The 54,946-nt window shown below is 67.1% G+C and carries 57 protein-coding genes and 1 tRNA gene (1 of these 58 cut by a window edge); 16 read left to right on the plus strand and 42 right to left on the minus strand.

The genetic code is table 11. From position 1 onward, the window contains the following. The 3 genes from Tchar_RS05690 to groL all read left to right on the plus strand — a co-directional run. A partial coding sequence (locus Tchar_RS05690; protein ID WP_144328102.1) for an IS3 family transposase occupies positions 1-650 on the plus strand: 650 nt, incomplete at its 5' end. A 371-nt stretch (positions 651-1,021) separates the two neighbouring features. After that, complete coding sequence (groES, locus tag Tchar_RS05695) at positions 1,022-1,312, plus strand: co-chaperone GroES (RefSeq protein ID WP_144328103.1); 291 nt, start codon at positions 1,022-1,024, stop codon at positions 1,310-1,312. A 76-nt stretch (positions 1,313-1,388) separates the two neighbouring features. Continuing rightward, positions 1,389-3,023, plus strand: a complete 1,635-nt coding sequence (gene groL / locus Tchar_RS05700; RefSeq protein WP_144328104.1) for a chaperonin GroEL — start codon at positions 1,389-1,391, stop codon at positions 3,021-3,023. A 194-nt stretch (positions 3,024-3,217) separates the two neighbouring features. On the opposite strand, the gene Tchar_RS05705 is transcribed toward groL, so the two are convergent. Further along, positions 3,218-4,363: an acyl-CoA dehydrogenase family protein gene (locus Tchar_RS05705; protein WP_144328105.1), complete on the minus strand. Its 1,146-nt coding sequence runs from the start codon at positions 4,361-4,363 to the stop codon at positions 3,218-3,220. A 100-nt stretch (positions 4,364-4,463) separates the two neighbouring features. Then, positions 4,464-5,660 carry an acyl-CoA dehydrogenase family protein gene (locus Tchar_RS05710; RefSeq protein ID WP_144328106.1) on the minus strand — a complete coding sequence of 399 codons (1,197 nt, stop codon included), beginning with the start codon at positions 5,658-5,660 and terminating at the stop codon, positions 4,464-4,466. A 154-nt stretch (positions 5,661-5,814) separates the two neighbouring features. Between Tchar_RS05710 and Tchar_RS05715 the strand changes: the two genes are divergently transcribed. Beyond that, positions 5,815-5,890, plus strand: a tRNA-Asn gene (locus tag Tchar_RS05715). Between the two features lie 156 nt (positions 5,891-6,046). Then, complete coding sequence (locus Tchar_RS05720; RefSeq protein ID WP_236640276.1) at positions 6,047-6,271, plus strand: putative motility protein; 225 nt, start codon at positions 6,047-6,049, stop codon at positions 6,269-6,271. A gap of 55 nt (positions 6,272-6,326) precedes the next feature. On the opposite strand, the gene flgL is transcribed toward Tchar_RS05720, so the two are convergent. The 11 genes from flgL to Tchar_RS05775 all read right to left on the minus strand — a co-directional run bounded on the left by flgL (position 6,327) and on the right by Tchar_RS05775 (position 17,026). After that, on the minus strand, positions 6,327-7,616 hold the full coding sequence (flgL, locus tag Tchar_RS05725; RefSeq protein ID WP_144328107.1) for a flagellar hook-associated protein FlgL: 1,290 nt from the start codon (positions 7,614-7,616) through the stop codon (positions 6,327-6,329). 18 nt (positions 7,617-7,634) lie between these two features. Next, entirely contained in the window at positions 7,635-9,599 is a 1,965-nt protein-coding gene (gene flgK / locus Tchar_RS05730; RefSeq protein WP_144328108.1) for a flagellar hook-associated protein FlgK, read from the minus strand. A gap of 14 nt (positions 9,600-9,613) precedes the next feature. Then, positions 9,614-10,504: a flagellar assembly peptidoglycan hydrolase FlgJ gene (gene flgJ, locus Tchar_RS05735; protein WP_144328109.1), complete on the minus strand. Its 891-nt coding sequence runs from the start codon at positions 10,502-10,504 to the stop codon at positions 9,614-9,616. Between the two features lies 1 nt (position 10,505). Then, entirely contained in the window at positions 10,506-11,735 is a 1,230-nt protein-coding gene (locus tag Tchar_RS05740; RefSeq protein WP_144328110.1) for a flagellar basal body P-ring protein FlgI, read from the minus strand. A gap of 35 nt (positions 11,736-11,770) precedes the next feature. Further along, positions 11,771-12,457 carry a flagellar basal body L-ring protein FlgH gene (locus tag Tchar_RS05745; RefSeq protein WP_144328111.1) on the minus strand — a complete coding sequence of 229 codons (687 nt, stop codon included), beginning with the start codon at positions 12,455-12,457 and terminating at the stop codon, positions 11,771-11,773. A 49-nt stretch (positions 12,458-12,506) separates the two neighbouring features. Then, a complete protein-coding gene (gene flgG, locus Tchar_RS05750) occupies positions 12,507-13,289 on the minus strand; it encodes a flagellar basal-body rod protein FlgG (protein WP_144328112.1) in 783 nt (260 codons plus the stop codon). 23 nt (positions 13,290-13,312) lie between these two features. Beyond that, complete coding sequence (flgF, locus tag Tchar_RS05755; RefSeq protein WP_144328113.1) at positions 13,313-14,053, minus strand: flagellar basal-body rod protein FlgF; 741 nt, start codon at positions 14,051-14,053, stop codon at positions 13,313-13,315. A gap of 17 nt (positions 14,054-14,070) precedes the next feature. Then, positions 14,071-15,375, minus strand: a complete 1,305-nt coding sequence (gene flgE / locus Tchar_RS05760; protein ID WP_144328114.1) for a flagellar hook protein FlgE — start codon at positions 15,373-15,375, stop codon at positions 14,071-14,073. A gap of 74 nt (positions 15,376-15,449) precedes the next feature. Continuing rightward, positions 15,450-16,106: a flagellar hook assembly protein FlgD gene (locus tag Tchar_RS05765; RefSeq protein WP_144328115.1), complete on the minus strand. Its 657-nt coding sequence runs from the start codon at positions 16,104-16,106 to the stop codon at positions 15,450-15,452. A 26-nt stretch (positions 16,107-16,132) separates the two neighbouring features. Next, positions 16,133-16,537: a flagellar basal body rod protein FlgC gene (flgC, locus tag Tchar_RS05770; RefSeq protein ID WP_144328116.1), complete on the minus strand. Its 405-nt coding sequence runs from the start codon at positions 16,535-16,537 to the stop codon at positions 16,133-16,135. 12 nt (positions 16,538-16,549) lie between these two features. Beyond that, the gene (locus tag Tchar_RS05775) at positions 16,550-17,026 is read right to left on the minus strand and encodes a flagellar basal body rod protein FlgB (protein ID WP_144328117.1); all 477 of its coding nucleotides are present in this window, start codon (positions 17,024-17,026) and stop codon (positions 16,550-16,552) included. Between the two features lie 201 nt (positions 17,027-17,227). Between Tchar_RS05775 and flgA the strand changes: the two genes are divergently transcribed. The 3 genes from flgA to Tchar_RS05790 all read left to right on the plus strand — a co-directional run bounded on the left by flgA (position 17,228) and on the right by Tchar_RS05790 (position 18,888). Continuing rightward, on the plus strand, positions 17,228-18,037 hold the full coding sequence (flgA, locus tag Tchar_RS05780) for a flagellar basal body P-ring formation chaperone FlgA (protein ID WP_236640277.1): 810 nt from the start codon (positions 17,228-17,230) through the stop codon (positions 18,035-18,037). Positions 18,038-18,171: 134 nt separating this feature from the next. Continuing rightward, entirely contained in the window at positions 18,172-18,507 is a 336-nt protein-coding gene (gene flgM, locus Tchar_RS05785; protein ID WP_144328118.1) for a flagellar biosynthesis anti-sigma factor FlgM, read from the plus strand. A gap of 12 nt (positions 18,508-18,519) precedes the next feature. Beyond that, complete coding sequence (locus Tchar_RS05790; RefSeq protein WP_144328119.1) at positions 18,520-18,888, plus strand: hypothetical protein; 369 nt, start codon at positions 18,520-18,522, stop codon at positions 18,886-18,888. A gap of 132 nt (positions 18,889-19,020) precedes the next feature. On the opposite strand, the gene Tchar_RS05795 is transcribed toward Tchar_RS05790, so the two are convergent. From Tchar_RS05795 to Tchar_RS05905, 23 genes are all read right to left on the minus strand, one after another. Continuing rightward, positions 19,021-19,740 carry an RNA polymerase sigma factor FliA gene (locus tag Tchar_RS05795; RefSeq protein WP_144328156.1) on the minus strand — a complete coding sequence of 240 codons (720 nt, stop codon included), beginning with the start codon at positions 19,738-19,740 and terminating at the stop codon, positions 19,021-19,023. 50 nt (positions 19,741-19,790) lie between these two features. Beyond that, entirely contained in the window at positions 19,791-20,399 is a 609-nt protein-coding gene (locus Tchar_RS05800) for a hypothetical protein (RefSeq protein ID WP_144328120.1), read from the minus strand. After that, positions 20,392-21,963 (minus strand): flagellar biosynthesis protein FlhF, encoded by a 1,572-nt coding sequence (gene flhF / locus Tchar_RS05805; RefSeq protein WP_144328121.1) that lies wholly within the window; start codon positions 21,961-21,963, stop codon positions 20,392-20,394. The genes Tchar_RS05800 and flhF overlap by 8 nt, the downstream gene beginning before the upstream one ends. Next, positions 21,960-24,050, minus strand: coding sequence for a flagellar biosynthesis protein FlhA (gene flhA, locus Tchar_RS05810; RefSeq protein ID WP_144328122.1), 2,091 nt, complete (start codon positions 24,048-24,050; stop codon positions 21,960-21,962). The genes flhF and flhA overlap by 4 nt, the downstream gene beginning before the upstream one ends. Before the next feature lie 21 nt (positions 24,051-24,071). Then, positions 24,072-25,214, minus strand: a complete 1,143-nt coding sequence (locus tag Tchar_RS05815) for an EscU/YscU/HrcU family type III secretion system export apparatus switch protein (RefSeq protein ID WP_144328123.1) — start codon at positions 25,212-25,214, stop codon at positions 24,072-24,074. 133 nt (positions 25,215-25,347) lie between these two features. Next, complete coding sequence (locus tag Tchar_RS05820; protein WP_144328124.1) at positions 25,348-26,019, minus strand: protein phosphatase CheZ; 672 nt, start codon at positions 26,017-26,019, stop codon at positions 25,348-25,350. 39 nt (positions 26,020-26,058) lie between these two features. After that, positions 26,059-26,445 carry a chemotaxis response regulator CheY gene (gene cheY / locus Tchar_RS05825; protein ID WP_144328125.1) on the minus strand — a complete coding sequence of 129 codons (387 nt, stop codon included), beginning with the start codon at positions 26,443-26,445 and terminating at the stop codon, positions 26,059-26,061. Between the two features lie 28 nt (positions 26,446-26,473). After that, on the minus strand, positions 26,474-27,436 hold the full coding sequence (gene motB / locus Tchar_RS05830; protein ID WP_144328126.1) for a flagellar motor protein MotB: 963 nt from the start codon (positions 27,434-27,436) through the stop codon (positions 26,474-26,476). 41 nt (positions 27,437-27,477) lie between these two features. Further along, positions 27,478-28,335 (minus strand): flagellar motor stator protein MotA, encoded by an 858-nt coding sequence (motA, locus tag Tchar_RS05835; protein WP_144328127.1) that lies wholly within the window; start codon positions 28,333-28,335, stop codon positions 27,478-27,480. Positions 28,336-28,407: 72 nt separating this feature from the next. Continuing rightward, positions 28,408-28,761 carry a YqjK family protein gene (locus Tchar_RS05840; RefSeq protein ID WP_161595458.1) on the minus strand — a complete coding sequence of 118 codons (354 nt, stop codon included), beginning with the start codon at positions 28,759-28,761 and terminating at the stop codon, positions 28,408-28,410. Beyond that, entirely contained in the window at positions 28,748-29,164 is a 417-nt protein-coding gene (locus tag Tchar_RS05845) for a phage holin family protein (RefSeq protein WP_236640278.1), read from the minus strand. The genes Tchar_RS05840 and Tchar_RS05845 overlap by 14 nt, the downstream gene beginning before the upstream one ends. 27 nt (positions 29,165-29,191) lie before the next feature. Then, positions 29,192-29,503: a DUF883 family protein gene (locus Tchar_RS05850; RefSeq protein ID WP_201739311.1), complete on the minus strand. Its 312-nt coding sequence runs from the start codon at positions 29,501-29,503 to the stop codon at positions 29,192-29,194. 43 nt (positions 29,504-29,546) lie between these two features. Beyond that, the gene (aspS, locus tag Tchar_RS05855; RefSeq protein WP_144328131.1) at positions 29,547-31,340 is read right to left on the minus strand and encodes an aspartate--tRNA ligase; all 1,794 of its coding nucleotides are present in this window, start codon (positions 31,338-31,340) and stop codon (positions 29,547-29,549) included. Between the two features lie 37 nt (positions 31,341-31,377). Then, the gene (locus Tchar_RS05860) at positions 31,378-32,037 is read right to left on the minus strand and encodes a DUF502 domain-containing protein (protein ID WP_236640280.1); all 660 of its coding nucleotides are present in this window, start codon (positions 32,035-32,037) and stop codon (positions 31,378-31,380) included. Next, on the minus strand, positions 32,024-32,332 hold the full coding sequence (locus Tchar_RS05865; protein ID WP_144328132.1) for an FmdB family zinc ribbon protein: 309 nt from the start codon (positions 32,330-32,332) through the stop codon (positions 32,024-32,026). Before Tchar_RS05865 ends, Tchar_RS05860 begins: the two co-directional genes overlap by 14 nt. A gap of 151 nt (positions 32,333-32,483) precedes the next feature. After that, positions 32,484-34,037, minus strand: coding sequence for a ubiquinone biosynthesis regulatory protein kinase UbiB (gene ubiB / locus Tchar_RS05870; RefSeq protein ID WP_144328133.1), 1,554 nt, complete (start codon positions 34,035-34,037; stop codon positions 32,484-32,486). Further along, positions 34,034-34,678, minus strand: coding sequence for an SCP2 sterol-binding domain-containing protein (locus Tchar_RS05875; RefSeq protein WP_144328134.1), 645 nt, complete (start codon positions 34,676-34,678; stop codon positions 34,034-34,036). The genes ubiB and Tchar_RS05875 overlap by 4 nt, the downstream gene beginning before the upstream one ends. 52 nt (positions 34,679-34,730) lie before the next feature. Further along, positions 34,731-35,711: a Tim44 domain-containing protein gene (locus tag Tchar_RS05880; protein ID WP_144328135.1), complete on the minus strand. Its 981-nt coding sequence runs from the start codon at positions 35,709-35,711 to the stop codon at positions 34,731-34,733. A 38-nt stretch (positions 35,712-35,749) separates the two neighbouring features. After that, entirely contained in the window at positions 35,750-36,481 is a 732-nt protein-coding gene (gene ubiE / locus Tchar_RS05885; RefSeq protein WP_144328136.1) for a bifunctional demethylmenaquinone methyltransferase/2-methoxy-6-polyprenyl-1,4-benzoquinol methylase UbiE, read from the minus strand. Positions 36,482-36,596: 115 nt separating this feature from the next. Next, positions 36,597-37,007 (minus strand): gamma-butyrobetaine hydroxylase-like domain-containing protein, encoded by a 411-nt coding sequence (locus Tchar_RS05890; protein ID WP_144328137.1) that lies wholly within the window; start codon positions 37,005-37,007, stop codon positions 36,597-36,599. 90 nt (positions 37,008-37,097) lie between these two features. Next, positions 37,098-37,547 carry an HIT family protein gene (locus Tchar_RS05895; protein WP_144328138.1) on the minus strand — a complete coding sequence of 150 codons (450 nt, stop codon included), beginning with the start codon at positions 37,545-37,547 and terminating at the stop codon, positions 37,098-37,100. Next, entirely contained in the window at positions 37,544-41,443 is a 3,900-nt protein-coding gene (locus Tchar_RS05900; RefSeq protein ID WP_144328139.1) for a DUF3683 domain-containing protein, read from the minus strand. The genes Tchar_RS05895 and Tchar_RS05900 overlap by 4 nt, the downstream gene beginning before the upstream one ends. Positions 41,444-41,529: 86 nt before the next feature. Beyond that, positions 41,530-41,793 carry a hypothetical protein gene (locus Tchar_RS05905; protein WP_144328140.1) on the minus strand — a complete coding sequence of 88 codons (264 nt, stop codon included), beginning with the start codon at positions 41,791-41,793 and terminating at the stop codon, positions 41,530-41,532. Positions 41,794-41,840: 47 nt separating this feature from the next. Between Tchar_RS05905 and hemA the strand changes: the two genes are divergently transcribed. From hemA to Tchar_RS05930, 5 genes are all read left to right on the plus strand, one after another. After that, positions 41,841-43,154: a glutamyl-tRNA reductase gene (hemA, locus tag Tchar_RS05910; RefSeq protein ID WP_144328141.1), complete on the plus strand. Its 1,314-nt coding sequence runs from the start codon at positions 41,841-41,843 to the stop codon at positions 43,152-43,154. Beyond that, complete coding sequence (gene prfA, locus Tchar_RS05915) at positions 43,151-44,260, plus strand: peptide chain release factor 1 (RefSeq protein ID WP_144328142.1); 1,110 nt, start codon at positions 43,151-43,153, stop codon at positions 44,258-44,260. The genes hemA and prfA overlap by 4 nt, the downstream gene beginning before the upstream one ends. After that, positions 44,253-45,188: a peptide chain release factor N(5)-glutamine methyltransferase gene (gene prmC, locus Tchar_RS05920; RefSeq protein ID WP_144328143.1), complete on the plus strand. Its 936-nt coding sequence runs from the start codon at positions 44,253-44,255 to the stop codon at positions 45,186-45,188. Before prfA ends, prmC begins: the two co-directional genes overlap by 8 nt. A 39-nt stretch (positions 45,189-45,227) precedes the next feature. Beyond that, positions 45,228-45,554, plus strand: a complete 327-nt coding sequence (gene grxD, locus Tchar_RS05925; protein ID WP_144328144.1) for a Grx4 family monothiol glutaredoxin — start codon at positions 45,228-45,230, stop codon at positions 45,552-45,554. A 127-nt stretch (positions 45,555-45,681) separates the two neighbouring features. Next, positions 45,682-46,686, plus strand: coding sequence for an AAA family ATPase (locus Tchar_RS05930; protein ID WP_144328145.1), 1,005 nt, complete (start codon positions 45,682-45,684; stop codon positions 46,684-46,686). A 61-nt stretch (positions 46,687-46,747) separates the two neighbouring features. On the opposite strand, the gene Tchar_RS05935 is transcribed toward Tchar_RS05930, so the two are convergent. Together Tchar_RS05935 and Tchar_RS05940 are read right to left on the minus strand one after the other, a co-directional pair. Further along, the gene (locus Tchar_RS05935; RefSeq protein WP_236640282.1) at positions 46,748-47,383 is read right to left on the minus strand and encodes a lytic transglycosylase domain-containing protein; all 636 of its coding nucleotides are present in this window, start codon (positions 47,381-47,383) and stop codon (positions 46,748-46,750) included. Between the two features lie 128 nt (positions 47,384-47,511). Then, positions 47,512-49,257 (minus strand): proline--tRNA ligase, encoded by a 1,746-nt coding sequence (locus Tchar_RS05940; protein WP_144328147.1) that lies wholly within the window; start codon positions 49,255-49,257, stop codon positions 47,512-47,514. Between the two features lie 127 nt (positions 49,258-49,384). Here Tchar_RS05940 and Tchar_RS05945 point away from each other — a divergent pair, with 127 nt between their 5' ends. Together Tchar_RS05945 and Tchar_RS05950 are read left to right on the plus strand one after the other, a co-directional pair. Next, on the plus strand, positions 49,385-50,236 hold the full coding sequence (locus tag Tchar_RS05945) for an RNA pyrophosphohydrolase (protein WP_144328158.1): 852 nt from the start codon (positions 49,385-49,387) through the stop codon (positions 50,234-50,236). A gap of 10 nt (positions 50,237-50,246) precedes the next feature. After that, positions 50,247-50,753 carry a CNP1-like family protein gene (locus Tchar_RS05950; RefSeq protein WP_144328148.1) on the plus strand — a complete coding sequence of 169 codons (507 nt, stop codon included), beginning with the start codon at positions 50,247-50,249 and terminating at the stop codon, positions 50,751-50,753. Positions 50,754-50,768: 15 nt separating this feature from the next. On the opposite strand, the gene proB is transcribed toward Tchar_RS05950, so the two are convergent. The 4 genes from proB to rplU all read right to left on the minus strand — a co-directional run bounded on the left by proB (position 50,769) and on the right by rplU (position 53,883). Then, positions 50,769-51,881, minus strand: coding sequence for a glutamate 5-kinase (proB, locus tag Tchar_RS05955; protein WP_236640290.1), 1,113 nt, complete (start codon positions 51,879-51,881; stop codon positions 50,769-50,771). Positions 51,882-52,089: 208 nt separating this feature from the next. Continuing rightward, positions 52,090-53,178 carry an Obg family GTPase CgtA gene (gene cgtA, locus Tchar_RS05960; RefSeq protein WP_144328150.1) on the minus strand — a complete coding sequence of 363 codons (1,089 nt, stop codon included), beginning with the start codon at positions 53,176-53,178 and terminating at the stop codon, positions 52,090-52,092. Positions 53,179-53,299: 121 nt separating this feature from the next. Further along, positions 53,300-53,557, minus strand: a complete 258-nt coding sequence (gene rpmA / locus Tchar_RS05965; protein ID WP_144328151.1) for a 50S ribosomal protein L27 — start codon at positions 53,555-53,557, stop codon at positions 53,300-53,302. 14 nt (positions 53,558-53,571) lie between these two features. Further along, positions 53,572-53,883, minus strand: coding sequence for a 50S ribosomal protein L21 (gene rplU, locus Tchar_RS05970; RefSeq protein ID WP_144328152.1), 312 nt, complete (start codon positions 53,881-53,883; stop codon positions 53,572-53,574). Positions 53,884-54,115: 232 nt separating this feature from the next. Here rplU and Tchar_RS05975 point away from each other — a divergent pair, with 232 nt between their 5' ends. Beyond that, positions 54,116-54,946, plus strand: the 5' portion of a protein-coding gene (locus tag Tchar_RS05975) for an MFS transporter (RefSeq protein ID WP_161595459.1). It continues 375 nt past the right edge of the window; the window shows 831 of its 1,206 coding nt (coding positions 1-831); the start codon lies at positions 54,116-54,118; the stop codon falls past the right edge of the window.

Raw genomic sequence — 54,946 nt, forward strand, 5'->3', positions numbered from 1 at the left:
TTTACGCCCAGCAGGCCAGGGAGAGCGCCAAGGTGGTGCCCTTGCAGCCGAAGCGACGCGGACCGAAGCCCAAGGTGTCGGATGCCGATCTGCTCGCGGCGATCCGCGCCGATCTGCAAGCCTCGCCCTTTACCGGCGAGGGTCACCGCAAGGTCTGGGCGCGGCTGCGCATCCTCTCCGACATCCGCGTCTCCAAAGATCGCGTCTGCCGTCTGATGCGGGAAAACGCCTTGCTGTCGCCCCATCGGGTGCGGCAGGGCACCCCTGTGCTGCATGATGGCTCGATTCAGACTAAAGCACCGAACCAAATGTGGGGCACCGACGGTATCCGCATCCAGACCGTTGAAGACGGCTGGGTGTGGGTGTTCTCGGCGGTCGATCATTTCGACGCCTGCTGCGTCGGCATCCATGCCGTCAAGATCGGCAATCGTTTCGCTGCCTTGCAGCCGATTGCCCAAGGGCTCCAGGCCGAGTTCGGCACCACCGGTGCCAACGCCGGCAAGGGGCTTGTGCTGCGCATGGACCACGGTACGCAATACACTGCCGACGACTTCCTGAAGAGAATCGCGTTCTGGGTATCGACAGGAGTTTCGCCTTCGTTGCCGAGCCCCAGACCAACGGCGTGGCCGAGCGCTTCAACCGGACGCTGAAAGGAAGGCCATCCATGGCCGCACCTTCCACAACCTCGAAGAAGTGCGGCAGGCCGTGACCGAGTTCAGGGATCGTTACAATCGTCATTGGCGTCTCGAAAAACTGGGCTTCATGTCACCCCTCGAAGCCCGGCAGTCTTATGCCACCCGGAAGGCCGCATGAGCTGCAAATCTGTGTCCAATCAATTGGGGGCGGTACACAAGCTGGATCGGCCAGCCCACGCCCCACGCCCAGCAGACGATGCCCCTGTCGGCCCACCCCCTTGAAAACCGCGCCGAACGCCCGTATCATTAGCACTCGTCGGCGGTGAGTGCTAACAACACCCCGCTGCGTCTTTTCTCTCACTCATCGTCCTTTGACAGGAGATCGCATGAAACTTCGTCCTCTCGCCGATCGCGTGATCATCAAGCGTCTGGAAAACGAAACCAAGACCGCCTCGGGCATCGTGATCCCGGACAACGCCGCTGAGAAGCCCGATCAAGGCGAAGTGCTGGCCGTCGGTCCCGGCAAGACCAACGACAAGGGCGAAACCAAGCCGCTGAGCGTCAAGGTCGGTGACCGTGTGCTGTTCGGCAAGTACAGCGGCCAGACCGTCAAGGTGGACGGCGAAGAGTTGCTGGTGATGAAGGAAGACGATCTGTTCGCCGTCATCGAGAAGTGAGCGGCGGCGCTGGATCGACTCGACCCGCAACGCACCAATCCCGTTAGTCATCAGCCACAGTAAAGGAATTTGAACCATGGCAGCTAAAGACGTCGTTTTCGGCGCGGACGCCCGCGCCCGTATGGTCGAAGGCGTGAACATCCTGGCCAACGCGGTCAAGGTGACCCTGGGTCCGAAGGGCCGCAACGTGGTGCTGGAGCGCAGCTTCGGCGCCCCCACCGTGACCAAGGACGGTGTGTCCGTGGCCAAGGAAATCGAGCTGAAAGACAAGCTCATGAACATGGGCGCCCAAATGGTCAAGGAAGTGGCGTCCAAGACCAGCGACAACGCCGGTGACGGTACCACCACCGCCACCGTGCTGGCCCAGGCCATCGTGCGCGAAGGCATGAAGTACGTGGCCGCCGGCATGAACCCGATGGATCTGAAGCGCGGCATCGACAAGGCGGTCGAGGCCCTGGTGGCGGAGCTCAAGAAGATCAGCAAGCCCACCACCACCAGCAAGGAAATCGCCCAAGTGGGTGCCATCTCGGCCAACAGCGACGAGTCGATCGGCCAGATCATCGCCGATGCGATGGACAAAGTGGGCAAGGAAGGCGTGATCACCGTCGAAGACGGCAAGAGCCTGCAAAACGAGCTGGATGTGGTCGAAGGCATGCAATTCGACCGCGGCTACCTGTCGCCCTACTTCATCAACAACCCCGACAAGCAGGTCTGCGTGCTGGAGAACCCCTACGTTCTGCTGCACGACAAGAAGATCAGCAACATTCGCGACCTGCTGCCGGCGCTGGAGCAAGTGGCCAAGGCCGGTCGGCCGCTGCTGATCATCGCCGAGGACGTGGAAGGCGAAGCGCTGGCCACGCTGGTGGTCAACACCATCCGCGGCATCCTGAAGGTGTGCGCGGTCAAGGCGCCGGGCTTTGGCGACCGCCGCAAGGCCATGCTGGAAGACATCGCGATCCTGACCGGTGGCAAGGTCATCGCCGAGGAAGTGGGCCTGACGCTGGAGAAGGTGACGCTGGCCGACCTGGGTCAAGCCAAGCGCGTCGAAGTGGCCAAGGAAAATACCACCATCATCGACGGCGCTGGCAAGGCCGAGGACATCGAAGCGCGCGTCAAGCAAATCCGCGTGCAAATCGAAGAGGCCACCAGCGACTACGACCGTGAGAAGCTGCAAGAGCGCGTGGCCAAGCTGGCCGGCGGCGTGGCGGTGATCAAGGTCGGCGCGGCCACCGAAGTCGAAATGAAAGAGAAGAAGGCGCGGGTCGAAGACGCGCTGCACGCTACCCGTGCCGCGGTCGAAGAAGGCATCGTGCCCGGCGGTGGCGTGGCGCTGCTGCGTGCGCGTCAAGCGGTGGGCACGCTCAAGGGCGCCAACCCCGACCAAGACGCCGGCATCCAGCTGGTGATGAAGGCGGTCGAAGCGCCGCTGCGCGAGATCGTGGCCAACGCCGGTGGCGAGCCCTCGGTCGTGATCAACAAGGTGCTCGAAGGCAAGGGCAACTTTGGCTTCAACGCCGCCAACGACACCTATGGCGACATGATCGAAATGGGTATCCTGGACCCGACCAAGGTGACCCGCACCGCGCTGCAAAATGCCGCTTCGGTGGCCGGCCTGATGCTGACCACCGAGTGCATGGTGGCCGAAGCGCCGAAGCCGGAAACCCCGGCGCCGGCCGGCGGCGGCATGGGCGGCATGGGCATGGATATGTGATGCAGCGCTGACGGCATCATCCGACGCCCTCACTGAAAAACCTGCCGAGGCGACTCGGCAGGTTTTTTTACGCCCTGCGCACGACAAAGCGCATTCAGCCTGCCGCGTTCAATGCGCGGCGTCGTCTGACGATGCACCCGCCCCGGACGGCGCCGCGCCGGTGCAGGTTCCGCCCCAGCGCGGCTCATGGCCGCTCATACCAGCGCGGTGCGCGGGCGGCTCAGCGCGATGAAGCGGGCCAGATGATGATCCTCATCACCGAATTCGTGGTCGATCATCACCAGCCGCTTGGCGTAGTGCGACAGTGGCAGCTCCCACGTCATGCCAATGCCGCCGTGCAGTTGGATCGCTTCTTCGGCCAGCTGGATGGCATAGCGGCCCACCGTCGCCTTGGCCGCGCTGACCAGGCGGTCGCGCTCCCCGGGGTCGTCGCCATCCAAGGCGGCGGCGGCGTTGATGACGGCCGAGCGGGTTTGCTCCACCGCCATCCACAGATCGACGAGACGATGCTGCAGGGCCTGAAAGCGGCCGATTGGACCGCCAAATTGGTGGCGCGTCTGCAGGTAGTCACGGGTGTGGGTGAAAGCTACGGTCATCGCCCCCAGCGCTTCGGCGCACAAGGCCAATGTGCCGCAGGCCAGACCGTGCGCCAGCACCGCCGCCGCCCGCGCGGGCCCCACCACCAGCGCTTCCGGCGGCACGCGCGCTGCCGCCAACGTCAGCTCGGCCGCCGCGCCGCCATCGATGCACGGGTAGGAGCGCACCGTCACCCCGGGGCTGTCGTGCGGCACCCAAAACAGCGCGATGCCGTCCGGGTCGCGCACAGCACCGGACAAGCGCGCCGACACCAGCCATCCCTCGGCCTGCCCGCCATGGCGCACCACCGCCTTGTGCCCATCGAGCACCCAGCCAGCGGCGTCGCGCTGGGCGATGGTGGCCACATGGCTGGCTTCGTAGTGGGCGTCCGGCTCTTGGTGGGCCAGCGCGACGACCACGCCAGCGGCGATGCGCTGCAGCCACGGCGCCCAGTCGTCGGGGGCATCGGCGCGCTGCAGTATCTGCCCCACCACCAGCGCGCCCAGCAAAGGCTCGATCAGCAGCGCCCGGCCCGCGCACTCGAAGACGGTGGCGATATCGAAGCCGCCGCCCAGGCCGCCCGCCGATGCGGGCAGCAGGGCGGCCACCGCGCCCAGCTCCACCAGTTCGCCCCATATCTGGGCGTCGTACCCCAAGGGGCTGGCCGCGGCCATATGGCGCCGCTGGATCGGGTAGCGCTGGGCCAGGTAGCGGTCCAAGGATTCGGCCAGCATCCGCTGCTCGGCCGTCAACTCGAAGTCCATCGTCATCTCCTGTTTCGCCGCTGAGAACGCCGCGCGCGCCGGGTGCCGAGACCCTGCAATCCGCCGCTCCGATGCCGGCGGTCAGACCCGCACCCCGCCCTCACAAGCCCAAAATCTCTTTGGCGATGATGTTTTTTTGAATCTCGTTGGAGCCGCCGAAAATCGACAGCTTGCGATGGTTGAAATACTGCGCCGCCGCGCTGGCCGCACCGGGTGGGCCAACGGCCTGATCGGCTCCTTCCAGCATCAACGCCTGTGTGATCCACGGCAACGCATACGGGCCCACGGCGCGTCGTGTCAGGCTCAGGATCTCCTGCCGAATCTGCGTGCCCAGCACCTTCAGCAGCGAGCTGTGCGGCCCGGGCGCCCCGCCCCCCGCCACGGTCGCCAGCACCCGCAGATTGGTGGTCTTGAGGTTTTCGAGGTCGATTTCGACCCGCGCCACGCGGGCGGCAAACAGCGGATCCTCGATCAGCGGTCGGCCCCCTTTGTGCACGATGCGGGCAATCGTCTTCAGGCGCTCCAGTGCCGCAACCGCAAAGCCCACCCCGGCGATATTGGTGCGCTCGTAGGTGAGCAGATATTTGGCGATCGTCCAGCCCTGGTTTTCTGCGCCGACGAGGCGATCGATCGGCACCCGCACATCGGTCAGGAAGACCTCGTTGACCTCGTGCTCGCCATCGAGCGTGATGATCGGGCGCACCTGCACGCCCGGGCTGTCCAAGTCGATGAGAAGAAAGCTGATGCCTTCCTGCGGCTTGCCCTGGGGGTTGGTACGCACCAGGCAAAACATGCGGTTGGCATAGTGGCCCAAGGTGGTCCAGGTTTTTTGGCCGTTGACGATGTAGTGGTCGCCGTCGCGCACCGCCCGCGTCTTCAACGACGCCAGATCCGAGCCGGCGCCCGGCTCGGAATACCCTTGGCACCACCAGTCGCTGCCGTCGAGTATGCGGGGCAACCAGTGGCGCTTTTGCGCCTCGGTACCGTATTTGATCAGCACCGGCCCCAACATGTTGACGCCAAATGGCACGATGCGCGGCGCACCGGCCAACGCGCATTCGTTTTCGAACAAAAAACGCTGCACCGGCCCCCAGCCCGGACCGCCCCACTCGCGCGGCCAGTGGATGGCCAGCCAGCCGCGCTCGGCCAAGATCGCATGCCAGCCAGCCATGTCCTCGCGCGTCAGACGCAGGCCCTCGCGCACCTTGCGCGCCAGCGCTGGCGGCAGGCGCTCCTGCAAAAAGGCGCGCACCTCGTCGCGAAAAGCTTGCTCTTGTGGCGTCAGTCGCACATCCATCCGGAATCCCCCGTTGTGGCTGCAATTGTGCGCACGGCAGGCCGATGACGCCACCCTGGCCTGTCGACTCGGTGACCTACTGGCGGCCTGCGCGACGGCCCATGCAGCGCACGGCCAGCCCCTCCCTTTCGGGGTATAATCCGCTTGGTTTCGTTCCCCGATAGCTCAGTCGGTAGAGCGCCGGACTGTTAATCCGTAGGTCCCTGGTTCGAGCCCAGGTCGGGGAGCCATACTAGCTTCGACAGCAAGGCTTGCGTGCGTGGCGCGCAAGCCTTGCATTTTTTTGCACCCCCATCATTTAGCCGCCACGATCCGTTGGCGTGGCAGAGGGGGCGATGCCTATGCCCCCACTTGCGTGCGCAGCCGTTCGCCGCTAGCATGACGACATGAACGCAGGCATGTCACTGACCCCATCGCTGATCTCGCAGGCGGCCACCTCGGTGGCCGAGACGCCGACGGCGGCGCAGATCTTGGCCTTGCGCAAAGCCCTGCAAGTCGAACAGCAGGGGGCGCTAGCGCTGCTGCAGGCACTGCCTCAGCCCGCGCCCAATGGCGAGCTGCCGCTGGCCACCCAGGGCCCGCTGGGCACGCGGCTCAACGTCATGGCCTGAAGGCTGCCCACGCAAGAGAACGCCCTGAGGGTGTGACGCTGTTCACCGTCGCGCGTCACGCCAGATATTGAAACAGCGACTGCCGCTGCACCTGCGCATACGACGACAGCCCCGCCTGGTAGCCCAGTTGCAGGGTCTGAAAGCGCGAAATCGCCTCCAACATATCGAGATCGGTCAATCGCGACTCCTGTTCGACATGATAGTTTTCACGCGCCTGGAAGGCGACATCCATCTGGTCGGCGCGGTTGAGCCAGTCGCCCAGCATGGCCCGGGCGCTCAAGATGCGGTCCAAACGTTGCCCCAGGTTGCCATGCACGGCCGCCAGTTCCTGCGTCAAGTCGTGGCCGCTTTCGTTGTTGAGCGCGCCGATCGCGCGGTCAAACATCTCCCAAATATCGAGGTCGGACACAGCATCCACGCGAACCGTATCGCCGTTGGCCGGCGTGCCACGCAGTTTCACCCGCAGGCCCGCGAAGTCGAGCTGGGTTTCATCGCCCACGGTCGTCGCTGTGACTGCGGGCAATGGGCTGATCGAGTTGCCATTGCCATCCACCCCAGCTGTCACGCTCCATGAGCCGGCGTTGAAGGTGAGCACATAGTTGCCTGGTACCTGCGCATCGTCGAGCGGAAAGGGGGTGGGTGAGGTGTAGGCAACGTTGGGATCGAGAATGACCGCCTGGATCGGCACAACCGTCCCGGTGTTCCCAGCGCCGGCGCTGGCAATGGCAGCGCTGCCCTCGGGCAAGCGGCCGGCGAAGATGCGGTAACCATCGACGAGACTGGGCAAACTCGTCTCGGTGGCCGCTTCTTGGCCACGTAGCTGGTTTTTTTGCACCGTGCGACCGTCGGGGCCATAGGTGGTCGATGCCGGACTCGTCAAGGTTTCGACAAATGGCTGTGCGCTAGCGCCATTCAACCCCAGCCCCGCAAACAGCGGACGTCCAGCGGTATCGGTGGTGTTGGCCAGGGCCAACAAACGCTCTCGAATGCCGGCGAGCTCACTGGCGATCGACCGTCGATCGCTGCCGTTGAGCGCGCCGTTGCCGCCCTGCACCAACAGTTCCTTGGCTCGGTGCAGCAAATCGTTGACGGTGCCCAGCGTGCTTTCGGCCAATTCGAGGTTGCGGCGTGACGCCTGTAAGGCACGCTGATCGCTTTGCACGCGTTGCAGGCGAGCGCGCTCGCGTTCTGCCAGCGCTGCGGCCGCTGGGTCGTCGCTGATACGCTGCACACGCTTGCCCGAGGACAAACGCTCTTGCTGCTGAGCCAGCTCCGCTTGGCGCTGTTGCAGCCGATCGATCGTGCGATCGAAGGTGTTGGCCGTAGCCACCCGAAAGACCGTCATCGTTCAGCTCCCATCGGTTTAGCGCAAGGTGCTCAGCAAGGTATCAAAAATGGACTGCACGGCCTGCAAATATTTGGCCGAGGCTTGGTACGCTTGCTGATACTGCAACAGTTGCGCTGCCTCTTCGTCGAGGTTGACGCCCGCCAGATTGGCGCGCCGCTGTTCGGCGTCATCGGCCTGTGCCTTGGAAAAAGTGGCGCGTGTCTGCGCCGCATCGATCTTGGACGCCAGATCCGAGAAGGCGGTCAGGTAGCCTTCGCTCAGCTTGACATAACCATCGAACAGCGTTTTGTCCCGCAGGGCCTGCATGGCACGCGCATTGCCGCCGTCGATGGCGCGCGCAGCTGGAGACAACGACGTCGCATCGCCGACGACGAAGGTATCGCTCGGCGCTGGCTGCCCGCGCAGCGTCACCCGTACTTCGATTTGGTTGCCGCCGCTGGTGTATTGAAAAACCATGGGCTGACCCGGGGTATACGTTACCGAAGCCGGCGTGAAACCGGCCAGACTGAAGGTATTGGGGGCGGTGAAGGTCAGGTTGGCCGGCAAAGAGGGCGCGGCCCAGACGCCAGCCAAAACGGTCGCCTCGATCCCTTCGACCACCGCGTCTCCGGCGTTGCTGGTCTGGGAACTCAGGGTCAAGCGGCTGGCGACCGCGAGTTCCGCCGGCTGCGCCAGCGCCAGCCGCATCGTTTTGGCGGCATCAGCGGCAGGGCTCAACACAAAGCGATCGCCGGCTGCCGGTGTTCCAGTGAATGTCAGCTGCAACCCTTCAATCGCATAGTTGGGTGCCAGAGTCAGGGGGGACGGCGCAGTCGCCTGCCAGCTCGACCCGTTCCAATACCAGCCGTCACTGCTGCGGCGAATCTGGCCCGCCGTGGCCGACGTCATATCGATCTCATAGTCGTCGGCGCGCAGGGCACTGGCATCGGTAACCGTGAGGCTGATCGCGCCGGTGCCTGTATTGCTTGCCGCCGGACGCGCTGCCAAGGGGGCACCGTAGTCGAGCAAATCCCCACCACCCGTGCCGTCGATACGCAAACCACTGCGATGCTGCTGATTGCTCACCTGCGCCAGTGCCAGAGCCAAACGGCCGGCCTGGGCAGCGATGACGACGCTGTCGCGATTGATAAATTCAAGCAGTGCTTGGAGCTTGCCCGTTCTGACTGCAGAATCAGGAACGTCTTGGGCGACACCACCTTGCACGAACTGCAGCTGTACCTTTCGATCACCGTCCAGATCGGCACGTTGCACACGCAGCGCCGTGGCCTGATTGCCTAGGACCAAAGGCAGACTGCCCCCCACGAACACCGACAACGTGCCATCATCGGCCGCTACGGTGCTGACTTGGACCAGTTCGTTGAGCTTGGCCAGCAGCTGATCGCGCTGATCGAGCAAATCGTTGGGAGGCGCACCAGTGCCACGCGCCACACCGATCGATCCATTGAGTTTTGCAATGCTTTGCGCGAGTTGATTTATTTGGTTCACCACTTCTTGCGCCTGCAACCGCGCTCCGCCGACGATATCTTCCAATTGGCTGGCGACATCGCGCACACGGGTAGCGAAGGCGTCATACCGATCGAGAACGACCTGGCGTGCCGCAGTATCGTTGGGCGCGGCCATCACGTCGGCCCAGCTGCTCAAGGCTTGCCCAATCACCGACCCCAGCCCTTCATCACCCAAGGGAAACAGTGATTCGACATTGCGCAGAAACTGAAGGCGCGTCTCATCCCCGGCGGCCTGGGAACGCGCTAAATTCGACTCGCGCGTGAGGAACGCGTCATAGCCCACCCGCGTCACCTCGTCAATCTGCACCCCCTTGCCGAAGTAGGCGCCGCCCATGAATTGCCCTGGCACGGCCTGCAGCTCGGCGCGTTGGCGCGTGTAGCCTGCGGTATTGGCATTGGCGATGTTGTGGCCGATGACCTGTAATACCGCCTGGTTGGTGGTCAGCGCGCGGGTCGCGATATTGAGGGCGCTCATGTCTTAGCCTCCCTTCACGCCAGCGCCCGCTGCCATTGCAGCGTGTGGTTGATGGCGCGGCTGAGCTTGGCCGCGTACTGCGGATCGGTGGCGTAGCCGGCGCGCTGCAGCTGCTGCGCGAAGGCGTGCGGCGAGTGCAGGTTTTGCACCACCGCCTGATAGCGCGGGCTGCGCGTGATGAGCTGAGCGTAGTCGCGAAAGGCCTCGGCGTAGCTGTCGTAGGCGCGAAACCGCGCGCGCACTTTGTGCGGCTGGCCGTTGACGTATTCGGTGGTGGTGATTTCGGCCACTTTGCCGCGCCAGTTGGGACCGGCCTTGATGCCAAACAGGTTGTGCGAAGGCGAGCCGTCGGCCATGCGGATTTCGCTGCGACCCCAGCCGGTTTCGTGGGCGGCTTGGCCGATCAGGTAGGCCGCCGGGATACCGGTTTGCGCCGCCACCTGTTGCGCAGCCACCCGGTGGCGCTCGATGAAAGCCGCCTGCGGCGCGGTGGGCTGCGGCGCCGCGGTGGCCACGCTGCTTGCGGCGTCGGCCGCCGGCGCGCCGACCACGGATGGGCTGCCGTTGCCGCGCTGCGTCAGTTGCTGCAGTTGCCGCTCGATCATCTCCGCCAGTCCCCCGGGCAACCCGGTCAGCTTCATCGCCCACTGCTCGTCGAGCAGGTCGTCGCCCAGCGCCGTGCCCTCGTTGTCCAGCAAGCCACTCTTCATCGTCGCTTCGCGCATGGACTTGAGCAGCTCGCGCATGAACAGTGCCTCGAACTGACGAGCGGTTTCCTTCAGCGCCGCCTGCGGGTCGCGCCCGGCCAGCGCGTTGAGCCCGTCGAGCGCCTTGGCGTCGGCTGCCAGCCCGCGCTGCGCCCCAGGCGGCAGCGTCGTGGTCGAAGTCGAAGCGGTGGCCACCATCTCACAACACCTCGATTTCGGCCTTCAAGGCGCCAGCGGCTTTCATCGCCTGCAAAATGGCCAACAGATCCTGGGGCGTGGCGCCCAGCTTATTGAGGGCGCGCACCACGTCGGCCAGCAGTGCCGAGGATTCGACCTCGATCAGCCGACCGCCCTCTTGCTGCACCTGGATGTCGGCCTTTTCGGTGACCACGGTCTGCGCGCCCGGCGGCGCCAGTGGCCCGGGCTGGCTGACCTGCGGCGTGGCAGTGATGCTGATCGACAAATTGCCGTGCGCGATGGCCGCTGGCCCCAGTCGCACCGCCTGGTTCAGCACGATGGAGCCGGTGCGCGCGTTCAATATCACCTTGGCCGCCGGCGCTGGCAGCTCCAGCGGCAGCTCCTCGATGCTGGCCAAAAACGCCACGCGTTCATTGGGGTCGGTGGGCGCGCGCACGCGCACCACGCGGCCATCCAGCGCCTGGGCGGTGCCGTCACCCAGGGCTTGGTTGATGGTCTGCGCCACGCGCGTGGCGGTCTGAAAGTCCTGACTGCGCACGGTGAGCTCGACCGCCTCGCCCAGCAGCAGCGGGGTGGGCACGCTGCGCTCGACCAGTGCACCATTGGGGATGCGCCCGGCATTGAGGTGGTTGACGGTGACACTGCTGCCACCGGCCGACGCCCCAGCCCCCGCCACCACCAGATTGCCTTGCGCCAACGCGTAGATCTGGCCGTCGGCGCCGCGCAGCGGGGTCTGGATGAGGGTGCCGCCGCGCAGCGACTTGGCGCTGCCCACCGACGAGACGGTGACGTCGATGGTTTGTCCGGGCCGGGCGAAGGGTGGCAGCTCGGCCGTTACCAACACCGCCGCCACATTCTTGGGCTGAACATTGACGCCGGGCGGCAGCGCCAGCCCCATCTCGCGCATGAAATTGGCCAGACTCTGGCTGGTGTAGGCGTTGTTGCCGTCACCCGTGCCATCCAAGCCCACCACCAGCCCGTAGCCGGAGAGCTGGTTGGCGCGCACGCCCTGCACCGCCGCCACATCCTTGATGCGTTGCGCCGGCGTGGGCGCAACCGACGCCGTCAGCGCTTGGGCGCCGTTGGCAGCGCCGGGCGCACGGGGCGAGCTGGCTTGGGCCAGTGCGGTATCGGCCAGCCCGCCAGCGGTCAAGGCCAACGCCAGCGCCGCGGCGCCAGCCTGCCAGCGCGGCGCCCGGGGGCGCGTATCGTCGTGCAACCATCGGTTCATCGTGGATCACCTCGTGAACCGATTGTGGAAAAACTTTAGAACGGCAAAAGCGTCAAAAAGAAGCGCGCCAACCAGCCAAATGTTTGCGCATCGGCCGGCGCTCCGCGCCCGCGTGAGAGCACGCGCACGTTGGCCACCTGGGTGGACGGCACCACATTGCCAGGGCGGATGGCGCGTGGGTCCACCGTACCGCTGAATTGCAGCACATCGACCGCCTGGTTGACGCCGATTTGCTTTTCACCGATGACCACCAAGTGGCCGTTGGGCAGCACTTCGGTGACGACGGCGGTGATGGAGCCGCTGAAGGTATTCTTGGCTTCCGTCTTGCCATCGCCCTTGAAGGTGTTGCTGCTCTCGGCCCCCGTGGCAAGCTTGCCCAGGGTGCCAGCGCCCACGAACGGAAACGCCGACACCCCCGCGCTGATTTCGCTGCTGCGCTTCACATCGGTCTTGGCGGTCTGCGAGGCCGACAGCTGCTCGGTGATTTGAATGGTGAGCACGTCGCCGACCATGCGCGCGCGATAGTCCTCGAAGCCGGGGCGGTAGCTGGCGGGCGTGTAGAGCGACCCGGTCGGTGCCTGCGGCACGGCAGCGCGCTGCTGCGGATACACCAGCTCCTCCGGCGGCTTGGCCAGATCGACGTCGGGGATTTGCGACAGCGTATTGCAGCCGGCGAGCCACAGAGACGACCACACGGTGGCCAGGCAGAGGCGGGGGGTCATGGCGGGGACTCCGAATGAGCGGTGGACGGTGGCGAACCGACGCCTGGCGTCACAACTGCGTCAGGCGCTGCAGCATCTGATCCGAGGTGGTGACCGCTTTCGAATTGAGCTCGTAGGCGCGCTGGGTCTGGATCATGTTGACCAGTTCCTGCACCACGTTGACGTTGGAGCTCTCCAGAAACCCTTGCAAGGTCTGGCCGAACCCCTCCGCCCCCGGATTACCCTGCGCCGGCGCGCCCGAGGCCGCCGACTCCAAAAACAGGTTTTGCCCGAGCGGTTCCAGCCCAGCGGGGTTGATGAAATTGGCCAGTGTGATTTGGCCGATGACCTGGGGCTGGGCGGCGTTGCCCACCAGCGCCGATACCACGCCGTCCTTGCCGATGGTCAGGCTGCGGGCGTTTTCCGGCACGGTGATGCCGTCGACCAACAAATAGCCCTGGTTGGTGACCACTTGCCCCTGGGCGTTGAGCTTGAAGCTGCCATCGCGCGTGTAGGCGATGCTGCCGTCGGGCAGCTGCACGCGGAAAAATCCGTTGCCATTGATGGCGATGTCGAGGTTGTTGTCGGTTTGCTGCAAATTGCCCTGGCTGTAGGAGCGCGCGGTGGCCACCGTGCGCACGCCCAGGCCGATTTGCAAGCCGGTGGGCAGCTCGGCATTGTCGGCGGTATTGCCCCCCACTTGGCGCAGGTTCTGGTAGATCAGATCCTCGAACAGCGCCGTGCCGCGCTTGAAGCCCGCCGTGGCCACATTGGCCAGGTTGTGCGAAATCACGTCCAGCTGGGTTTGCTGGGCTTGCATGCCGGTCTTGGCGATTTGGAGCGAGTTGATCATGACGGATCTCCAGCGGGGGACGATCAGGCGTTGAGACTGAGCAGCTGCGCCGCGGTCTGGTCGTTTTTCTCGGCGTTTTGCACCATGCGCATCTGCAGCTCGTACTGGCGGGTGGCCGCGATCATGTCCACCATGGCGGCGATCGGATCGACGTTGGAGCCCTCCAACATGCCGTCGACCAAGGTGGCGGCGTCGTCCGCGGGCAGCGGTTGGCCATCGGCGGCGCGAAACAGCCCGTCGGGGCCGCGGACCAGCCGCTGGCCCTCCGGCGGGGTGACGAGCTTCAGACGCCCCAGTACCTGGGGCGGCTCCTGCCCCACGCGCGCCGTCACCGTGCCATCGCGCCCGATGTGGACCTGCGCGTCCGCCGGCACCTGGATCGGCGCGCCGCCAGCGCCCAGCATCGGCAACCCGTTGAAGCCCACCAAGTTGCCCTGCGCGTTGACCTGCAGGGCCCCGGCGCGGGTGTAGGCCTCGGTGCCGTCGAGCGCCTGGATGGCAAAGAACGCGCGCCCCACCGCCGCCACGTCCAGCGCACGTCCGGTGCTCTGCAAGGGACCGGGCTTGTCCAGATAGCCCGGCGTGGCCTCCAAGGCATGCACGCGCGTCGTCGTGCCTTCGCCTTGCAGCGGCACGGCGCGAAAGGTGGACAACTCGGCGCGAAACCCGGTGGTGGTGACGTTGGCCAGGTTGTGCGCGACGACCTGGTGGCGGTACATCGCCGCCTGCGCCCCCGAGGCCGCAGTGAAGATGACGCGGTCCATGGCTTACGGCCCCCGCCTCAACGCAGGTTGACCAGGGTCTGCTGCACCTGATCCTGCGTCTTGATGGTCTGCGCATTGGCTTGGTAGTGGCGTTGCGCGACGATCATATTGACCAGCTCCTGGGTCAAATCGACGTTGGATTCCTCCAGCGCGCCGGAACGAATCAGGCCGAAGCGCCCGGTGGTCGGCTGTCCCTCGATCGGATCACCAGACGCCTGGGTCTTTTGCCAGTAGCCGCCGTTGATGGGTTGCAAGCCTTGCACATTGCGAAAACGCGTGAGCATCACCATGCCATTGGCTTGACTGACGCCGTTCGAATAGCGCGCGGTGATGACGCCATTTTCTTCGACGTTGATGGAGGTCAACTCACCCGCGGCATAGCCATCCTGGCGCAGATCGTACACCGAAAACTTGGCCCCATACTGCGTCAGCGTATATGGGTAAGCAGCCGATCCATCACCCATTTTGATGGGAATATTGGTGAGAGCAGCTGATGGTATACCCGTGGCGAAGCTACCGGCAGCGATGGTAAAATTAATCGCTGGCGGCGCAGTCGGCAGACCATCGGTACCGAATGTGATGGTACCGCTACCCAAACCGATCGCCGGCCCCCCAGCGGCAGGCGTCATCTCGACCACCACGTGCCACGTTTGTGGCGTAGAGCTATCTTTTACGAAGTAGATTTGCACCGGAATCGCCACCCCCTGCTCGTCATAAACGTTGAGGGCGGTACCATACGTTTTGAGTGTGCTGGCGATGGGCGAGGTCGGCACCCCTGCGTTTTGTCCAGGGGCATTGGCATCGAGATTGGCGGTGATGAAAACTCCTTCGTCTGACGTCATTGCGGGGTTGGTGCCCGTGGCGCGCGGCGCGATGATGCCCCCGGTGGGCAGTTGCAAGTCGGTGGACACCACCGAAGTCGGCGCCCCCTTGGTGTCGGTCGGAAAACCCTGCAAGCGTGCGCCGTTGTTGGTGACGATATAGCCATCGCGATCGAGCTTGAATTCGCCGTTGCGCGTATACGCGGTCGAGCCATCGGTCAACGTCACCTTGAAAAAACCCTCGCCGTTGATGGCCATGTCCAGGTTGTTGCCGGTGATCTTGATGTTGCCTTGGGTGAACATTTGCGCCACCGCCGCCACGCTGACCCCGATGCCGCCGTTGCTACCGCCTGCTGCCCCCAGCGAAGCGGCGTACATCTCGGCGAATTCCGCGCGCCCGGCTTTCATGCCGGTGGTGTTGGCGTTGGCGATGTTGTGGCCGATGACATCCAAGTTTTTGCTAGCGGCGTTCAGGCCCGACAAACCGGTTCCGAAGCTCATGGTGCTCTCCTGTGTTCAAACGGGGGCGATGGAAAATGCCAAGCGTGAAAGTGGCGGTGAATGGCGGGCGGTCTTCAGAAGAAAGCCAATACCTGGTCGTAGGCCAGGGTGCCGCCGTCGGTGCGCAGGCGCAGGTCGCCCTCCACCAAGCCCACCGACTGCACGCGGTGTAGCGCCAGCGGCTGCGCCGCCACCGACTGCCCACCGCTGGTGGCGCTGACGCGGATGCCGTGGACCCGGGCTGGATCCACCCCTGCCCCGATCGCCCAGTCAAAGGTTTGCAAGCCGGCCGCGCGCGCGCCCAAGTTGACACTGCCCAGTACCTCACCTGCCGGTCCCAGCACCTCGACCGTGACGGCATCGGCCGCTGCGGACAGGCTAAACGCGCCGCGCGCCGTCGTCCCATCCACCACCAGGCCGTTACCTTCACTGGCGACATCGCGCCCCACCAAATGGGCGCCCTGCAGCGTGCTGACCCGGTTGAATTGGCTGGCCAGGCTCTTGAGCGTTTCATTGACCTGCTGCAAGCCCACCACCTGGTTGATTTGCGCCATCTGGGTGGTCATCTGCGCGTTGTCGAGCGGGTTGAGGGGGTCCTGGTTGTTCAGCTGCGCCACGAACAGCTTGAGAAAACGCTCTTGCGCCGCCTTCGGATCCGCGGCGTCGGCCTGCGCGCCGCCGCGCGCGTTGTAGGCGTCGATTTCGCTGGCGCTCAAGGGGGTCATGAACATGGCTGTGCTCCGTTACATCGCAAGGCTCATTGGCCCATCTGCAGGGTCTTCAGCAACAGCGTCTTGGCGGTATTCATCACCTCGACGTTGTTTTGATAGGAGCGCGCGGTGGCGATCATGTTGACCATCTCCTCCACCGGGTTGACGTTGGAGTACGTCACGTAACCCTGCGCATCGGCGCTGGGGTGGTGGGGATTGAAGACGCGCCGGTTGGGTGCATTGCTCTCGACGACGGTTTGCACCTTGACCCCCGCCGAGGCGGGTTCGCCCATCGGCACGGTCTGGAAAATCACCTGCCGCGCTTTGTAGGCCTGCCCGTCGGGGCCGGCCACCGCATCGGCGTTGGCCAGGTTGCTGGCCACGGTGTTGAGCCGCTGGGCCTGGGCGCTGACCGCGCTGCCCGAGACGTCGAAGATGCGCATCATGGACATGGCTCAGCCTCCTCACTGTCCCTGGATCGCGGCCAGCATCGTCTTGACGTGGCCGTTGATGAAGCGCAGCGTCGCTTCGTACTGCACCGCGTTGTCGACGAAGTTGGCGCGCTGCTGATCCAAATCCACGCTGTTTTGATCCAGCGCCGGCTGGGTCTGGACGGTATAGACCGGCCGCACCCGCTCCACCACCCCGGCGGCGCTGTGCACGGTGCGCAGGTGGCGCGCATCGGTGCCCGCCAAGCCCTCGGCTGCCGAGGGCACGCGAGCGTGCGCCGGCGCCGATTGCCCGGCAGGCACCGCTGCCGTCACAGCGGAGCCGCCCAGCCCTTGCACCCGCGCCAGCGCGCTCTTGAAATCGAAGTCGCGCGCGACGTAGCCGGGGGTGTCGGCATTGGCGATGTTGCTGGCGATGACCTGCTGGCGGTAAGCGCGCAGCTGCAGCACCTGCCCCAGCAGGTCCATGCGTTCGGTCATGCGGTTCAACATGGTGGGCCTCGTGCGGTAAACGGCGGGACGCGCTGGCGGGAATCGTTCGACCGGATTCAACGTCGACAACCCCGCCTTGCCGCCGACATCCCATGGCAGGCATTGTTGAAAAACTTGAGGGCCGACAAAGGGCGAAATAACGCGCCGCCACCGGTGCTGTTCGCGCTTTTGCGGCGCCGGCCCAGCGCGTACAGTGATGGCGTGAACCACCTGCCCTCCCCCTTCACCCGCCACGCAGCCTGCGGTCTGCGGCGCTGGCTGCGCGCTGGTGCGCTGGGGGTCGCACTCGCCGCCGCTGCGGCCCAGGCCACACCGGCGGCCACCCAGGGCGACGTCGACAGCCCTGCACCACTTGGCTCTGCGGCGTGGCAGCAAGGCATCGAGGCTTGGCTGGATGCGCTGGCCCACGCCCAATTGCGCGGTTCCGAGGCGGGCGACAGCAACGCCATGCTCCTGCGTCCGCGCATCATCGTCGGTCGGTTGGATAGCCGGCTACAGCTGGCTCCGTGCGCACGCGTGGAACCTTTCCTGCCGCCCGGCACCCGCCTGTGGGGCCCAACCCGGATCGGGCTGCGCTGCGCACAGGGACCGGTGGCATGGAGTGTCTTTCTACCGGTGCAGGTACAGGTGTGGGGGCCGGCCTGGGTGCTCAAGCGCCCGGTGCCCGCCGGCGAGACGCTCACCGCCGCCCACGTCGAGGCGACGCAAGTGGACTGGACCGCGTACCGCGACGGCGTGCTGGTGCGGCCCGAAGACTGGCTGGGGCGGCAAGCGACGCGCAGCTTGGCAGCGGGACAGGTGCTGCGCCCCAGCGTGGTGCGCGCGCCACAGGTACTCGAGGCAGGACAGACGGTACGCCTGCGATTGCACGGACCCGGCTTCGAGCTCACGGCCACCGGCGAAGCGATGGCCGCGGGGCGCGTGGGTGAGACGGTGCGCGTACGCCTGCCCAACCGGCGCGTGCTGCTGGGCACGGTGGTGGACGCCCAGACCGTCGCCATCGCCCTGTGACGGCATGGCTTCCGGTGGCGCTGCGCAGCCCGGCGGAGGGGGTACTGCATAAACCCCAAAAAAGGGGTAAAGTCCGGCTTCGATGTGCCGATATCGCTCTCAGACGATCCCGCCATCGGGGTCTGGAGAGTGCCATGAAAGTCAACAACTCGCCTGAATCCAAGTTTGGCCTGACGACTCCGGTGACCAAGCGTACCGCGGAGGGGGCGAGTGCGGCCGTTGCTGACACCGCCCGTGCGGCCCAGACCGACGGCGCCCGTGTGCGGCTGTCACCCGTCACACAAACCATGACCAACGGTGTGGCACGAGCGGCCACCGACAGTTTCGACGCCGCCAAGGTAGAAGCGGTACGCACCGCGATCCAAAACGGCAGCTTCTCGATCAATGCCGAGGCGATTGCCGACAAGATGCTCAGCCAAGCGCGGGAACTGCTCGGGGTCGCCGCGGGCGGGGCCCGGCGCCCGGGGTGATACTGAGTCACGATGACCGCAACGGCCGACGTGTCTGCTCTGATGAAGCGCTTGCGTGCGCAGCTCGATGACGCGCTGGCCTTGGCCGCCCAACATGCGGGCGGCGCAGCCGATGCACAGGCTTGGGTCGATGCCTGCGCGGCCTTGGCACGGACCGCATCTGAATTGCGCCCGTGGCTGACGCAGGCGGGCAACATTCGGCACGACGATACCACCGCGCGCTTGCTGTCCGACATCGGCACACGCATGCAGACCTTGCTGGAGCTGCACACCCGGCTGGAGGCGGCCAACCGCCAGGCGCTGTCGCAGCTGCTGCCGCAAGATACCCTGCAGGCCTACGCCCGTCTGGGGCGCTCGGCACGCAGCGGTGCGTATCGGTGATACGCACCGGCGCAGCGCGCTCGCCTCGCGTGTGCGGTGGCGCGTCACCGGGGTGGAGACGGCGCCCCCCCACCGTGCGATGGCATCGAGCCGGACGACGCCAGAACCAGCCGACCCGCAGGGCCGATCCGGTCAATGCGCGCGCAGCTTGGCACGCAGGCGCGCCACCGCTTGGGAGTGCAGCTGACTGACCCGCGACTCGGTAACGCCAAGCACGGCCGCGATCTCTTTGAGATTCATGTCGTGCTCGTAGTACATGCTCATCACGTACTGCTCACGCTCGGGCAGCTTGGCTATCGCCTCCACCAGCGCCGCGCGCATGCGCTGATCGGCCAGGATGCGCTCCGGGTCACTGGCGTCGTCACTGGGTAGATAGCGCTCCAAGAATGCATCGTCGTCCTCGCCACGCCCGCCCAAGTCCTCCAGATAGACCAGCTGCGTGCCGCGCATGCGCGACAGCAGCTCCTGGTAGTCGGCCAGCGTCAGCCCCAGCTCCTGGGCGATTTCGGACTCGCGCGGCGGGCGCTGCAAGCGCTGTTCCAGGCGTTGGATGGCGCCTTCAATGTCTTTTTGCAGCTTGCGCTCGCCGCGGCTCATCCAGTCGGCCCCACGCAGCTCATCGAGCATGGCACCGCGGATACGCTGGCTGGCAAAGGTCTCGAACTGCACCCCCATCGAGGGCTCGTAGCGCGACAGCGCCTCGTTGAGGCCGATCATGCCCACCTGAATCAAGTCATCCAGCTCGACGCTGGCGGGCAGGCGCGCAATCATCAGATGCGCCAACCGGTGCACCAATGGTGCGTATTGGCGCAGCAAAGCCTCTCGATCGAGCGTGCCCTTGGGCGTGTACATGGCAAATTCCAGCGGGCGCGACGACCGCGCCACCGCGGCAGCTGTGGTCATCAGCATGATGGCGCCGCTGCCTCCTCGTCGCCAGTCAGGTCCAGCGTCCACGCAGCATCCAACAACCGTGCCAACACCGCCTCGGTAGGGGTCGCACCAACTGCATCATCATACCCCAGCGTCCAGATGGCAGGCGCCCACTGCAGATGTCGCTGGCAGGTGCGCGCCAAGGCGGCGCAGGCCGCCGCCAGCGCCGGGTCGGGGCCCTCAACATGGGAAGCGGGCGCAGACAAAGCCACCGCGATGGGCGCAAAGCCGGCCCGGCGCAAGTGCTTGAGGCTGCGGTAGCCATCGACGAGAGCGGCCGGTTCGGCACGCAGCGCCACCAGCGGATGTCCTCCCGCCGCTGGCCACCACGCGGCCACCGCCGCCGCCGGCGCGTGCCACAACCAGACATCGGCCAGCTCGGCATCTTCGCCCCACCGCTCGGGCGCACCCTCAATCACCCGGCTGTCCAGCCCCCAGTCGGCGTATCCGCGCCGCAGCCACCACAGCAGTTCGAGCGCGGCATCGGTGCGCTCGCTGGCCACCACCGCCAACACGCGCAGCGGCGCGCGCCAATGCCATGCACACAGGCCAGCCGCTTGGTCGCGAATCGGCTCAAGCATGGGCGCCCTCCGGCTGCCACCCCGACGCCATCGGGTCGGCAAAGAAGAAGGGCAATTCGGCGCTGCTGGGCTCGAACGCGGACTTGCCGCGTCCGCCGCCCATCGACAGGCGCACCAGGGTCGCGGCATCCGGGCGTTGCCAGTCCTCGGGTACGCGCTGCCCAGTGCTGAGCCCGCGCACCACCACCTGGTGACGGATCAGCGTGTCCACTGCCGGCCCCAGCTTGGCCGCCTCGTCCACCTTGGACAAGATCACGCCGTGCAGCGGCGTGCCGCGGTACGCAGCAAAGACATCGTCGAGTGTGTCGCCGTGGCTGCCGGCGTTGACCACCAACAATTTTTTGATCGGCGCAGCATCCAGCAACGCCATCATTTCCTGGATGCGCGGGTCTTTCTGTCCGAGACCAGCGGTGTCGATGATCACCATGCGCTTGTTGGCCAGCAGCTCCAGCAAATCCTGCAGCGCGGCGCGGTCGTGCGCCAGGTGCGCCACCACCCCCAACATGCGGCCATAGGCGCGCAGCTGCTCATAACCGGCCACGCGGTAGGTGTCGAGCGTGATCAGGCCCACACTGTTGGCGCCATAGGTCTTGACACACTGCGCCGCCAGCTTGGCCGCAGTGGTGGTTTTGCCCACGCCGGTGGAGCCGATCAGCGCAAAGACGCCACCCTCGTCGCACAACAGGCCGGGCTCGCGCGCCACGCGCAGGTTGCGCGTGAGCACCTCCAGCGTCCAACGCCACGCCTCGGCAGCGCCTAGATGCGCCGGCAGCCGCTCCAACACCGCGCGTGCCACCGTGGGCGAGTAGCCCGCTCGCACGAATTTGTGCATCAGCTGCGACTGGATGGGGTTCAGCCGCGACTGTCCCAGCCAAGCCAGGGTCTGGAAGCGCTCCTCCATCAGCGCCTTGAGCGCGTCGAGCTGTTGGGCCAAGGCCGCAGCCTGTGCCTCGGCCGTGCCCGACGGCGCGCTGCCGGGCGCCGGGGCGGCCGGGCGCGCCGTGGCGCGCGTCGTCCCTGCAGCGGTCTGCGTGCCCACAGCGGGAGCCGGTCGCACGGCCGCACGCGCAGCACTGCGCGCTGCGGCTTCGGCCGCAAACGGCAAGGCCATCGCGTCGGCGCCATCGGGACGCGCCGCCACGTCACGGGGCGCCGCTGGCGCCGCAGCGCTCATACCCGCCTGCATGGCTTCGCGGCGCTTGCGCAACATGCGCTCGCGCACGTATTCCTGAAACGACAGCGTGCTCATCGCCAGCGTCTCGGTGTCTTGCGCCACGCTGCTGTCGGGCGACACTGGCGGCAACTGGGCGGCGGCGCGTTGCTGCAGCCCACGCGCAGCCCGCTCGCTGCGGCCCGAGGGAGGCGTTGGCAACGCGCTGCGCACCGCTGCACTCGGCGCCGCCGGGGTGGCGAGCGCGGCCAGCTGCTCTTCGGAGGTAGCCACCACTTCGAACCCCTGCTCGGTGGAGCGAGACGAGAGAATGACGGCCTGCTCGCCAAAGGCGGCGCGCGCCAGCGCCATGGCCTCACGCGAGTTCGGGGCGACGAAACGTTGCGCGTTCATGCGGGCTCTCCAATGATCGGGCCGATGCGGATGGTGTGGGTGTCAGGAATCTCGCTGTGCGCCAGCACCTGCAGGCGCGGCGCGGCGCGTCTGAGCAGACGCGCCACCGCTTGACGGATGGCGTCGGGCACCAGCAGCACGGCCGGCACGCCACTTTCCTCCTGACGGGAGGCCACCTGCGCCGCCGACTGTGTGAGCATGTCGGCGATGCCGGGGTCCAGCGCACCACCCCCCTGGCCGCTCAGGGCCTGGGTCAACAGTCGCTCCAGCCCCGGCTCGATGGCGATGACTTCCAGCTCCTGCACCGGGCCGTAGATTTGCTGCACGATGGCCGGCGCCAAGGCTTGGCGTACCCGGCGCGCCAACTCCACCGGATCGGTGGTCTGCGGCGCATGCTCGGCCAGCGTCTCGACGATGGTGCGGATGTCACGGATGTGCACGCCTTCCTCCAGCAGCAGTTGCAGCACTTTCTGGAACACGCCAATGGACACCGGGCTGGGGATCACCTCGTCGATCAGCTTGGGCGCGATCTTGCGGACGTGCTCGACGAGCTCCTGGACCTCGGTACGGCTGAGCAACCGTGCGGCGTGGACCTGCATCAAGTGTGACAAATGGGTGGCCAGCACGGTCTCGGCATCAACCACGGTATAGCCTGCCATTTGCGCGTTTTCACGCTGGTGCTCGGCGATCCAGGTGGCAGGCAGCCCAAACGCGGGGTCACGGGTGGCCTGGCCAATCAGCGGTGTGCGCAAGTGCCCCGGGTTGATGGCCAGGAACTGGCCTGGGATCACCTCGCCCTCGCCGACGACGACGCCGCGCAGCGTGATGCGGTAGCTGGTCGGCTTGAGCTCCAGGTTGTCGCGCACATGCACGGGGGGCGGCAAAAAGCCCACCTCCTGTGCGAACTTCTTGCGCACGCCCTTGATGCGGGTGAGCAAGTCGCCACGGCGCGTGCGATCGACCAGGGCAATCAGCCGATAGCCCAACTCCAGGCCGAGCAGGTCCACCGGCTGCAGGTCATCCCAGCTCGCTTCGGTCTCGGCGGGCGCCTGCGCCGCTTGCTGCGCCGCCAGCTCCTGCGGCGAGGGCTTGGCGCGCTCACGCGCCAGCCAGTAGGCGATCGAGCCAATCAACACGGCAAAGGTCAGGAACACCAGGTTGGGCATGCCGGGAATCAGACCCAACAGGGTCAGCACGCCAGCCGTCACCCCCAGCACCTTCGGCGAGTCGAACACCTGAGCCACGATTTGCTGGCCCAGATCCTCCTCCTTGCCCACACGCGACACCACCATCGCGGCCGCCACCGAAATCAACAGCCCCGGCACCTGCGCCACCAGCGCATCGCCCACCGACAGCGTGATGTAACTGTGCGCCGCCTGCTCCAGGGTCAAATCGTGCTGCAGCAGCCCGATGGCGAAGCCGCCGATGATGTTGATCAGCAAAATCAAGATGCCAGCGATGGCGTCCCCGCGCACGAACTTGGAAGCACCGTCCATATTGCCGAAGAAGTCGGCTTCCTCGGCCACCTCGGCGCGGCGGCGCTTGGCCTCAGCCTGATCGATCAGACCGGCATTGAGGTCGGCGTCGATGGCCATTTGCTTGCCGGGCATGGCATCCAGCGTGAAGCGTGCCCCCACCTCGGCGATACGCTCGGCGCCTTTGGTGATGACGACGAAGTTGATCACCACCAGGATCAGGAACACGATCAGGCCGACGGCGAAATTGCCGCCGATGAGGAAGGTGCCGAAGGCCTCGATCACGGCACCCGCTGCACCGGGGCCCGTGTGCCCTTCCATCAATACCACGCGGGTGGAGGCGACGTTGAGTGACAAGCGCAGCAAGGTCGTCAACAACAGCACGGTGGGAAAAACCGCGAAGTCCAGCGCGCGCCGCATGTAGGCGGCCACCATCATCACCGTCAACGCAATGGCAATGTTGAGGGTGAAGAAGGTGTCGAGCAACCACGGTGGCAGCGGCAGCACCAACATCGCCAACACCAGCATCACCAGCGCTGGCGCGGCCAGCGCCTGGCCGTGACCGCGCAGCAGGCTCAAGCGCTGTTGAAAGGATTGCAAGACGGCGTTCATGGCTGCAGTTCACTCACGACATCACGGGTGCGCGGTGCGCCCATGCAAGGGGTCGAGCTCGGGCGGCACACTGGGCTGCGGCGGTGTGGGCATCGGCCCCTGCCCGCGCAGCGCAGCGCGCAACCGGTACACATAGGCCAGCACCTGCGCCACCGCGGTGTACAGCGCCACCGGCACCGGCTCGTCGAGCTCGGTGTGGGCATACAGCGCGCGCGCCAGCATCGGCGCCTGCAACACCGGCACCTGCGCCTCGCGCGCCGTGTCACGGATGCGCAGCGCCAGCAGATCCGCCCCCTTGGCGATGACGTGTGGCGCGGTCATGGTGCGCTCGTCGTAGCGCAACGCCACCGCGTAGTGGGTCGGGTTCATCACCACCACGTCCGCCTCGGGTACACGGCGAATGCTCTGACCGTACGCGATCTCGCGCGCGCGCTGGCGGCGCTTGCTCTTGACCAGGGGGTTGCCCTCGGTTTCCTTGTGCTCGTCCTTGACTTCTTGCAGCGACATGCGCAGCCGGTGCCGGTACAGGTACTGCTGCAGCGGCACGTCCACCGCCGCCACCAGCAGCACCACCGCCAGCAGCGACGCCACCCCCAAAAACAACCAGTCGCCGGCCTGAGCAAGGGCGGCGTCCAGCGGGCGTAGCAACAGGGCGGCAAAGCCATTCATGTGCGAGGCCACATACAGCGCGCCGATGACGGCCAGCAAGGCCGTGATGGCCAACAACTTGAGCACCTCGAACAACTGCTGGCGCGAAAACAGGCGCTTGAGCCCGCTGAGCAGACCGACCTTGGACCATTCGGGCATCAAGGGCTTGGCGCTGAACGCGTAGGACCCGGCGGCCAGCAGGGCCAACACCACCGCCGCCGCCACCGCCAGGCCCAAAGGCAGATAGTAGCCCAACGCCAGCCACAGGCCATCGGCCAGACGCTCCAGCATCAGGCGCGGCTCCTGCACGCTCGGGGCGTCGAAGCGCAGCCCCATGCGCATGACGGCGCGCATGCGCTCATAGGCCAGCGGCAAGGTCACCCACAGCAGGGTCAACCCGACGCCCAGCACCGCCAAGTGGGTCAAGTCGCGCGAGCGCGGTACTTGCCCCTCCTCGCGCGCCTTTTGCAGGCGCCGCGGCGTTGCGGGTTGGCTTTTGTCCTGGGTCGATTCCATGGCGGCTGACGGGTATGCGTCAACCGCATTGTCAGACGCCGCTCGCCGCGTCTAAAGGGGAAATAGCGGGCGATCAACCGCCCAAACCGACATGGATCGTTGCCCCGGTGGCGAGCGGCCCGCGCCGTAGCGCTCAAAAACCCAGGCTGGCGAGCAAATCGTCCACTTGCTGCTGGCTGGTGACGACGTCGTTGCGCCCTTCGGGATTGACTACCGGACCCGAGAGGCTGCGATCGCGCACCGCCGGTGCCTCGGCGGAGGCCGCCGGCGCCGGCGCGGCGACCTCGACCGCCGGCGTATGTCCGGTGTAGGGCGCGGTTTCCACCAGCAGCTGCACCAACTGCTGCTCCAGCGTGCCCGCCAGCGCCACCACCTTTTTGATCACCTGGCCCGTGAGGTCGTGGAAATCCTGGGCCATCATGATTTCGGTCAGGTGATGGTCGGTACGCTCAGCCGCCTGCTGGATTTGGCTGGACCACTCCAGCAATTCCGGCATGGCCCACTTCAGCCCCGGCACGCCACCGATCGTTTGCACCAATTGGCGGCTGCTGTCGATGACTTTTTGCTGCTCGGCCTTGGCCTCGTCCACCCGGTTGAGCACCTTCTCGGCGGCTTCGCCGGTCAGGCGGGCAATATACTCCAGGCGACTGCGCGCATCGGGCAGTTCTCCCACGGCGTCTTTGAGCGCCGGCATGTAGCCGAGCGCCTTCAGCGCCTCGTGCAACTCGCGCGTGATCTCGCCCAGGCGTTGATAGATATCGGCCTTCGGGTCTGCGCCCGGCGTCGGCGTCGCGTGGTCGGACATGGACTCCCCCTCGGTCGTGCTCGTGTGGACGGACGCCGCTCAGGCCCAGCCCATCTTGCGGAAGATATTGGTCAACTTCTCTTCCAGCGTCGCCTTGGTGAACGGCTTGACGATATAGCCGGCGGCGCCACCCTGGGCGGCGGCGATGATGTCTTCCTTGCGCGCCTCGGCAGTGACCATCAGCACCGGAATGTGCTTGAGCTTTTCATCCGACTTGATCTGTGTCAGCAGCTCAAAGCCGTTCATATTGGGCATGTTGATGTCGGTGATGACCATGTCGAACCGGCCGTTGCGCAGCTTGTGCAGGGCGGCGGCGCCGTCCTCCGCCTCGTCGGCGTCGGCATGCCCGAGTTCCTTGAGCAGATTGCGAACGATGCGGCGCATCGTGGAGAAATCGTCAACGATCAAAAATCGAATATCGGCCATGGAGTGCTCCAAGCGCAAGGCCTGTAGTTTACGGGTTCGACCGCCCGGCGGGTGCAACGGCAGCGCCATTGGGAGCCGACGCCGGCACCTCGGGGGTGCCCGCATCCGCCGGCGCCGCTTCGAGCGACTGCAGCATGCGCTCTTCGGCCTCGCGCGTCAACACCAAGATACTGATGCGCCGGTTGCGCGGATCGGTGGGATTGTCGGGAAACAACAGGCGTTTGTCGGCCATGCCCACCACGCGTGCCAGCTTGCCCTCCGGCAGGCCGGCCGCCACCAGCTCGCGCCGAGTGGCGTTGGCGCGGTCGGCCGACAACTCCCAGTTACTGTACGCGCGCTCGCCCGTCCCATAGGGCGTGGCGTCGGTGTGGCCGGCCAGCTCGACGCGGTTGTCCACTTCGGTGAGAACCTGTGCAATGGCGCGCAGGATATCGCGCATGTGCGGGCGCACCAGCGCGCTGCCCGCATCGAACATCGGCCGGTTCTGCTCATCGACGATCTGGATGTAGAGGCCATCCTGCACCATCTCCATGCGGATCTGATTTTGCAGATCGGCCAGCTGCGGATTGGCCTTCAGGATGCCGTCGAGCTTTTCGCGCAGGGTGGCGATGCGCTGCCGGTCCTGCCGGATCATCTCCGCCCGGGCCAATTGGGCACCGAGCTCGCGCACCTTCTCTTCGATGTCGCCACTGGCCACCTCGCCGACGCTTTTGGTCAAATCGTCGCCACCCCCTTGAAGAATACTGGTGGCCCCGCCCGAGCCCGGCCCGCCGAACAACATGACCTTCAGCGGCTGGTTGAAATATTCCGCGATGCCCTTGCGGTCGCCCTCGGTGGTGGAGCCCAGCAGCCACATCAGCAAGAAAAACGCCATCATCGCCGTCACGAAGTCGGCGTAGGCGATCTTCCAGGCACCGCCGTGCGCACCATGCCCGCCTTTTTTGACGCGCTTGATGATGATGGGCTGCAGGGGCTTGCCGTTGGTGGCCATGGCGGTGTCGGGGCGCAGCGCTCAGGCAGGACAAGAAACGGTCATTTTTTCTTGACGTGCGCCTCGAGCTCGTTGAAGGCCGGCCGTTCAGTGGAAAACAGCACCTTGCGCCCGAACTCGATGGCGGTCATCGGCGCGTAGCCCTGCATGCTGGCCAGCAGAACGGTTTTGATGCACTGGAACTCTTTGCTGGCTTCTTCGACCTTTTGCTCCAGCAGGCTGGCCAGCGGCTCGGCGAAGGCGTACGACAACAAGATACCCAGGAACGTGCCCACCAGGGCCGAGCCGATCATGCCACCCAAGACCGCCGGTGGCTGACCCACCGAGCCCATGGTGTTGACCACCCCAAGCACCGCGGCCACGATACCGAAGGCCGGCAGCGCCCCGGCCAGCCGCTGCAACGCCGCCACCGCCGCGTGTTCCTCGGCGTGGTGGGTTTCCAGCTCGGCGTCCATGATCGATTCGATTTCGTGCGCGTTGAGGTTGCCCGAGACCATCAGGCGCAGGTAGTCGGTGATGAACTCCACCGTGTGGTGGTCACTGGCGATGGTGGGGTATTTCTGAAACAGCGGCGAGGCGTCTGGATTTTCGACGTCACCTTCGATCGCCATCAGCCCTTCCTTGCGCGCTTTCTGCAAGATGTCATACAGCAATGCCAGCAGATCCATGAAGCGTGCCTTGGTGTATTTGGAGCCCTTGAAGCACGCCCCCAAGCCCCGGCCCACGCCCTTGAGTACCTTCATCGCATTACCGGCGACGAAGGCCCCGATGGCCGCCCCGAAGATGGTGGTCATCTCGAACGGCAGCGCCTTCAGGATCACCCCGATGTTGCCACCGTGGATGATGAAGACACCAAAGATGCAGGCAATCGCGATGAGCCAGCCGACGATGACGAACATGGAGCGCGGATCCTGTCAGGCAGTCAAGTCATTGTATCGGCAGGGCCAACCCGAACATGACGACGCACCGTTTTACGTGGCGCGACCACGGGCGTCACCAGAGGCGGCCCACCGTGCCAACGGCGCACCCCAGCGGCGCCACAGCCGCCAGGCGCGCCAGCCAAGCAACATGGCCGCCCAGGCGCGCCGGGGGCGATGCAGCAGCAAGGCCACCGTGGCCGCCCCGACGACCCAGGGGTGGGCGCGCACCCAGCGCCAGGCGCGCCGAGCCGACTCGGCCCCATCCCACAGGGGTGCCAGTGCCTGGGCATGCCCCGCCAGGCGTTCACGCAGCACGCTGGAGCGGTGCACCAGCGCCGCCTGCCGCTGGCGCAGCCGCTCACGCAGCGACACGACGGCCAACGCGTGCGCTTCAGGGCTGGCCACGCAAGCGCTCTCCATCGCGCGCCAGTTCCGTCACGCTGGCCTCGAACCAATGCACGCTGCCCAGCGTGCGGCGCGCCAACCACAGCGCCGCCGCGCCACCGCCCAGAAACAGCGTGCTGAAAACCGCCAGCGCCAACAAGCGGTGGCTGTCCCACAGGGCCACCGTGAGCAGCACCGCCAAAAAACCCAGCCCCAGCGCCAGCAGTACGGCCGCGGCGACCGCCCAGGCCAGCGCTTGGGCGACGTCGAGCGCATGCGCGGCAGCTTCCGTGCCCAGCAGGGCCAAGCGCACGCGCAGCAGCTCGACCGCGTCACGCAAGCCGCCGCGCACACCTTGTAGCAGCGACTCCGCAGCGGGCGGCGCCGCCGCGGCGGCGTCGGATGACTCGCGCATGCGGGACATGGCGCGCGACGGCACGGCGCAGCGCGCTCAGCGCCGCCCGATCAGCAAACCCACCAGCAAACCAACGCCGGCCGCCACCCCGATCGCCTTCCAGGGGTGCTCGTGCACGTAGTGGTCGGTGGCCTTGGCCACTTCGCGCGTGCGCTCGCGCAGCGCCGCCTCGGCATCGGCCAAACGGTAGCGCGCATTGCGCAGGTTTTCCTGCAGACGCTCGCGCAGTTCAGCCACCTTTTCACCGGTGGACTGCGCGGTGGCCGCCAACAGCTCCTCGGCGTCGGCCACGACCACCTTCAAATCGGCCACCAGTTTGTCTTTGGGTTGCAGTGTGTTGTCGGTCATGACATCCTCCAAGGTTGATCAACGGAACGCTCGGTCCACTATATCACGCGGGTTGCGGGTTGCGCAGCCGGATGTGCAGCTCACGCAGCTGCTTTTCATCCACCGGGCTGGGCGCATGGGTGAGCAGGCACTGGGCGCGCTGTGTCTTCGGGAAGGCAATCACGTCGCGGATCGATTCGGCCCCGGTCATCAGCGTGACCAGCCGGTCCAACCCGAACGCCAGCCCGCCATGGGGCGGCGCGCCGTACTGCAGCGCATCGAGCAAAAAGCCGAACTTGGCGCGCGCCTCCTCCGGGCCGATGCGCAGCGCCGCAAACACCTTGCTCTGCACGTCGGCGCGGTGGATCCGCACCGAGCCGCCGCCCAGCTCCCAGCCATTGAGCACCATGTCATAGGCCTTGGCCAGGCACGCGCCGGGATTGGTCTCCATCCAGTCTTCGTGGCCGTCCTTGGGCGCGGTGAAGGGGTGGTGCACGGCCACCCAGCGCTGCTCCTCCTCGTCGTACTCGAACATCGGGAAGTCCACCACCCACAGCGGTGCCCAGCGGTCTTCGAAGAGGCCGTGCTTCTTGCCGAACTCGCTGTGGCCGATCTTCACACGCAGCGCCCCGATGGCGTCGTTGACGATTCTGGCCTTGTCGGCACCGAAGAAAATCAGATCCCCGTTTTGCGCGCCCGTGCGCTGCAGGATGGCGTCGAGCGCCGCATCGTGCAGATTTTTGACGATCGGCGACTGCAGACCCTCGCGCCCGGCGGCCACGTCGTTGACCTTGATCCAGGCCAAGCCCTTGGCACCGTAGATTTTGACGAAGTCGGTGTAGGCGTCGATTTCACTGCGCGTGAACGCCCCGCCACCGGGAATGCGCAGCGCCACCACACGGCCGCCGGGCTGGTTGGCCGGGCCGCTGAAGACCTTGAAATCGACGTCCTTCATGACGTCGGTGAGCTCGGTGAACTCGAGCTTGACGCGCAAGTCGGGTTTGTCCGAACCGAAGCGCGCCATCGCCTCGGCATAGGGCATGACCGGAAATTCACCCAGGTCCACGCCGATGGTGTTGGCAAACACCGTCTTGATCATCGCCTGGAACAGGTCGCGGATTTCCTGCTCAGTCAGAAACGACGTCTCGATATCGATCTGGGTGAATTCGGGCTGACGGTCGGCGCGCAGGTCCTCGTCACGGAAGCACTTGGTGATCTGGTAGTAGCGGTCGAAACCGGCCACCATCAGCAGCTGCTTGAACAGCTGCGGCGACTGCGGCAGCGCGTAAAACATGCCGTCGTGCACGCGGCTGGGCACCAGGTAGTCGCGCGCGCCCTCGGGCGTGCTCTTGGTCAGCATCGGGGTTTCGATGTCGATGAACCCATGCGCATCCAGAAACTTGCGTGCCTCCATCGCTACGCGGTAGCGCAGCATCAGGTTCTTTTGCATGTACGGGCGCCGCAGGTCGAGCACCCGGTGCGTCAGGCGCGTGGTCTCGGACAGATGCTCGTCGTCGAGCTGGAACGGCGGCGTCACCGATGGGTTGAGCACGGTGATGTGGTGACACAGCACCTCGACCCGACCGCTGCGGATCGAGGGGTTGACGGTGCCCTCGGGCCGGGCGCGCACCACCCCTTGCACCTGGATGCAGTACTCGTTGCGCAGCCCCTCGGCGGTGGCAAACATCTCGGGCCGGTCGGGGTCGCACACCACCTGCACCGTGCCCTCGCGATCGCGCAGGTCGATGAAGATGACGCCGCCGTGGTCGCGCCGGCGGTTGACCCAGCCACACAAGGTGACGGTCTGCCCGGTGAGGGCTTCGGTGACCAGGCCGCAGTAGGTGGTGCGCATCTGCATGGAAAACTGCCTCATTGGAATACGAAAAAAACGGGGGTCAGGGCGCCTCGGGCGACGCAATGCCGCGCCGCTGCCCGGGCACGATGACCCCCATCGAAATGACGTAGGTGAGCGCCTCGTCGACCGACATGGCCAACGGCACGACGTCGCGCCGGTGCACCATGACGAAGTATCCCCCCGTCGGGTTGGGCGTCGTCGGCACGTACACGCTCAGGTAGTCTTGCGGCGGCAGGTGGCGCGCCACGTCGCCGCCGGGCGCGCCGGTCAGAAAGGCGATCGTCCACATGCCATCGCGCGGCCACTGCACCAGCAGCGCCTGCCGAAAGGCGTTGCCTTTTTCGGACAACAAGGTGTCCGACACCTGCTTGACGCCGGAATAAATCGAGCGCACCACCGGAATGCGCTGTAGCAGCGCGTGCCACCAGCCGATGAGCTGGTTGCCCACATAGTTAGACGCGAAGGCACCGATACCCAGCACGATGGCCAGCGCCAGCAGCACCCCCAGCCCGGGCGGCCGCATGCCCAGCCAGCGCTCCGGCTGCCACGCCTCGGGCAGGATGTTGAGGGTCTGGTCCAGGGTAGAGAGCACCCAGTCCAGCACCCATAGGGTGACGATCAGTGGTGCCAGCACAAGCAGGCCGGCGACGAGCCAGCGCCGCAGGGCCGCCGCGATGCGCGCGCGCTCAATGACAGGCACAGGACGCCCCGCACGGGGTACTCGCGCCACCGCTGTCTTTGGCAGCACTGCTGTCGCTGCCCTTGGCGACGTCGTCGCTCTTGGACGCAGCCGCACCCGCCGCCGCGCCGCCGCCACCGCGGAAGTCGGTCACGTACCACCCGGTGCCCTTGAGCTGAAAACCCGCCGCCGTGACCTGCTTGCGAAAGGTGCCGGCGCCACAGGCCGGGCACACGCTCAGCGGCTCGTCGGACACCTTCTGCAGCACATCCTTGGCGTGGCCGCAGGAATCACACTTGTACGCGTAAATGGGCATGGCAACACCTGCTCGACGTAAATGGTTGAACGATGCCAACGCTCTGAAAAGCTGATGATTATAGGATGAGGGCGGGCGGCATCGCTTTCAAGAGACGCCGCTTTCGGCCGCGCCAGTGCCGCTCGTCAAGGCGACTCGAACGGGGGCTGACCTACCACAGCCGCAGACGCAGCCACCACTGCATGGCCATCAACCCGGCCACGAAGCCGAACAGCACATAGATCACCATCATCAGCAGCCGCTGGGTGCGGCGCTGCTCCTGCACCAGCCGGTCGATCTCGGCGCGCAGATCGGTGGGGCGCTGGCGCAAGTAGTCGTGCAACAGACGCGGCAGCTCGGGAATGAGCTTGGCGTAATGCGGCGCTTCGGCCTTGAGCTGGTTCCAGAAGCGTTTGGGGCCCACCTGCTCCACCATCCAGCGCTCCAGAAACGGCTTGGCGGTGCTCCACAGATCCAGGTCGGGGTCGAGCTCGCGCCCCAGCCCCTCGATGTTGAGCAGGGTTTTTTGCAGCAGCACGAGCTGCGGCTGGATTTCGACGTTGAAGCGACGCGAGGTTTGAAACAGACGCATCAGCACCACGCCCAGCGAGATCTCTTTCAGCGGCCGGTCGAAATACGGCTCGCACACCGCGCGGATGGCCGCCTCCAGCTCATCGACACGGGTCTGGCGCGGCACCCAGCCAGACTCGATGTGCAGCTCGGCCACGCGCTTGTAGTCGCGCCGGAAGAAGGCCGTGAAATTTTGCGCCAGATATTCCTTGTCGGTCTCGGTGAGGGTGCCGACGATGCCGAAGTCCAGCGAGATATAGCGCCCGAAGGTCTGCGGCTCCAAGCTGACCTGGATGTTGCCCGGGTGCATGTCGGCGTGAAAGAAGCCGTCGCGAAACACCTGGGTGAAAAAAATCGTCACGCCATCGCGTGCCAGCTGCTTGATATCGACGCCCGCATCGCGCAGACGCTGCACCTGGTTGATCGGCACACCGTGCATGCGCTGCATCACCAGCACATCGCTGCGGCAGTACTCCCAGATCATCTCGGGGATCAGCACCAAGTCCAGCCCGGCCATGTTGCGCCGCAGCTGCGCCGCGTTGGCCGCCTCGCGCATCAGGTCCAGCTCGTCGTGCAGATATTTGTCGAACTCCGCCACCACCTCGCGCGGTTTCAGGCGCCGGCCGTCGCGCGACACGCGTTCCACCCAGGCGGCCATGGTGCGCATCAGGGCCAAATCTTTTTCGATGACGGGCAGCATGTTGGGCCGCAGCACCTTCACCGCCACCTCGCGCCCGTCGCGCAGCACGGCGAAATGCACCTGGGCGATGGAGGCGCTGGCCACCGGCTCGCGCTCGAAGTGGGCAAACACTGCCTCCAGCGGCTGGCCGAAGGCCCGTTCGATGGTGGCCACCGCCACCTCGGACGGAAACGGCGGCACGCGGTCTTGCAGAAGCGCCAATTCGTCGGCGATGTCGGGCGGCAGCAGATCACGCCGCGTGGAGAGCACCTGCCCGAATTTGACGAAGATCGGCCCCAGCCGCTCGAGCGCCTGGCGCAAGCGCTGCCCGCGCGGCGCCGACAAATCGCGTCCGAAGGTGAGTAAACGACGCAGGGCCGCGAGCACTGGGTGCTCGAAGTGCGACAGCACCAGCTCATCCAGGCCGTAGCGCAGCACGACCCAGGCGATGACCCAGCCGCGCAGCCACTGCCTCATGGTGCCGCCCCAGCGGCAGCGTCGGTGCCAGCCCCTGGGCGCCGGCGCGCCGCCCAAGCCGCAGCACGTTCGCCAGCCGTAGCCAACACCGGCGCCACTGTACGGCGCAGGGCCAGCGCCAACGCTCGCGCTTGCTGCACCAGGGCGTGCGCCAGCGCGTCGCCGAGCAGGCGCGCCAGGTCGTCTTCGATATCCCAGCGCACGTTGTCCACCAGCCACGCCACTTCGGCCGCCAGCTGCACGTCGCCCTCGATCGCGACCTTCGGGCGTTCACCGGCGACCAAGCGTTGCAGCAAGGCCAGCGGCACGGGCTCGTCGATGGTCAGCGTCAAATCCGCCGGACGCGCCGAATCTCTTTCCGCCCCGGCGTCGAGCTGCAGCAAACCCGCCGGACTCAGGCGCACCGGCCACTGCAGCGCCGGCAAGGCCAACGGCCCCAGCGCCCCAGGCACCACGCGCACCTGCACCACTTTGCCTGCATGGCGACGCAGGCGCTCCATGGCGGCGGGTTCCTGCTGCAGCACGTGGTTGAGCAGCAGCACCACCCGGTTGCGCAGTTCATCCTGTAACCACGTCGGCGCCGCCGGCAGGCGCCAGCGCCCGTGTGCGTCGCGGGGGAAAAAAAACGGGGGCTGCTTCATGCCCCCGATTCTGCCGGAATTGACCGCGGCCCTGCGACCAGTGCGGCCGCGCTCACTGCAGCGCCTGCACGCCGGCCACCAGCCAGCCCGTGCGCCCCTGCTTCGGGCGGGTGATATTCCAGACTTCGCGAAATGGCGCCGGCCCCTCGGCGGGGTTTTCGCGAATCAGGCCGGAAAACTCGACGCTGGCCATATATTCGTCGCCCAGATCCTCGATACCCAGCAACTGCGCATCCAGCGACACGACCTCGGTGACGTTGGGCGTACCCGCCGAGGCGGCCTCGCGCTCGGCAAGTTGCTGCTCGATCTGAGCCAACATCTCGTCGGTCATCAGGGCACGCAGCGTGGCCACGTCACCCCGATCCCACGCCGCCTGCAGGCGAACGAAATGATCCTTGGAGGCGCGCAAAAAGCCATCGACGTCGAAATCCGCCGGAATGCGCCAACTGGGTGGTCCAGCCAAGGCACTGCCGATCAGGGTACCAGCGCCCGCGGCACCCGGCGCTTCGGCGAATTGGGTGCGCTCCCAGGGCCGGGCCGAGGCGTCGTTGCCAACCTTGGAGGGCTCGTAGCCGCGCGGCGTCAGTGGCGACGCAGCCGCCCCTTGCAGCGCCAGCGGCGCGCGCCGGGCGGCTGCGCGCCCGCGGCGCAACCATGCAAACGCCACCAGCACCAGCGCCGCCAGCAAGACGATGAGCAAGAACTGGGCAAATGCCTCCCCAAAGCCAAGGGCCGAGGCCAGCCACGCTAAGCCCAACCCGGCAGCCAAGCCGCCGAGCATGGCGCCCCAGGGCCGCGCCGGCGCCGCCGCCGGCGCTGGCTGTGCGCCCGGCTGGGCCTGCTGGCCGGGCTGCGGCTGGCGCTGTGCCGGAGCTGGCGCCGGCGGCTGCGGCGCCGGGGCGCTGCGTTGCACCACGTTACTGGATTGTTTACCAATGGAGCCGCCACCACCCAGCCGCTTGGCCCAGGCATCGGCCCCGCCCAGCACCAACGCCGCTGCCAGTACCCACGTTCCCCATGTCGTTGTTTTCATCGTCACCTTTCCGTTCGGACCGCGCGGCCCGTCGTGCGTCATGTCTTGATGCCCACGTGCAACGCCACCACGCCAGCGGTCAGGTTGTGCACATCGACGTGGCCGAAACCGGCTTCGTGCATCATCCCCCGCAGCGTTTCTTGGTCGGGGTGCATCCGAATCGACTCGGCCAGATAGCGATAACTGGCCTCGTCGTTGGCGATCCAGCGACCCAGGCGCGGCAGCACATGAAAGCTGTACCAGTCGTAGGCGGGGCGCAGCGGCGGCGCGACTGTGGAGAATTCGAGCACCAGCAGCTTGCCCCCCACCCTGAGAACCCGATTCATTTCGCGCAGCGCAAGTTCCTTGTGCGTCATATTGCGCAGGCCAAACGCCACGGTTACGCGGTCGAAATGAGCGTCAGCAAAGGGCAGCCGCTCGGCGTCGCACACCACGGTGGGCAAGGCCCAGCCGTGGTCGAGCAGCCGGTCGCGCCCGACGCGCAACATGGTTTCGTTGATGTCGGTGTGCACCACCAGGCCGCCGGGCTGTACTTTGGGCGCCAACGCCAGCGCCAGATCGCCGGTGCCGCCGGCGATGTCGAGCACACGCTGCCCCGGCTGCACATCCGCTACCAGCACGGCGTAGGCCTTCCACCAGCGGTGCAAGCCGGCCGACATCAGGTCGTTCATCAGGTCGTAGCGCGGCGCGACCGAGTCGAACACGGCGCGCACCCGCTGCGCCTTTTCCCGCTCGTCCACGGTCTGAAAACCGAAGTGGGTTTGGCTCATGGGCGCTATCGTAGCCCAAATGCAGGCGCGGCGCGCCCTGCCGCCGCACGCGCATGTCCACTCCACCAGGCGAACCGTGCACAGGGCAGCGGCAGCGCCCCTGCTCGGGTGTCCGTCAATGGTGCGCGCAGCCATGGCCGCCCGGCGCCGGCATGGGCGCGTCGCGGTCCAGCCCCGCCTGCGCCAGCCGCCGCTCGTAGTCGGCCCACAGCTCGTCTTGCCGCGACCCCAGAAAGTACAGGTACTCCCAGGTGAAGATGCCGCTGTCGTGGCCGTCGGAGAACGTGGGCTGCACGGCGTAGTTGCCCACCGGCTCCAGGGCCACGATGTCCACATGGCGCTTGCCGGTTTGCAGCACGGCCTGTCCCGGCCCGTGGCCCTGCACTTCGGCCGAGGGCGAGTACACACGCATCAGCTCGAAGGGAATGCGAAAGTGCGCCCCGTCGCTGAAGCGCACTTCCAGCACGCGCGAGGCCCCGTGCACAGTGATGGCCTCGGGGATGGGAGCAGAGGTCGAGGCAGCCATGGTGGACTCTCCTGAGAAGGGGTGAGGTGGCGGTTGACAGGACGGCGCCCGCACGCGGCGCAGAACCGGCACAGGATCCTCCTTCGACCGCTAGCCCGGTGCGGACAGAGCGGCGACGATGGCGGCGTCGCAGCGCGCCAGCTCGGCATGGACGGCCGCCAGCCGCTCGGGATCGGCGGCGCGCTGCGGCGGCGCCCACACCGGCGCCGGGAAATGAGGGTCCCAATCGAAGCGGGCGATGACGTGCCAGTGCAGGTGCGGCACCAGGTTGCCGAGCGCCGCCAGGTTGACCTTGGTCGGCGCCAGGGTTTGGCGCAGGCAGCGCTCGACGGTGACGACCAGTGCCATGGCACGCGCACGCGCTGCCTCGTCGAGGTCCGACCATTCGGCCACGTGGGCGCTGGCGATGACGCGGTACCACGCCGGCGCACCCGCCACTTCCGCGCCCAGCGCGCGCACCACGCGCCAGGCGCCGTCGCGCCACAGCAGCAGCCCGCCGTCGTCGCGGCACAGCGCACAGGGGGCTGCGGCGGCGCTCATACCAGCACCCGCTCGATGCCACCCGCGTTGGCGCGCGCCACATACTCCGGCAGCCAGTTTTCGCCCAGGATCTGGCGCGCGATCTCGACCACGATATAGTCGGCCTCGAGTAGGCCATTGTCGAGGTCCTCGCCGTAGCGGCTGAGGCCCTGCAGGCAGCTCGGGCACGAGGTCAGGATCTTGGTCTTGCCAGTCGGGGTGGCGGCCCCATTGCGCTCGGCCAGCTCGGCCAACTGGGCGGCGTTTTTGCGCAGCTCGTGTTCCTTGCGATAGCGCACCTGGGTGGAGATGTCGGGTCGGGTGACGCCGAGCGTGCCCGACTCGCCACAGCAGCGGTCGCTGGCCAGCACGGTCTCGCCCACCAGGGCCTTGACGGTCTTGAGCGGGTCCTGCAGCTTCATCGGGCTGTGGCAGGGGTCGTGGTAGAGGTAGGCCTCTTTGCCCTCGAGCCGGACACCCTTCTCGAGCAAAAACTCGTGGATGTCGATGATGCGGCAGCCGGGAAAGATTTCCTCGAAGCGATAGCCCTGCAGCTGGTCGTAGCAGGTGCCACAGCTGACCACCACGGTTTTGATGTCGAGGTAGTTGAGGGTGTTGGCCACGCGGTGAAACAGCACCCGATTGTCGGTAATGATCTTCTCGGCCTTGTCGAACTGGCCCGAGCCGCGTTGCGGGTAGCCACAACACAGATAGCCCGGGGGCAGCACGGTTTGCACGCCGACGTGCCACAGCATGGCCTGGGTGGCCAGGCCGACCTGGCTGAACAGCCGCTCCGAGCCGCAGCCGGGAAAGTAAAACACCGCCTCGGCATCGGCGCTGGTGCGCTGAGGGTCGCGAATGATGGGTACGTAGGCCTTGTCCTCGATGTCCAGCAGCGCGCGCGCGGTCTTCTTGGGCAAGCCGCCCGGCATCTTCTTGTTGATGAAGTGGATGACCTGCTCGCGCACCGGCGCCGGGCCCACCGTCGCCGGCGGGGCTGCCGTCTGGCGGCGGGCCGCGCGTTTGAGCACCTCGTTGGCCAGGCGCTGCACCTTGAAGCCCACGTCCACCATCAGCGTGCGCATCAGCTTGATGGTTTCGGGCTGGGTGGCGTTGAGGAAGGCCATGGCCAGCGCGTTGCCGGGCCGCCACGATTTCTGCCCCATCTTGCGCAGCAGGTTGCGCATGTTCATCGACACGTCGCCGAAGTCGATCTTGACCGGACAGGGCGACAGGCATTTGTGGCAGACGGTGCAGTGGTCGGCCACGTCCTCGAACTCCTGCCAGTGCTGGATCGAGACGCCACGGCGCGTCTGCTCCTCGTACAGGAAGGCTTCGATCAAGAGGCTGGTGGCCAGGATCTTGTTGCGCGGGCTGTACAGCAGGTTGGCGCGCGGCACGTGGGTGCTGCACACCGGCTTGCATTTGCCGCAGCGCAGACAGTCTTTGATGCTGTCGGCGATGGCCCCGATGTCGCTTTGCTGCATGATGAGCGACTCGTGCGCCATCAGCCCGAAGCTGGGCGTGTAGGCGTCGCGCAGGTCGGCGGCACGCACGTCGGGCGCATCGGGCGTGCGCAGCAACTTGCCGCGGTTGAAGTGGCCCTGCGGGTCGATGCGGCGCTTGTACGCGGCAAACGGCGCCAGCTCCTCGTCGGTGAGGTATTCCAGCTTGGTGATGCCGATGCCGTGTTCACCCGAGATGACCCCGCCCAGGCTGCGCGCCAGTGCCATGATGCGATCCACCGCCTCGTGTGCGGTGCGCAGCATGTCGTAGTCGTCGCTGTTGACGGGGATGTTGGTGTGGACGTTGCCGTCGCCGGCGTGCATGTGCAGCGCCACCCACACCCGCCCCTTGAGCACGCGGCGGTGGATGGCGTCGCACTCGGCCAGCACAGGGGCGAAGACGGCGCCGGTGAACAGGTCGCGCAGCGGTTGGCGGATCTGGCGCTTCCAGCTGGCACGCCAGGTGTGGTCTTGCAGCAGCTCGAAGACCGTGCGCCCCCCTTCGCCCGGGGCGTCGAGCCCCTGCAGCCAACCCAGCCACTGCGCGCGCGCTGCACGCACCACCTCCAGCGCTTGCGCGCAGCGCTCGGCCAGCAGCTCGGCGCTGGGACTGTCGGCGGGGTCTTCGGCTTTGCCCAGCGGCAGCGCGCCGCGGGCAAAGAAGCACTCCAACTCGTCGCACAGGCGAATCTTGTTGCGCAGGCTCAGCTCGATGTTGATGCGCTCCACCCCGAGCGTGTACTCGCCCATGCGCTCCAGCGGAATCACCACGTCTTCGTTGATCTTGAAGGCGTTGGTGTGGCGGCTGATGGCCGCGGTGCGCTTGCGGTCGGCCCAAAACTTTTTGCGCGCCTCGGCGCTGACGGCCACGAACCCTTCGCCCGAGCGCGCATTGGCCAGCCGCACCACTTCGCTGGCGGCCCGCGCCACGGCGTCCGCATCGTCACCGACGATGTCGCCGATCAGCACCATCTTGGGCAGCGTGCCGCGTTTGCTCTTGGTGCTGTAGCCCACCGCCTTCAGATAACGGTCGTCCAGATGCTCCAGGCCGGCCAGCAGTGTGCCGCTGCGCTTTTGCTCGGCAAACAGATAGTCCTTGATCTCGACGATGGCCGGCACCGCATCCTTCGGGTTACCGAAAAACTCCAGGCAAACGGTGCGCGTGTGCGCAGGCATCCGGTGCACCACCCAGCGCGCGCTGGTGATGATGCCGTCACAGCCTTCTTTTTGCACGCCGGGCAAGCCGCTCAAAAATTTGTCGGTGACATCCTTGCCCAACCCGGCCTTGCGAAAGGCCTGCCCCGGGATGTCGAGCCGCTCGGTGCGCAGCAGCGTCGTGCCGTCGGCGGCGAAGTAACGCAGCTCGAACTGCGCCAGCTCGGCGTCGTGAATCTTGCCCAGGTTGTGGCCGATGCGGAGCACCTCCAGCCACTGGGCGTCGGGCGTGACCATGCGCCAGCTGGCCAGATTGTCCAGCGCCGTGCCCCACAGCACCGCCTTTTTGCCACCGGCGTTCATGGCGATGTTGCCGCCGATGCACGACGCCTCGGCCGAGGTCGGATCGACCGCGAAGACGTAGCCGGCGCGCTCGGCAGCGTCGGCCACGCGCTGCGTGACCACGCCGGCCTCGGTCCAGATGGTGGGCACCGGTTGCTCAAGCCCCGGCAGCGCCACGTGCTCGACTTCGGTCATCGCCTCCAGCTTTTCGGTGTTGATGACCGCGCTCTTCCAGGTCAGCGGCACGGCGCCACCGGTGTAGCCGGTGCCGCCGCCGCGCGGGATGATGGTCAGCCCCAATTCGATGCAGCCTTGCACCAGGCCGGCGATCTCGGCCTCGCTGTCGGGCGTCAACACGACGAAGGGATATTCGACGCGCCAGTCGGTGGCGTCCGTGACGTGGCTGACGCGGCTCAAGCCATCGAACTTGATGTTGTCCTTGTGTGTGTGGCGCCGCAACACCTTGAGCGCACGCTGCCGCAGCGCTGCCATTTCATCGAAGGCATCGGCAAACGCCTGCACGGCGCGCCGCGCGTGCTCCAGCAGCTCGCCGACCAGATGGTCGCGCTGCGGGTCTTCCTGGGGCCGGCGGCGTCTTTCGATTTCGGACAGACGGTGGTGCAGCGCTCCGATCAGCGCCGCGCGTCGCTTGGGGTTGGCCAACAGATCGTCTTGCAAGTAAGGGTTGCGCTGCACCACCCAGATGTCGCCCAATACCTCGTAGAGCATACGCGCGGAGCGCCCCGTGGCGCGTTCGCTGCGCAGCCGCTGCAACACGTCCCAGGCGCGTGCGCCCAGCAGACGCAACACGATCTCACGATCGGAAAACGACGTGTAGTTGTACGGAATCTCGCGCAGGCGCGGCGCCTCGGGCGCCGCTTCGAGCAGATGCTGGACGGGGGTGGGTGCGTTCATGAGACGGAACCAGGGCGTCGCCGCAGCGACCGACAAACCGGGCCGTCGATGTTAGCGCAGCGCAAGAGGCCGACCCGGCGTGAGGGTCAGCGACGCCGCGCGCGCCACAACCCGGCGACCGTACCCACCACCGTCACCAGCGCGGCATAGGTGGCCATACGCCCATCGCGCCCGCTCCACCACAGCCCGGCGAGCAACACCGCCGAGCCCAGCGCGCCCAGCACGAGCACGACCCGCCCCCACGCGGCGGCCTGCGCGCCCCACGGGGCGGCGCGGCGCCGACCCGCCGCCCACGGCGCCAGCAGCACCGCCAGCCCCCAAGCCGGCAGCAACAAATCAATGGCATGCATGAAGACGGCCACAGCGCTCACAAATCGGGCAATTTTATAATTCCGTCATGGCAGTCTGGGCGCTGGGCATCAACCACCAAACCGCTCCGCTCGATGTGCGGGGACGGTTTGCGTTCACGCTCGAGCAAATTCCGCCCGCCCTGCGGCGCCTGCGCGCCAGCCTGGCGCGCCAGCCCGAGGCTGCGCTGTTGTCCACCTGCAACCGCACCGAACTCTACTGCGCCAGCGACGAGCCACTGATCGAGCCCACCGCGCACTGGCTGGCCGACACCGCCGGCGTGCCGCCCGACGTACTGCTGCGCCACGCCTACGTGCTGCGCGAGGACGAAGCGGCGCGGCATGCGTTTCGCGTCGCCAGCGGATTGGACAGCATGGTGCTTGGGGAGGCGCAAATCCTCGGGCAACTCAAAGACGCGGTGCGCGCCGCCGATCAGGCCGGCGCCCTGGGCACCACGCTGCATCAACTGTTTCAGCGCTCGTTTGCGGTGGCCAAGCAGGTGCGCACCAGCACCGATATCGGTGCCCATTCGATCAGCATGGCCGCCGCCGCCGTGCGCCTGGCCAGCCAACTGTTCGAAGATCTGCGCACGATCCGCATCCTGTTCATCGGCGCCGGTGAGATGATCGAACTGGCTGCCACCCATTTCGCCGCGCGCCAACCGCGCCACATGGCCATTGCCAACCGCACGCTCGAGCGCGGCGAACGGCTGGCCGCGCGCTTCGGCGCCGAGGTCATGCGCTTGGCCGACGTGCCCGAGCGCCTGCACGAATTCGATGCCGTCGTCAGCTGCACCGCCAGCACCCTGCCGCTGATCGGCTTGGGCATGGTGGAGCGCGCGCTGCGCCAGCGCCGGCACCGCCCCATCTTCATGGTGGACCTGGCGGTGCCGCGCGACATCGAGGCCGAGGTCAAGGGGCTCGACGACGTTTATCTCTACACGGTCGATGACCTGGCCGCCGTGGTGCAGGCCGGCAAGGACAGCCGCCAGGCCGCGGTGGCGCAGGCCGAAGCCATCATCGACGCCGGGGTGCAAAGTTTCATGCATTGGCTGCGCCAGCGCGATCCACACGCCGGCGTGGTGGGGTTGATTCGCGACCTCCAGGTGCAAGCCGATGCCTGGCGTGCCGCCGAAGTCGCGCGGGCGCGCCGACGGCTGGCGCGTGGTGACGACATCGAGGCGGTACTGGACGGCTTGGCGCGTGGTCTGACCCAAAAGATGCTGCACGGCGCCCTGGCCGAACTGCACAGCGGCGACGACGACAGCCGGCGGCAGACCGCGGAACTGGTGGCACGCCTGTTCCTGCGTGGCCGCGCCCCCCATGCCGGCGGTGCCGACGCCCCCCCTGCCGCTCGCCCATGAAGCCCTTCGTCCGCGCGGCGCTGGAGCGCCTGCGTCTGCGTCTGCACGAACTCGACGCCCAGCTCGGCGCGCCCGACGCCACCGCCGATTTGGAGCGTTTTCGCGCCTTGACGCGCGAGCACGCCGACACCGACGCCATCGTGCAGCCTTATCTGCGCTATTTGCGCTGCGAAGCCGACGCCGCTGTGGCCCAGACCATGGCCGAAGAGGCCGAGCACAGCGGTGACGACGCGCTGGCCGCGCTGGCGCGCGATGAGGCCACCGCGCTGCAAGCGCAGTGCGCCGCACTGGAGGCCGAGCTGCAGACCCTGTTGCTGCCGCGCGACCCCGACGACGCACGCAACGCCTTCGTCGAAATCCGCGCCGGCACCGGCGGCGAGGAAGCGGCCCTGTTTGCCGCCGAGCTGGCGCGCATGTACACACGCTACGCAGAAACGCAAGGCTGGCGCGTCGAGCGCATCAGCGAGTCGGCCAGCGACCTGGGCGGCGTGCGCGAGGCGGTGCTGCGCATCATCGGCAATGGTGCCTACGGGCGGCTGCGCTTCGAGTCGGGCGGCCACCGTGTGCAGCGTGTGCCCGCCACCGAATCGCAAGGCCGTATTCACACCAGTGCCTGCACGGTGGCGGTGTTGCCCGAGCCAGACGAGGCGCAAGCGGTGCAGCTCAACCCCGTCGAGCTGCGCATCGACACCTTTCGCGCCAGCGGCGCGGGCGGCCAGCACGTCAATCGCACCGACTCGGCGGTACGCGTCACCCACCTGCCCACCGGGCTGGTGGCCGAATGCCAGGACGACCGCAGCCAACACCGCAACCGCGCCAAGGCGCTGCAGGTGTTGTTGGCACGGCTGCAGGAGCGCGAACGCCGCGAGCGCGAGGCGCGCACCGCGGCCACGCGCAAAGACCTCATCGGCAGCGGCGACCGCAGCGACCGCATCCGCACCTACAATTTCCCGCAGGGCCGCGTCACCGACCACCGCATCAACCTGACGCTGTACAAGCTGCCGGCGGTGCTGGAAGGCGAGCTCGACGAATTGATCCACGCCCTGCAACTGGCGCGCGGCGCGCAACAAATGGCCGAGCTGGAGGCCAGCGCCAGCCATGCCTGAGGCCGTGCCGCCGAACCTGGCCGCCGCGCTGCGTTGGGCCGAGGCGCTGGGGCTGCCGCGCCTGAGCGCGCAGTGGCTGCTGTTGCACGCCTTGCAGCGCCCGCCCGAGCAGCGCGCCTGGCTGCTGGCGCACGACGACGCACCACTGACAGACGAAGCCTGGGCACGCTTTCGCGCCGCCTGCCGGCGCCACGCCGCCGGTGAACCGCTGGCCTACATCACGGGCGAACGCGGCTTTTACGGCGTGACGCTGCAGGTGGACGCGCGCGTGCTCGACCCGCGGCCCGACACCGAAATCCTGGTCGACTGGGCGCTGGAAGTCATGCGGGACATGGCGGCGCCGACCGTGCTCGATCTGGGCACGGGCAGCGGCGCCATCGCGCTGGCGCTGGCACGAGCGCGACCCGACGCCCAGGTGTGGGCGCTGGACGTCAGCACCGACGCCTTGGCGGTGGCGGCGGCCAATGGCCAGCGTCTGGGCCTGCCCGTGCGCTGGCTGCACGGCCACTGGTGGGACGACTGGCGCCCGTGGGGGCACACCCAGCCCGCGCCGACACGATTCGACCTGATCCTGAGCAACCCGCCCTACGTGCGCGACGACGATCCGCACCTGGTGGCGCTGCGCCATGAGCCGCGCCTGGCGCTGGTGGCCGGCCCCGATGGTCTGCGCGACCTGCGCACCTTGGTCGATGGGTCCCCAGCGCATCTGCGCCACCGTGGCTGGCTGTTGCTGGAGCATGGTTGGGACCAGAGCGAAGCCGTAACCGAGCGGCTGCGCGCGCGCGGCTTTGCCGACGTGGCACGGCGGCGCGATCTGGGCGGACAGTGGCGCTGTGCCGGCGGGCGCTGGCTGGCCGATCCGAAAGCCGCAAGCCCGCCGGGGCCGCACCCGTGCACGCCCCACACGCCCACCAAGAGCGGGCGATAATTGCCGCATCATCCCATACCACCTTCGAGCATCCGCGCCATGAGCGACGTCCAACAACGCATCGACCAACTCGTCAAATCGCACGACATCGTGCTGTTCATGAAAGGCACCGCCAGCTTTCCCATGTGCGGCTTCTCGGGCCGTGCGGTGCAGATCCTCAAAGCCTGCGGCGTCGATCCGAAGCACATCGTCACCGTCAACGTGCTGGACGACCCGGAGATCCGCCAAGGCATCAAGGAGTACAGCAACTGGCCGACCATCCCCCAGCTCTACATTCGCGGCGAGTTCATCGGCGGCTCCGACATCATGATGGAGATGTACGAGTCGGGTGAACTGCAGCAGCGGCTGGCGACTCCAACGAACTGACCCGGCGCCTGCGGCGCGGCATGTGGCGCAGGCGCATCATCCGGGCAATCCCGGATGGGGTCGCTGGCACGCGGTGTGCTTCAATGAAAGCGACACCGTTTGCGGATACCCCGGAAGGAGGTCTGTCATGGACGCCGATGCTGTTCCCGCCATCGCCGCGCCGCGCGGCCTGCCGATTGCGCGCGTGCGCACCGTCTTCAATCCCGAGGATGTGCATCAGCGGCTGCGCCGCTTGAAAGCCCAGAGCAACGAGCGCGAACACGCTGCCCTGGCCCAGACCTACGAACGCATGCTCGATCGCGGGCCCGAGCGCTTCGCGGTCAAACCCTCGGGCGTGCCCGACATGGCACCGCTGTACGACCAGCTGCCCAACTTCCACGAGGTGCTCGACGACGTCAAGCGCCACGTGGCGCTGGCGCAAGCCAGCAGCGACAGCCTGGAGATCACGCCCTTGCTGCTGCTGGGTCCGCCCGGCGTGGGCAAAACCCATTTCGCGCAGCAGCTGGCGGAGCTGCTGGCCACCGAAATGACGCTGGTGCCGATGAGTTCGATGACCGCCGGCTGGCTGCTGTCGGGCTCATCGTCGCAGTGGAAGGGAGCCAAGCCGGGCAAGGTCTTCGAGGCCCTGGTGGAGGGCAACTACGCCAATCCGGTGATCGTCGTCGATGAGATCGACAAGGCCAGCGACGCGCAGTACGACCCGCTCGGGGCTTTGTATGGGTTGCTGGAGCCGCAAACCGCGCAGCGCTTCGTCGATGAATTCGCCGAGGTGCCGATCGATGCCAGCCAGGTGATCTGGATCACCACCGCCAACGACGAGCGCGGCATTCCGGAGCCGATCCTCAACCGCATGAACGTGTTCGAGATCGCGCCGCCGACGCCGGAGCAGGCACGCCGCATCGCGCTGCGCCTGTATCAGCGCCTACGCGACGGACACGACTGGGGACGGTTGTTCGACGAGCAACCCAGCGACGACGTGCTCGACCGCCTGGCCAACCTGGCTCCGCGCGAGATGCGCCGTGCGCTGATGACGGCATTTGGCAACGCGCGGCTGGCCGGACGCGACGCGCTCAGCGTCGAGGATCTGCCCAGCGCTTCGTCCAAGCACACGCGCATCGGCTTTTTGACCTAGGGCTGGCTGCCTGTGCGGCGAACGCCGGCCGGGCCGCTGCGCTCGCCCCCGCCGTGCGCGTTCAGCGCTCGGCGAGCGGCCACTGCCAGCGGCGGCGCGCCGCGAAGACCGCGTTCGGATATTCGGCGCGGCCCCGGCTGCCGTTGTAGCGCCCCAAAGCCAAAAAAAGGTCGCCGCGCTCGCGGTCCAGGTAGTGGCGCAGGATCACGCAGCCGTAGCGCAGATTGGTCTGCAAATGAAACAGCTTGTCGGCGTCGCCGTCGCCGATCAGGCGCGTCCAAAACGGCATCACCTGCATATAGCCGCGCGCCCCGGCGCGCGAGATGGCGTACTTGCGAAAACCGCTCTCCACCTCGATGAGTCCGAGCACCAAGGCCGTGTCCAGGCCGGCACGGCGGCTCTCATACCACACGGTTTGCAAAAAGTCGGTGCGCGCCTGCAACTCGGGTTGGCGCCGGCGCAGGCGCCAGCTCATCTGGGCCAGCCAGCGCAGATAGTCCACGCGCTGGGCGGCGCTGTCGAACACCGGCTCGGGAGGGTCGAGCTGCTCGACGGCGGCACGCAGGGCGTGGCGCACCGCATCCGACAGCGGTTCCTCGATCTGCGCGCCCGCGTGGACACGGCCGACGCCGCCCACCAGCGCCGGCGTGGCCAGTAGCGCGCGTGCCGCGTGCACCAGCCAGGTGCGACGCGCCATCCGCAGCCCGCCGTCCGGCCCGTGCCGCGTTGCGCCGCCCGCGCGGGCACCGTGGGGGCCAGCGCTGCGCGTCGGGGCGGCCAAGGCTCGCATGCACGGCCACCGCGCCACCTTCAGGGGCGCCACCGTCACGCCTGAATGCGCTCGCGCAACCACGCCACGATGTTAGCCAGCGGCACCGGCGTGGCCTGGGTATCGCGCCGGTGCTGGTACTCCACCAAGCCGTCTTTCAAGCCACGTTCGCCCAACGTGACGCGGTGCGGCACGCCGATCAGCTCCCAATCGGCGAACATCGCCCCCGGGCGCTCACCGCGATCGTCCAGGATGACGTCCACCCCTTGCGCCGCCAGTTCGTCGTGCAGCCGCTCGGCGGCTTCGCGCACCGCTGCGCTGCGGTCCATGCCAATCGGGCAGATCACCACCGTGAACGGCGCGATCGCGTCCGGCCAGATGATGCCGCGCTCGTCGTGGTTCTGCTCGATGGCCGCCGCCGGCAGCCGGGTGATGCCAATGCCGTAGCAACCCATCTCGAACGGCTTGGGCTTGCCGTCCTCGTCCAGGAAGGTGGCGTTCATGGCCCGGCTGTATTTGGTGCCCAGGTAAAACACATGGCCGACTTCGATGCCACGCTCGATGGCCAGCATCCCCTTGCCGTCGGGCGAGGGGTCGCCGGCGACGACGTTGCGGATGTCGGCCACCCGATCTGGCTCGGGCAGGTCGCGCCCCCAGTTGACGCCGGTGTAGTGGTGATCGACCTCGTTGGCGCCGCAGATCCAGTCGGCCATCACCGCCACCTCGCGGTCGGCCACCACGGTCACCGGCCGGCGCAGGCCCACCGGCCCCAGGTAGCCCGGGCGGCAGCCGAAGTGTTCGAGGATTTCGGCTTCGGTGGCGAAGCGAAAACCCAGCTCCAAGCCGGGCAGCTTGCCCACCTTGACCTCGTTCATATCGTGGTCGCCACGCAGCAGCAGCAGCCACAGGCGGGTGGCGACGATTTCGTCGCGTTCGTTGATCTCATCGGTGGCCAGCACGATCGACTTGACCGTGCGCGACAGCGGCACTCCGAGCAGTTCGGCCACCTCGGCACAGGTGCTGCGGCCCGGGGTCGGCGTCTTGGTCAGCGGCTGCGTGGGCGCCGGGCGCGGCCCAGCCGGCGGCAGCGCCTCGGCTTTTTCGAGGTTGGCCGCGTAGTCACTGGTGGGGCAGTAGACGATGGCGTCTTCGCCGGTGGCGGCGATGACCTGAAACTCCTCGCTCAGGTCGCCGCCGATGGCGCCGCTGTCGGCTGCCACGGCGCGGTAGCGCAACCCGAAGCGATCGAAGATGCGCCGGTACGCCTGCGCCATGATCTGGTAGCTGCGCTGGGCGCCGGCGGCGTCGCGGTCGAAGCTGTAGGCGTCCTTCATGATGAACTCGCGCCCGCGCATCAAGCCAAAGCGTGGCCGCCGCTCGTCACGAAACTTGGTCTGGATCTGGTAAAAATTTTTCGGCAACTGCTTGTAGCTGCGCAGATCCTGGCGCGCGATGTCGGTGATGACCTCCTCGCTGGTGGGCTGGATGACGAAGTCGCGCTGGTGCCGGTCGCGGATGCGCAGCAGCTCCGGCCCCATCTTGTCGAAGCGCCCGGTCTCCTGCCAGAGTTCGGCCGGCTGCACGATCGGCATCGTCAACTCGATGGCGCCGGCGCGGTTCATTTCCTCGCGCACGATGCGCTCGACCTTTTGGATGACGCGCAGCCCCATGGGCATATAGGTGTAGATGCCGGCGCTGAGCTTTTTGATCATGCCGGCGCGCAGCATCAGACGGTGGCTGACGACTTCGGCGTCGGCCGGGGCTTCTTTGAGGGTGGCGATGTGAAATTGGGATGCTCTCATGGACGGTGGGGCTCGACCACACACCGCAGCGCCGCTTGCGGCCTTAGGCCGGAACCGATCCGAGCCACCTACCCAAGCGCGGGCCGACGATGCATAATCGATGCAGTTTTCGAATTTGGGGTTGATTATGCTTGACAGAGACGGCTTTCGGCCGAATGTCGGCATCATCCTGCTCAACCACAAGAACCAGGTGTTCTGGGGCAAGCGCATCCGCACCCACTCCTGGCAGTTTCCGCAAGGCGGCATCGACCGCGGCGAGACCCCGGAACAGGCCATGTACCGGGAACTGCACGAGGAAATCGGCCTGCGCCCGGAACATGTGGAGCTCATCGCCCGCACGCGAAACTGGTTGCGCTACGAGGTGCCGGACCGCTACATCCGCCGCGAGTCGCGCGGACACTACCGCGGGCAAAAGCAAATCTGGTTTTTACTGCGTCTCATCGGCGGCGACTGGAATCTGAACCTGCGCGCCACCGACCACCCCGAGTTCGACGCCTGGCGCTGGAACGATTACTGGGTGCCGCTGGACTTGGTGATCGAGTTCAAGCGCGACGTGTATCTGCGCGCACTGCGCGAACTGGCCCGCTATCTGCCGCCCTTGCAGGGCGAGGACGGACGGCGGCGCGAGGCACGCAACCGCTATTTGCGCGGCGAGCGGCGCGAGCGCCGCCCGGATGAGGCGCCGACAACCGGGGGCACCCGCAGTCGATCGCCGCAGCCGGGTGGGGATAATCCGTCGCAGCTTGCGCCCGCCGCCCACGCGAGCGACCGGGGCAGCCCACGCTGGCGGTCGCTGCCGGCCCATCTGGCGGCCCCGCCTCATCTGGAGCTGCCACCGGGCGGCAGCTTCGACCCCCACCCCGACGCCCTGCCCCGGCGCTGGGGCGCCAGCGGGACGCCCCGCGCAGGCAACGACGACGCCGACGCGTCCGCCGGCACCGAACCCGCCTCGCCGCCGACCTCGGCGCCCTCGACGTGAAAGGCCGCGCATGCGTTGGCATCCTCTGATTTCCGGCCTGCTGGCTGCGCTGGCGCTGACGGCGCACGCGCAACTGTTGACGGATCCCAACCGCGATTGGCAGGAAGCCGAAGCACCGGCGCCCCCGCCGACCCTGCGCACCGAGGGACTGGTGCCCTTTTCCCCGTCGGTGGCCAGCGAGTTACGCTTTGGACTCGACCCCGATTCGCTGACGCTGGGGCCCGATGGCGTGATTCGCTACGTGATCGTGGCGCGCAGCGCCAGCGGTGCGCTCAATGCGTGGTACGAGGGCTTGCGCTGCGCCACCGCACAGGTCAAGACCTACGCCCACTGGAACCCCGGGCCGCCGGGACAGTGGCAACACCACCCGCAGCCGACATGGCGCGCCTTGGGTGGCGAATTCGCCTCGCGCCCGGCGGTGGCCTTGGCGCGCGGGGGCTTGTGCGACGGCGCCACCCCCAACGGACAGCCGCGCGACATGTTGCGCGCGCTGCGCGCGGGCCGCGTCGCGGACTGAGCGCGTCGGCCGGCGTCAGCTCGCCGTCACCACCAGGTTGTCGCGGTGGATCATTTCGGGCTCGGCGGCGTAGCCCAGCAGACGCTCGATCTCGGCCGAGGCGCGACGGCACAACAGGCGCGCCTCGGCGGCGGCATAGTTGGCCAACCCACGCGCCACTTCGCGCCCGTCGGGTGCGCGCACGGCAATCACGTCGCCACGCTGAAAGTCGCCCTCCACCGCCACCATGCCGATGGGCAGCAGGCTCTTGCCCTCGCGCAGCAGCTTGTCCACCGCCCCCGCGTCCACCGTCACCGCGCCGCGCAGTTGCAACTGGCTCGTCATCCAGCGCTTGCGCGCCTGCAGCTTGGGCGCATCGGCCACCAAGCAGGTACCGATCGGCTCGCCCTGCGCCAGCCGCAGCAATACGTCGGGCTCGCGCCCCCAGGCGATCACCGTGGAGGCACCGGAACCCGCCGCGCGCTTGGCCGCCAGGACCTTGGTGATCATGCCACCGGTGCCGACGCGGCTGCCGGCGCCGCCGGCCATGGCTTCCAGCCGCGGATCGCCGGCGCGCGCCACGTGCACGAACGCGGCGTCGGGCACCTTGCGCGGATCGGCGGTGTACAGGCCGCGCTGGTCGGTCAGAATCACCAGCAGGTCGGCCTCGACCAAATTGGCCACCAAGGCGGCGAGCGTATCGTTGTCGCCGAATTTGATCTCGTCGTTGACGACGGTGTCGTTTTCGTTGATGACCGGCACCACCCCCAGCGCCAGCAAGGTCAACAGGGTCGAGCGGGCGTTCAAATAGCGCTCGCGGTCGGCCAGATCGGCGTGCGTCAGCAACACCTGCGCACTGCCCACCCCCTGCTCGCGCAACTTGGTCTCGTACATCTGCGCCAGTCCCATCTGCCCAACGGCGGCGGCGGCCTGCAACTCGTGCAATTCCTTGGGGCGCGTGTGCCAGCCCAGGCGCTTCATGCCCTCGGCGATGGCGCCGCTGCTGACCATGATGACCTCGCACCCCTCGCGCACCAGGGCCGCGAGCTGGCGGCTCCACTGGCCGATGGCGCCCTCATCCAGACCGCGCCCCTCGTTGGTCACCAGGCTGGAGCCCACCTTGACGACGATGCGCCGCGCCGCGCGCAACACCTGCGCCGGCGCGCGGCTGGGGGATGCCAAGCCGGTGGCGGGGTCGAGCGCGGCTTGGTCGGCGGCAGATGTGGAGTCGGCAGTGGCAGCGGCGGAACGCATGGGAGTGACCGAGAAAAAAAGAGACAGGGGGCGATGGTCGATGCGATGAGAGTCGGCTCGACGGGCACGGGGCCGCGCACGGGCAGCCGCGGCGTGGCTACGCTCAACCAGCGGTGGGCGCTGTCCCGGGCAAGGCGGCTGGGTCGAAACGCGGATCGACGGGCGCAGGCGCCGCCGCCGCACGCTCGCGCGCCACGTATTCGTAGACCTGCTGCATCAAGCGCTCGCAGCCCTCGCGCGTCAAGGCCGATATTTCGAACACCGGGCCCTTGAAACGCAGCCGGCGCACGATATCGCGCACGCGCTGCGCCCGCTGCTCAGGCGGCAACATATCGACCTTGTTGAGCACCAACCAGCGCGGCTTGGCGGCCAGCGCGGGGTCGTATTTTTTCAGCTCGGCGACGATGGCGCGCGCCTGCGCCACCGGATCGACACTGTCGTCGAACGGTGCCGCATCGACGATGTGCAGCAGCAAGCGGGTGCGCTGCAGATGGCGCAGGAACTGGTGGCCCAAGCCGGCGCCCTCGGCGGCGCCTTCGATCAGCCCCGGCACGTCGGCGATGACGAAGCTCTTCTCCGGCCCGACGCGCACCACCCCCAGATTGGGGTGCAGCGTGGTGAAGGGATAGTCGGCAATTTTCGGGCGGGCGTTGGACACCGCAGCGATCAGCGTCGATTTGCCCGCGTTGGGCATACCCAGCAGACCGACGTCGGCCAGCAGCTTGAGCTCGAGCTTCAGGCGCCGGCGCTCGCCCGGTTGGCCCGGGGTTTTCTGGCGCGGTGCGCGGTTGGTCGAGCTCTTGAAGTGCAGGTTGCCGCGGCCGCCCTCGCCGCCGCGGGCGATCAGCACCTTCTGGCCCGGGTGCAACAGCTCGCACAGCACCTCGCCGGTGTCGGCGTCGCTGATCACCGTGCCCACCGGCATGCGCAACACCACATCCTGACCCTTGGCGCCATACTGGTCGGAGCCGCGCCCGTGTTCGCCGCGCTGTGCCTCGAAGCGGCGTGTGTAGCGGTAGTCCACCAGGGTGTTGAGGTTTTCGTCGGCCAGCGCCCACACGTGGCCGCCACGGCCACCGTCGCCCCCGTCCGGGCCGCCGAACTCCTTGAACTTCTCGTGCCGGAACGAGGCGCAGCCGTTGCCGCCGTCGCCCGCGGCGACGTCGATCCAGGCTTCATCGACGAATTTCATCGGACGGCTCCTGCCTTGAGGCGTACCAAACGCCTTGGGCCCGCACGGGCGGGCCCAAGGCAGACGGAGCGTGCGTGCCAGCCGCGGGCCCGGGGGCGAAGCCCCCGCCAAACGACGGGCGTTACGCCGGAATGACGTTGACCACCTTGCGGTTGAGCGCGCCTTTGACGGCGAACTGCACCTTGCCCGCGACGGTGGCGTAGATGGTGTGGTCTTTACCGATACCGGCGCCGGTACCTGGGTGGAATTGGGTGCCACGCTGGCGCACGATGATCGCGCCGGCGTTGACGTCTTGGCCGCCGAAGACCTTCACGCCCAGCATCTTGGGCTTGGAGTCGCGGCCGTTACGCGTGGAGCCGCCGCCTTTTTTCTGTGCCATGGTGGATCACCTCGTCAGACGTTGATCGAGCCGATCTGCAGCTCGGTGTAGTTTTGCCGGTGGCCCTGGCGCTTTTGGTAGTGCTTGCGGCGCCGCAGCTTGAAGATGCGCACCTTCTCACCCCGACCATGCGCCACGACGGTGGCCGTGACCGTTGCGCCGCTGACCAAGGGGGTGCCCACCCGGATGTCGGCGCCGTTGCCCACGGCCAACACCTGGTCGATCACGATCTCTTGGCCTACGTCCGCAGCGATCTGTTCTACCTTGATTTTTTCGCCGGCAGCAACGCGATACTGCTTGCCGCCGGTTTTTATGACCGCGTACATAGGTTTCCTCATCGAAAAGGGACAGGCTCCCGCGCCAACCCGCGCCTCGACGATCTGGGCAGACACCCAACCGCCCCGGCACGGGCTTTTCCGCGGAACCTGCAATTGTACAACCAAAACCACTTGCAGCGCGCCCCTCGAAGGCGAGCACGATCGCGCAGCGCTGACGGCGGCCGCGCCTGCCCGCGGCCCCGATGCGCGAACGCGCTATGCTGCCCCCCTGATGAGCGCAATGTCCGTTTCTCTGCCGGTGCGTGGCCTGTGGGCCATCTTCGGCGCCACCTTTTTCGAGCTGGTCGGCTATTTCATGCTGACGCCGTGGCTGGTGCTGCGGCTGACGACGCTGGGGGCGCCGACGGCGCTGATTGGGCTGTTTGCCGCCAGCGCCTGGGTGGGGATTTTGGTGGTGACGCCGTTTGCCTCGGCGCTGACGCGCGCGTTGGGGCGCCAGCGAACGCTGTGGCTGTCCGGCGCGGTGCCGGTGTTGGCCGGCCTGGGTTACGCGCTGCCCCTGCCCACCGAGGCGGCGTTGCCGCTGTGGTTCGCCTTGAAGCTGCTGGCCGGGATGGCGTCGGGTCTGCGCTGGATCCTGGCCGAAGCGCTGGTGGCCGAGTTCGCACCGGCGCATCTGCGCGGGCGCGCCGTCGGCCTCTTCGAGACCATGGTGGGTGCGACGTTCGTGATCGGCCCGGCCTTGCTGGCGGCCGTCGGGCCAGCCAGCTCCAGCGCCTGGATGCTGGCGGTGGGTTTGATGGCCCTTGGCCTGCTGTGGTTGCTGGCCGTCCCCGAACCACCCCCCGCCGCCGACGCGCACACGGCCATCGTCGGTTGGCGCGGCGTGTGGCAGGCGCTGCGCGCACACCCGGTGATCATGGCGGCGGGGTTCTGCGGCGGCTTCTTCGAAAGCGGCCTGACGTCCATCCTGCCGCTGTATGGGCTGGCGCTGGGGCTGAGTGCCGCCGCAGCGGCGCTACTGGTGTCGGCCAGCGGACTGGGCAGCGCCGCCCTGATGCTGCCGGCGGGGTGGCTGGCCGATCGGCTGGGCCGCCGCAGCGAGCGGCGC

The organism is Tepidimonas charontis, assembly GCF_007556685.1.
Lineage (GTDB): Bacteria > Pseudomonadota > Gammaproteobacteria > Burkholderiales > Burkholderiaceae_C > Tepidimonas > Tepidimonas charontis.

Excerpts from the sequence above, each read along its gene's own strand:
- Tchar_RS05800 (WP_144328120.1), bottom strand. The coding sequence starts at position 20,399 with ATGCTTGAGCCGATTCGCGACCAAGCGGCTGGCCTGTGTGCATGGCAT.
- Tchar_RS05705 (WP_144328105.1), bottom strand. The coding sequence starts at position 4,363 with ATGGACTTCGAGTTGACGGCCGAGCAGCGGATGCTGGCCGAATCCTTG.
- flgF (WP_144328113.1), bottom strand. The coding sequence starts at position 14,053 with ATGGACCGCGTCATCTTCACTGCGGCCTCGGGGGCGCAGGCGGCGATG.
- flhA (WP_144328122.1), bottom strand. The coding sequence starts at position 24,050 with ATGAACGCCGTCTTGCAATCCTTTCAACAGCGCTTGAGCCTGCTGCGC.
- flhF (WP_144328121.1), bottom strand. The coding sequence starts at position 21,963 with ATGAACGCGCAACGTTTCGTCGCCCCGAACTCGCGTGAGGCCATGGCG.
- Tchar_RS05720 (WP_236640276.1), top strand. The coding sequence starts at position 6,047 with ATGAACGCAGGCATGTCACTGACCCCATCGCTGATCTCGCAGGCGGCC.
- Tchar_RS05745 (WP_144328111.1), bottom strand. The coding sequence starts at position 12,457 with ATGACCCCCCGCCTCTGCCTGGCCACCGTGTGGTCGTCTCTGTGGCTC.
- Tchar_RS05940 (WP_144328147.1), bottom strand. The coding sequence starts at position 49,257 with ATGAGAGCATCCCAATTTCACATCGCCACCCTCAAAGAAGCCCCGGCC.
- Tchar_RS05765 (WP_144328115.1), bottom strand. The coding sequence starts at position 16,106 with ATGTTCATGACCCCCTTGAGCGCCAGCGAAATCGACGCCTACAACGCG.
- flgJ (WP_144328109.1), bottom strand. The coding sequence starts at position 10,504 with ATGGTGGCCACCGCTTCGACTTCGACCACGACGCTGCCGCCTGGGGCG.
- flgM (WP_144328118.1), top strand. The coding sequence starts at position 18,172 with ATGAAAGTCAACAACTCGCCTGAATCCAAGTTTGGCCTGACGACTCCG.
- cgtA (WP_144328150.1), bottom strand. The coding sequence starts at position 53,178 with ATGAAATTCGTCGATGAAGCCTGGATCGACGTCGCCGCGGGCGACGGC.
- Tchar_RS05815 (WP_144328123.1), bottom strand. The coding sequence starts at position 25,214 with ATGGAATCGACCCAGGACAAAAGCCAACCCGCAACGCCGCGGCGCCTG.
- Tchar_RS05710 (WP_144328106.1), bottom strand. The coding sequence starts at position 5,660 with ATGGATGTGCGACTGACGCCACAAGAGCAAGCTTTTCGCGACGAGGTG.
- Tchar_RS05775 (WP_144328117.1), bottom strand. The coding sequence starts at position 17,026 with ATGTTGAACCGCATGACCGAACGCATGGACCTGCTGGGGCAGGTGCTG.
- flgE (WP_144328114.1), bottom strand. The coding sequence starts at position 15,375 with ATGAGCTTCGGAACCGGTTTGTCGGGCCTGAACGCCGCTAGCAAAAAC.
- Tchar_RS05850 (WP_201739311.1), bottom strand. The coding sequence starts at position 29,503 with ATGACCGACAACACACTGCAACCCAAAGACAAACTGGTGGCCGATTTG.
- Tchar_RS05900 (WP_144328139.1), bottom strand. The coding sequence starts at position 41,443 with ATGAACGCACCCACCCCCGTCCAGCATCTGCTCGAAGCGGCGCCCGAG.
- Tchar_RS05790 (WP_144328119.1), top strand. The coding sequence starts at position 18,520 with ATGACCGCAACGGCCGACGTGTCTGCTCTGATGAAGCGCTTGCGTGCG.
- Tchar_RS05880 (WP_144328135.1), bottom strand. The coding sequence starts at position 35,711 with ATGAAAACAACGACATGGGGAACGTGGGTACTGGCAGCGGCGTTGGTG.
- flgK (WP_144328108.1), bottom strand. The coding sequence starts at position 9,599 with ATGAGCGCCCTCAATATCGCGACCCGCGCGCTGACCACCAACCAGGCG.
- rplU (WP_144328152.1), bottom strand. The coding sequence starts at position 53,883 with ATGTACGCGGTCATAAAAACCGGCGGCAAGCAGTATCGCGTTGCTGCC.
- rpmA (WP_144328151.1), bottom strand. The coding sequence starts at position 53,557 with ATGGCACAGAAAAAAGGCGGCGGCTCCACGCGTAACGGCCGCGACTCC.
- hemA (WP_144328141.1), top strand. The coding sequence starts at position 41,841 with ATGGCAGTCTGGGCGCTGGGCATCAACCACCAAACCGCTCCGCTCGAT.
- prfA (WP_144328142.1), top strand. The coding sequence starts at position 43,151 with ATGAAGCCCTTCGTCCGCGCGGCGCTGGAGCGCCTGCGTCTGCGTCTG.
- cheY (WP_144328125.1), bottom strand. The coding sequence starts at position 26,445 with ATGGCCGATATTCGATTTTTGATCGTTGACGATTTCTCCACGATGCGC.
- ubiE (WP_144328136.1), bottom strand. The coding sequence starts at position 36,481 with ATGAGCCAAACCCACTTCGGTTTTCAGACCGTGGACGAGCGGGAAAAG.
- Tchar_RS05930 (WP_144328145.1), top strand. The coding sequence starts at position 45,682 with ATGGACGCCGATGCTGTTCCCGCCATCGCCGCGCCGCGCGGCCTGCCG.
- Tchar_RS05820 (WP_144328124.1), bottom strand. The coding sequence starts at position 26,019 with ATGTCCGACCACGCGACGCCGACGCCGGGCGCAGACCCGAAGGCCGAT.
- grxD (WP_144328144.1), top strand. The coding sequence starts at position 45,228 with ATGAGCGACGTCCAACAACGCATCGACCAACTCGTCAAATCGCACGAC.
- Tchar_RS05740 (WP_144328110.1), bottom strand. The coding sequence starts at position 11,735 with ATGAACCGATGGTTGCACGACGATACGCGCCCCCGGGCGCCGCGCTGG.
- aspS (WP_144328131.1), bottom strand. The coding sequence starts at position 31,340 with ATGCAGATGCGCACCACCTACTGCGGCCTGGTCACCGAAGCCCTCACC.
- Tchar_RS05935 (WP_236640282.1), bottom strand. The coding sequence starts at position 47,383 with ATGGCGCGTCGCACCTGGCTGGTGCACGCGGCACGCGCGCTACTGGCC.
- motB (WP_144328126.1), bottom strand. The coding sequence starts at position 27,436 with ATGGCCACCAACGGCAAGCCCCTGCAGCCCATCATCATCAAGCGCGTC.
- Tchar_RS05890 (WP_144328137.1), bottom strand. The coding sequence starts at position 37,007 with ATGGCTGCCTCGACCTCTGCTCCCATCCCCGAGGCCATCACTGTGCAC.
- flgG (WP_144328112.1), bottom strand. The coding sequence starts at position 13,289 with ATGATCAACTCGCTCCAAATCGCCAAGACCGGCATGCAAGCCCAGCAA.
- Tchar_RS05950 (WP_144328148.1), top strand. The coding sequence starts at position 50,247 with ATGCGTTGGCATCCTCTGATTTCCGGCCTGCTGGCTGCGCTGGCGCTG.
- motA (WP_144328127.1), bottom strand. The coding sequence starts at position 28,335 with ATGTTCGTCATCGTCGGCTGGCTCATCGCGATTGCCTGCATCTTTGGT.
- Tchar_RS05945 (WP_144328158.1), top strand. The coding sequence starts at position 49,385 with ATGCTTGACAGAGACGGCTTTCGGCCGAATGTCGGCATCATCCTGCTC.
- groL (WP_144328104.1), top strand. The coding sequence starts at position 1,389 with ATGGCAGCTAAAGACGTCGTTTTCGGCGCGGACGCCCGCGCCCGTATG.
- flgL (WP_144328107.1), bottom strand. The coding sequence starts at position 7,616 with ATGACGGTCTTTCGGGTGGCTACGGCCAACACCTTCGATCGCACGATC.
- groES (WP_144328103.1), top strand. The coding sequence starts at position 1,022 with ATGAAACTTCGTCCTCTCGCCGATCGCGTGATCATCAAGCGTCTGGAA.
- Tchar_RS05875 (WP_144328134.1), bottom strand. The coding sequence starts at position 34,678 with ATGAAGCAGCCCCCGTTTTTTTTCCCCCGCGACGCACACGGGCGCTGG.
- Tchar_RS05905 (WP_144328140.1), bottom strand. The coding sequence starts at position 41,793 with ATGCATGCCATTGATTTGTTGCTGCCGGCTTGGGGGCTGGCGGTGCTG.
- prmC (WP_144328143.1), top strand. The coding sequence starts at position 44,253 with ATGCCTGAGGCCGTGCCGCCGAACCTGGCCGCCGCGCTGCGTTGGGCC.
- Tchar_RS05895 (WP_144328138.1), bottom strand. The coding sequence starts at position 37,547 with ATGAGCGCCGCCGCAGCCCCCTGTGCGCTGTGCCGCGACGACGGCGGG.
- Tchar_RS05845 (WP_236640278.1), bottom strand. The coding sequence starts at position 29,164 with ATGTCCCGCATGCGCGAGTCATCCGACGCCGCCGCGGCGGCGCCGCCC.
- Tchar_RS05865 (WP_144328132.1), bottom strand. The coding sequence starts at position 32,332 with ATGCCCATTTACGCGTACAAGTGTGATTCCTGCGGCCACGCCAAGGAT.
- ubiB (WP_144328133.1), bottom strand. The coding sequence starts at position 34,037 with ATGAGGCAGTGGCTGCGCGGCTGGGTCATCGCCTGGGTCGTGCTGCGC.
- flgC (WP_144328116.1), bottom strand. The coding sequence starts at position 16,537 with ATGTCCATGATGCGCATCTTCGACGTCTCGGGCAGCGCGGTCAGCGCC.
- Tchar_RS05795 (WP_144328156.1), bottom strand. The coding sequence starts at position 19,740 with ATGTACACGCCCAAGGGCACGCTCGATCGAGAGGCTTTGCTGCGCCAA.